Source organism: Kitasatospora phosalacinea, assembly GCF_000716545.1.
Taxonomy (GTDB): Bacteria; Actinomycetota; Actinomycetes; order Streptomycetales; family Streptomycetaceae; genus Kitasatospora; species Kitasatospora phosalacinea.
In genome coordinates this window covers 169821-217844 of record NZ_JNWZ01000003.1, presented here as the reverse complement: position 1 = coordinate 217844, position 48024 = coordinate 169821, and the positions used below count along the sequence as shown (strand labels likewise).

Here is a 48024-nt window from a genome sequence, read left to right as displayed (position 1 = left end):
CCGGGCTCCCGCTCAAGACCGTCCTGGAACAGCTCGACCTGCTCGGCGAGGAGGTCGTCCCCGTGCTGCGCGCCGAGTTCGCCAAGAACCGCCCGGCGGGCGTCCCCGACGGGCCCACCCACGCCGCCCGCCTGGCGGCCAAGCAGGACAAGGAGGTGGCGGCCAAGTGAACGCCCTCAAGCTCGTCGTGGTGACGGCCGGGCTGAGCGTCCCCTCCTCCACCCGGCTGCTCGCCGACCGCCTCGCCGAGGCCACCGCCCGCGACCTGCGCGAAGCCGGCCGGGAGGTGGACGTCCAGGTCGTCGAACTGCGCGGACTCGCCCGCGACATCGCCGACAACCTGGTCACCGGCTTCCCGCCGCCCGCGCTGCGCGAGGCCGTCCGGGCGGTGGAGGAGGCGGACGGGCTGATCGCCGTCACGCCGATCTTCTCCGCGTCCTACAGCGGCCTGTTCAAGTCCTTCGTGGACGTGCTCGACAAGGACGCGCTGACCGGCAAGCCCGTGCTGATCGCCGCCACCGGCGGCACCGCCCGGCACAGCCTCGCCCTCGAACACGCGATGCGGCCGCTGTTCTCCTACCTGCGCGCCGTGGTCGTCCCCACCGCCGTCTTCGCCGCCTCCGAGGACTGGGGCGCGAACGGCGCCGACGGCTCGCTCGCCGGACGGATCGCCCGCGCGGCCGGCGAACTCACCGAGAGCCTCGCCGGCCGGCCCACCGCCCCCCGCGCCCGGGCGGCCGAGCAGGTCGTCCCCTTCGCCCAGCAACTCGCGGCGCTGCGCGCCCGCTGACACCCAGGAGGCATCACCATGGAACCCCAGGTCCGCGACAACACCGAGCAGTCCCGCTTCGAGATCAGCACCGACGCCGGGCAGGCCGGCTTCGCCGAGTACCAACTCCGCGACGAGGGGCGGACGGTGGCCTTCACGCACACCGTCATCGACCCCGCGTTCGAGGGCCAGGGCCTCGGCGGCAAGCTGGCCCGCGCCGCGCTGGACGCCGTCCGCGAGCGCGGCGCGAGCGTCCTGCCGTACTGCCCGTTCATCCGCGGCTGGATCGCCAAGCACCCGGAGTACGTGGACCTGGTGCCGGAGGAGAAGCGAGGCAAGTTCGACCTCTGAGCGCGGAGCCCGGGGGCGCTCGGCTCCGCGCCGGCGCCCCTTGCCGGGGTTTGCCAGGGATGCTCGGGGCGTGGACGAACCGCCCGGTGCCGGGCTATCGTCGCGGCTCGTGACCTTCTCCATCGTGGCCCGGCAGGGCACCGCTCTCGGTGTCGCCGTGGCGAGCAAGTTCCTGTCCGTCGGGGCGCTGGTGCCCGCGGCCGAGGTCGGCGTCGGCGCGTTGGCGACGCAGGCGTGGGCCAACGTCGCGTACCGGCCGCAGGGGCTGGCGATGCTGCGCAGCGGTGTCGGGCCGGCCGGGGTGCTGGCCGCGCTGCTGGCGGCGGACGAGGGGCGGGCGCACCGGCAGTTGGGCGTGGTCGGGGCGGACGGGGCCGCGGTGACGTACACCGGGGACGAGTGCCTGCCCTGGGCGGGCGGGCTGGCCGGGGACGGGTACGCGGTGCAGGGGAACATCCTGACCGGACCCGAGGTGGTCCGGGACATGGCGTCCGCCTGGCTGGCCGCCGCCGAACTGCCCCTCGCCGACCGGCTGGTGGCCGCGCTGGCGGCGGGCGACGCGGCGGGCGGGGACGCCCGGGGCCGGCAGAGCGCCGCCCTGTACGTGGTCGACCCGGGGCGGGGCGTCGGCGGCTGGGGCGACACCGCGTACGACCTGCGGGTGGACGACCACGCCGATCCGGTGGCCGAACTGCGCCGACTGCTCGCCGTGCACGAGGTGCTGCACGGCGCCTCCGACCCGGCCGAACTGCTCCCGCTGGAGGGGGCGCTGGCCGAGGAGGTGCGGGAGTTGCTGGGCGGTCTCGGTTACGACTCGCTGGACCGCTGGGCGGGCGTGGAGAACCTGGAGGGCCGCCTCGCCGAGGGCCGGATAGACCCGCTGGTGCTGGACCACCTGCGGACGGCCTCCAGGCCGGACTGAAGCCCCCTACCCGGCCAGCGCCCCGGTGAGGTCGGCGATCAGGTCGTCCGGGTCCTCCAGGCCGACGGACAGCCGCAGCAGGGCCGGGGACGGCTTGTGGGCGGCGGCGACCGGGCGGTGGGTGAGGGAGGCGGGGTGCTGGATCAGGGTGTCGACGCCGCCGAGCGACACCGCGTGGGTGATCAGCCGGCAGCGTTCGGCGACCGCCGCGGCGTGCGCGAAGCCGCCCGCCGCCTCGAAGGCCAGGGTGCTGCCGCCGCCCAGGAGCTGCTTGCCCAGCAGCGGCGAGTCGGAGCGGCCGGGGTAGTGCACGGCGGCGACGCCGGGGTGCCCGGCCAGCCGGTCGGCGATCAGGGCGGCGGAGGCGGACGCGGCGCGCACCCGCAGCGGCAGGGTCTGCAGGCCGCGGTGCAGCAGGTAGCCGGCCAGCGGGTGCAGCACCGCGCCGGTGACCGCCCGGACCCGGCGCAGCCGCTCGGCCCACTCGGCGGTGCAGGCCACCGCCCCCGCCAGCACGTCGCCGTGGCCGCCGATCGACTTGGTCGCCGAGTGCAGCACCAGGTCGGCGCCGAACGCGGCGGGCCGCTGCAGCACCGGGGTGGCGAAGGTGTTGTCGACCAGCAGCGGCACGCCGGCGCAGCGCTCGGCGATCTCGGTCAGGTCGAGCAGGTCCAGGGTGGGGTTGCCGGGGGTCTCGACCAGGACCAGCCCGGTGTCGGGGCGCAGCGCGGCGGCCAGCGTGCCGGGGTCGGCCCAGGTCACCTCGGTGCCGAGCAGGCCGGACTCCAGCAGGTGGTCGGAGCCGCCGTACAGCGGGCGCAGCGCGACCACGTGCCGGCGGCCGGCCGCGGCGGTGGCCAGCAGGCAGGCGGAGAGCGCGGCCATGCCGGAGGAGAAGGCCACCGCCTCGGCGCAGCCCTCCAGTTCGGCCAGCGCCCGCTCGAAGCGGGCGACGGTGGGGTTCCACAGCCGCTGGTAGACCAGGCCGCCCTCGGCGGGCGGCCGTCCTCCGCCGGCCAGCGCCTGGTAGGCGTCGCCGCCGGCGGCGAGGTCCGGCACCGGGTAGGTGGTGGACAGGTCGAGCGGGGGGACGTGCGTGCCGAGTCCGGCGAGGTCGTCGCGGCCGGCGTGCACGGCTCGGGTGTCGAGTCGGCTCATGGGGCCCGATGGTGAACGGCCGGGCGCCAGGTGGCCAGAGTGGCGGCAGATGATTCGGCCCGGGCGGGGGCGCCCTTGCGGATGTTCGGCGCGGGCGGCCAGGCTGGTGGCGTGCCGAACATTCCACGGGCCCGCGCGGCGGGGCTCGACGCCGTCGACCGGGCGATCGTCCGGGCGCTGCTGGCCGACGCCCGGACGCCCAACAACGCGCTGGCGGAACGGGTCGGCATCGCCCCGTCCACCTGCCTGGCCCGGGTGCGGGCGCTGCGCGAGCGCGGGGTGATCGCCGGCTACCACGCGGAGGTGGACCTGCCCTCGGTGGGGCTGCCGCTGCAGGCGATGATCTCGGTGCGGCTGCGGGCGCACACCAGGGAGCAGAACGGCAGCTTCCGGGCCGCCGCGCCCCAGCTGCCGGGCGTGCTGGCGGTGTTCCACATGGCCGGCAGCGACGACTACCTGCTGCACGTGGCGGTGGCCGACCCGGAGGCGCTGCGCTGCTTCGTGGTCGACCACCTGACGGCCCACCCGGCGGTCGCGCAGACCCGCACCAACCTGGTCTTCGAGCGCGTCCCGGGCGGCGGCCCGGCGGTCTGACGTTCCGTCGCCGTGACGGAGCGTCAATCCTGCTATCGCCAGCAGTGTTTGGCGGCTCGCGGATCGGCCTGGGAACCGGTCCGGGCGTTCGGCTCGCCCATCGGCTGGGCGATCCGGCGGGTCGTGGTGCGCTGGGTGATGCCCAGGCTGCGGGCGATCGCCGCGTCCATGGTCCCCAGGGTGCGGCGGCGGTGGCGAGTTGTGGCCACTGTCCAGCATCCGCCGCCGCGGTTCAGGGGGTTCGGCCTTACCGTACTGAGTATCGGTAATCTGTCCGGTTCCTTCGGACGGGGCAGCGCTGCCGAGCCCCGACGCGGCCGGACGGCGGCGCCTCCCGCTCCCGCCCGGTCGCCCCCGCCGTGAAGGGACCGACCATGGCTGTCGCGGACCCACCCCAGACCGTGCGCTACCGCCTGAGCCTGGCGACCGTACCCGCGTCCGTGCCCGAGGCGCGCCGCGGCGTACGGGCCGAACTCGTCGAGCGCGGGTTCGACGCGGACGATCCGCTGACCGACACGGTGCTGCTGGTGGTCAGCGAACTGGTCACCAACGCGGTCCGCCACGCCGCCCCCCGCTCGCCCCGCACCACGCTCCAACTCGACTTCGGCGCGGGCGAACTGACGGTGCGTGTGCACGACCGCCACCCGCACTGCCCGCAGCGTCCCGAGGTGCCGCACCAGGACGGCAGCGGCGGCTGGGGGCTGGCCCTGGTGCACGAGCTGGCCGCGCTGGCGGGCGGCCTGGTGGAGACCGTCGCTGACGGGGACGGCGGCGGCAAGACCATGCTGGTGCGGCTGCCGCTGGAGCCCTGAAGGGCCCGGGCGGCCCGAGGGGGGAAGGTCGGCGCGGGGTCGGCGCCGCGTCCCGGCGGACGCCGGTTGGGAAGACGATCGTCGGACGACCCCGCGGCCCCCACTCTCCTGCATGCAAAGTGTTATTGCAAGTAGCTCGCAATAAGCCGGGCGCGCCGGGAGGGCGCTCAGCAGCGCCGCAGTGCGCCCGGCGCGCGCAGGCTCTCCAGCGAGGGGTAGCCGTCCACCGCCATCAGCAGGTCCGCCTCCGCCAGCAGCGAGCGCAGCACGTGCACCACGCCCGCCTCGCCGCCCAGCGCCAGCCCGTACACGTACGGCCGGCCCACCCCGACCGCCGTCGCGCCCAGCGCCAGCGCCTTCACCGCGTCCGCGCCGCTGCGCACGCCCGAGTCGAACAGCACCGGCAGGCCGTCCGCCGCCGCCACCACCTCGGCCAGCGACTCCAGCGCCGGCAGCCCGCCGTTCGCCTGCCGCCCGCCGTGGTTCGAGCAGTAGACCCCGTCCACGCCCGCGTCCTTCGCCCGTCGCACGTCCTCCGGGTGGCACAGTCCCTTCAGCAGCAGCGGCAGGCTGGTCAGCGACCGCAGCCACGGCAGGTCGTCCCAGGTCAGCGGGTTGCCGAAGACCTGCACCCAGTCCATCACCGCGCCGCGCGGATCCCCGTCCGGATCCTGGAGGCGGGCCCGGAACACCGGGTCGGAGGTGTAGTTCGCCAGGCAGTGGCCGCGCAGCTGCGGGAAGCTGCCGCTGCCCAGGTCGCGCGGCCGCCAGCCGGTCACCCAGGTGTCCAGGGTGACCACCAGCGCCTTGAAGCCGGCCGCCTCCGCCCGGTGCACCAGCGATTCGGCCAGCGCCCGGTCGGTCGGGGTGTACAGCTGGAAGAACCCGGGCGCGTCGCCCAGCTCCGCCGCCACCGCCTCCATCGGGTCCACCGACAGCGTGGACGCCACCATCGGCACCCCCGTCCGGGCCGCCGCCCGGGCCGTCGCCACGTCCCCGTGCCCGTCCGGCGCGCACAGCCCCACCACCCCCACCGGGGCCAGGAACAGCGGCGAGGCCAGCTCCAGTCCGAACAGGTCCACCCGCAGGTCCCGCTCCTTCGCGCCGACCAGCATCCGCGGCACCAGCCCCCACCGCTCGAACGCCGCGGCGTTCGCCCGCTGGGTGTGCTCGTCGCCCGCCCCGCCCGCCACGTACGACCACAGCTCCGGCGCCAGCGCCGCCCGGGCCCGCTCGGCCAGGCCCGCGTACGTCATCGGGTACTTCGGGGCGACGCCGAACAGCGCCTCGAAGTAGATCTCGTTCTGGTAGTCGCCGAACTGGGGGGCCATCCGCGCTCCTCGGGGGTGGTGGGCGTCTGCGAAGCGGGCCCACGCTCCACCCGTTACCCGGCGGTGGTCAAGGGCGGATCCGACCGGTGGGCCGACCGGGCCGGGACGGCGCCCCCGACCGCACCGGCGGCCTCCCGGCGGAAGATCGACCGGAGGTAGCCTGGCAGCGGATGTGGTGACCATGCGAGCGAACGAACCCCAGGCGTCCGGGACGGTGATCCCCGAGGTCCCGTTCACCGCGCCACCCGGGGGACCGGTCGGCGTCGAAGTCATGACGCTCGCCGAACTCCGCCACCGCCGCGCCGCCGCCACCGCCCCCGCGGACGACTTCCACCGCCCGCAACGGCCCGCCTTCCACCACCTGCTCACCCTCGACCGCGGCAGCCTGCGCCACACCGTCGACTTCACCGCGCACACCGTCGAACCCGGCAGCTGGCTGTGGGTACGGCCCGGGCAGGTCCAGCAGTGGGGCGAACTCGGCGACGCCGACGGCACGCTGGTGCTCTTCGAACCCGGCTTCCCCGACCCCGCGACGGTCGCCGCCGCCAAGCTCGACGACCCCTTCGCGGCCGCCGTCCTGCACACCTCGGGGACCGACCGCGAGGCGCTGCGGCAGGCGGTCCGGCACCTCCACCGCGAGTACGCCTCCGGCGCGGACCTGCCCGCCGAGATCCACCACGCACTGCTGCGCCACCTGCTCGCCGCGCTGCTGCTGCGCCTCGCCAATCCGGTGGTGCCGTGCGGCAGCACCGCGACCGAGCCCGGCGAGACCTACCGGCGCTTCCGGCAGGCCGTCGAACACCACTTCACCCGCACCCGGCGGGTCGAGGACTACGCGAAGCACCTCGGCTACTCCCCGCGCACCCTCTCCCGGGCCACCCTCGCGGCCGCGGGCGTCGGCGCCAAGGAGTTCGTCGACCGCCGCGTCGTCCTGGAGGCCAAACGGCTGCTCGCCCACAGCGAGAGCTCCGCCGCCAGGATCGCCGACCACCTGGGCTTCGCCGACGCCGCGAACTTCGCCAAGTTCTTCCACCAGCGCACCGGCACCACCCCGATCGCCTTCCGCACGGCGGTGCGGGGGTCGGGCGGGGGGAGGTCTCCGGTGGGGTGAAAGGGGCGAGCTGGGGGGAGTTGAGGGGGTCGAGGGGGGAGTCGCCTCCGGTGGGGTGGGTGGGGGAGTCGGAAGGCGGCGGTGCGGGGGTCGGGCGGGGGAGTTCGTCCTTGTCGTGGGTGCGTAACCGTCAGGTTCCGATCCGGTTCGGAAAAGGGTGACGCGTGCCGTTCGGGGAGGGGGAGGCCCTAGGGTGCCTCGTGAAGATCTCGTGAGTGGGCCGGGACATCTCCTGGTGGTTCGGCAAGCAGCCTAGGAGCGCGGAACGTTGGAGACTCTCGGCGAGGGCGATCCGCATGTGGTGGGGCCGTACCGGCTGCTGGGGCGGCTGGGGGCCGGCGGGATGGGGGAGGTGTTCCTCGGGCGGACGGCCGGCGGGCGGACGGTGGCGGTGAAGACGGTCCGTCAGGAGTTCGCCGCAGAGCCGGAGTTCCGGCAGCGGTTCCGGCAGGAGGTGGCCGCGGCGCGGCGGGTCGGCGGACGGTGGACCGCGCCGGTGCTGGACGCCGACACGGAGGGGCCGCAGCCGTGGGTGGCCACCGGGTACGTCGCGGGGCCCTCGCTGTCGGAGGCGGTGCGGCGGTTCGGCGCGCTGCCGCCGGACACGGTGCGGGCGCTGGGCACCGGCCTGGCCGACGCGCTGGAGGCGGTGCACGGGCTGGGGCTGGTGCACCGGGACGTCAAGCCGTCGAACGTGCTGCTGGCGCTGGACGGCCCGCGACTGATCGACTTCGGCATCGCCCGGGCGCTGGACGCGACCTCCGCGCTGACCAGGTCCGGGTACGTGGTCGGTTCGCCGGGGTTCATGTCGCCGGAGCAGGCCAAGGGCCGCCCCGCCGGGCCGGCCGGCGACGTGTTCGGGCTCGGCGCGGTGCTGGTCTTCGCGGCCACCGGGCGGGCCCCGTTCGGCGAGCAGGACAGCGCGGCCGGGCTGCTCTACCGGATCGTCCACGAGGAGCCGGAACTCGGCGGCCTGGACGGCGAGTTGCTCGCCCTGGTGCGGGACTGCCTGGCCAAGGAGCCGGAGCTCAGGCCGTCCCCGGCGGCCCTCCGGGAACGGCTGCTGCGCAGCGCCGCGGGGACGACCAGGCTCGGCGACCGGGGCTGGCTGCCCGCCGCGGTGTCCGAGGAGGTGGCGCGGATGGCCGTCGCGCTGCTGGACCTGGAGTCGCGGCCCGACCCCGTCCGGCCGCCCGCGCCCACCGTCCTGGAGACCCCGGCGCAGGCCCCGCCGTCCCAGACGCCGACGCCGGGGTTCCCGTCGTTCGGCCCGCCCCCGCCGGGCTACCCGGCGGCCGCGCAGACCCCGCCGGGCCAGTACCCGTACCCCCACCCGCACACGCCCGCCCCGTACCCGGCCCCGCGGCCGTCGGCCGGGCGGCGGGCGGCGCCGCTGATCGCCACCGGGCTGGTCGCCGCGGCGCTGGCCGGCCTGGGCGTGTGGGCGCTGACGGGCGGGGCGGACGGGGACGACAAGGCCTCGGGCGGGGCGTCCGGCAGCCCGAAGCCGTCCGCCGGCGAGGTGAGCACCGGCCCGGAGAGCCCCGCCACCCCGGCCGGGGACGACGGCACCGAGGCGCCCGAAGACTCGCCCTCGCCCTCGCCCAGCGGCCGGGAGGCCGTCGCCGACGCGTTCCTGGGCACCTTCGAGGGCTCGGCGAGGTCCTCCAACGGGACGCGGATCGTCATCCGGTTCACCATCCACCAGGGCGCGGTCGGTGACCCGATCGCCTACGTGGAGACCGACGGCGGTCTCGGCACCGGCCAGGTCGTGTGCACCAACGAGGCGTCCCTGGTGTCCGCCGCCGAGGCCCGGCTGGTCGCCCGCAACATGCCCGAGACCGTCAGCACGGGCTGCGACCCGATCGCCGGGGAGGCGGTCCTCACCCCGAACAAGGACGGCTCCCTGCACTACGTCCAGCAGGGTTTCTCCGGCGACATGAAGCGCAACGACTGACGGCGGCGAAGGCCCGCTCCGGGGCGCCGCGTTCAGGTCGCGGGTGTCGTCGGGGCCGATCGTCGTCGTGCTGTCCACGACCCTCCGGCGCGACGGGTCCGTCCTCTTGTCGCACCACCGGCTGATCGTGCGTCGGCGTGTCGCTCAACCGGGGTGTCGGGTCGGTCAAACCGGGACGAAATGTGACGATGCCAGGGTGACCACCTCCAGCGAAGTCAGTCAGGCAGCCCCGCCCGTCCTCGACCGGCGGCAGCGGAACGTCGTGTTCGGCACCATCATGCTGGGCATGCTGCTGGCCGCCCTCGACCAGACCATCGTCGGCACCGCACTGCCCACCATCGTGGCCGACCTCGGCGGCGCCGCCCACATGTCCTGGGTGGTGACCTCCTACCTGTTGGCGGAGACCGTCACCACGGCGCTGGTCGGCAAGATGGGCGACCTGTTCGGCCGCAAGGTCGTCTTCCAGGTCTCCACCGTCATCTTCATCGTCGGCTCGTTCCTGTGCGGCCTGTCCACCAACATGCTGCTGCTGATCATCTGGCGCGCCGTCCAGGGCGTCGGCGCCGGCGGCCTGATGGTCACCTCGATGGCGCTGATCGCCGACGTCATCCCGCTGCGCGAACGCGGCAAGTACCAGGGTGCGATCGGCGCCGTGTTCGGCGTGGCCACGGTGATCGGCCCGCTGCTCGGCGGCCTGTTCACCGACCACCTGTCCTGGCGCTGGGCGTTCTACGTCAACGTGCCGATCGCCATCGTGGTGGTCATCGCCGCCGCCCGGAACATCCCGGTGGTCAAGTCGGGCATCCGCCCGGTCATCGACTACCTCGGCATCGCCCTGGTCGCGATCGGCGCCAGCGCCCTGATCCTGGCCACCAGTTGGGGCGGCAACGAGTACGCCTGGGGCTCGGGCGTGATCATCGGCCTGTTCGCGGTCGGCGTCGTCGCGCTCGCCCTGTTCTGCTGGGTCGAGACCAGGGCCGCCCAACCGACCCTGCCGATGCGGCTGTTCCGCAACCAGGTGTTCACCGTCTGCTCGACCCTCAGCTTCATCGTCGGCTTCGCCATGCTCGGCGCGCTGACCTTCCTGCCGACCTTCCTGCAGTACGTCGACGGCGACTCGGCGACCGTCTCCGGCGTGCGGACCCTGCCCATGGTGCTCGGCCTGCTGATCGCCTCGATCTTCTCCGGCAACGTGGTCTCCAAGACCGGCAAGTACCGGTTCTTCCCGATCATCGGCTCGGTGGTGATGGGCGTCGGCCTCTACCTGCTCTCGCTGCTGGACGTCGGCACCAGCGCCTGGCTGGCCAGCCTCTACATGTTCGTGCTCGGCACCGGCATCGGCCTGTGCATGCAGGTGCTCACCATCGCCGTGCAGAACACCGTCGACTACACCGACCTGGGCACCGCCACCTCCGGCGTCACCTTCTTCCGCACCCTCGGCTCCTCGTTCGGCACCGCCGTCTTCGGCACCATCTACGCCAACTCGCTGAAGACCAACCTGAGCGCGGGCGTCGCCGAGGCCGCCCGGACCACCGGCGCCGACCCGCAGCAGATCGCCGTCGCCGCGCAGAGCCCGCACGGCGTCCACCAACTGCCCGCCGAGCAGGCCGCGCCGGTCATCCAGGCCTACGCCGACTCGCTGCACACCGTCTTCCTGTGGACCGTCCCGGTCGCCCTGGTCGGCTTCGTGGTCGCGCTCTTCCTCAAGCAGGTCAAGCTCCGCGACTCCGCCCGGGCCAGCTCCTCCGACATGGGCGAGGGCTTCGCCCAGCCCTCCTCCGGCGACTCCTCCAAGGTCCTCGAGCTCGCCGTCGCCAAACTCCTCGGCACCGCGGGGCTCGACACCGCCCGGCAGCTCGTCGGCTCCTCCGGGACCAGGCTCGACGTGGCCGGCGCCTGGGCCGTCATGCAGGTCGAACTGTTCACCCGCACCGTCGGCCACGCCAGCCTCAACCTGATCGCCGCCCGCCGCCGGATCCCCCCGGAGGTCCTCCAGCCGGTGTTCGACCGGATGGTCACCGAGGGCTTCCTGGAGGCCAGCAACGGCTTCTACCAGCACACCGAGGCCGGCGGACGGGAAGCCGCGACCATCACCCGGGCCTGGTCCGACTGGCTCAACCGCAGGCTGGAGGAGGACCGCGGCCGCCCGCGCAGCGCCGAACTGCGCGCCGCCGCCGACACCATCGCCAAACGCATGATCGTCGAGGACCTTTCCGAAGGGCTGCCGGAGAGGGGCGGCGTCCTCTCCGGCCGCCGCTGACACCGCGTCGCCGCTGACGCCGGGCCGCCGCCGCGCCCCGCCCCGCCCCGTCGGGCCTGCCGCGGGGCGGGGCCGTCGTGATCCAGCGCGGCACTAGGCTGCCCCCCATGCTCCTGTACGCCCTCGCGCTCCTCTCCCTGCTGCTGTTCGGCATCGGCATGCTGCGCGACCGGCGCCGCTTCGGCAACGCCGTCTGCCTCGGGCTCTCCGTCGCCCTGTTCTCCCTGGCCCTGCTCGGCACCCTCCACCGGGCCGACTCGGTCGCCGCCGAGACCGTCCTGGTCGTCCTGGTGCTCACCCCCGCGCTGGGCAGCCTGGTCCTCGCCGGTCTGCTGATCGCCAACGGGCTCAAGACCGCCCGCAAGGAGGGCCGCAGCCTCGCCAACCTGCTCGCCCTGCTGTGCGGCCTCGGCATCCTGGCCGTGTTCGCCCTGCTGCTGGCCGCCACCGGGGCCGACTCCGAGGCGCTGGTGGTGGTCGCCCGCACCGTGTTCGTGGTCGCCTGCTACCTGTCCTTCCTGTTCGCCTGCTTCGTCGGCTACGCCTACCTGTACGGCCGACTGACCCCGCGCGAGGACGTCGACTACGTGGTCGTGCTCGGCACCGGCCTGCTCGACGGCAGCCGCGTCCCGCCGCTGCTCGTCAGCCGCCTGGAGCGCGGCCGCCGCCTGTACGACCGGCAGGTCGACCGCGGCCGCTCCCCGCTGCTGGTCGCCTCCGGCGGCAAGGGCTCCGACGAACAGCTCCCCGAGTCCCACGCCATGGCCGACTACCTGGTCGAACGCGGCTTCCCCGCCGACCGGATCATCCGCGAGGACCGCTCCCGCACCACCGAGGAGAACCTCCGCTTCAGCCACGCGATCATGGCCGCCGCCGACCCCGACTACCGCTGCGTCGTCGTCACCAACAACTTCCACGCCTTCCGCGCCGCCGTCTTCGCCCGCCGCGAGGGCGTCCACGGCCACGTCGTCGGCTCGCCCACCGCCGCGTACTTCTGGCCCAGCGCGACCATCCGCGAGTTCGTCGCCGTGCTCGTCATCTACCGCTGGGCCAACCTCGCGGTGGGCACCCTGCTGGTGCTGGAGTCGCTCAGCCTCTGAGCCCCTCCGGTTTGCGCAGCTCCAGCATCGACACCGACAGCCACGGGCCGCCGTACCAGTACGCCGGGCCGAGCGGGCGGACGGTGCCCGCGCCCAGGTGGGCGGCGTAGCGGCGGACCATCGGGGAGATGTCGGCGAGCAGCAGCCGGCCGCCCGGGCGCAGCACGCGCAGGGCCTCGTCCACGGCGCGCAGCCGGGCCGCCGCGGTGGGGATGTTGTGGATCACCAGGGCGGAGGTGACCAGGTCGAAGTCCGCCTCGGGGAAAGGGAGTTCGGTGACGTCGGCGGTGTGCACCTCGATCCGGTCCCGGACGCCGGCCGCGGTGGCGTTGGCCAGGGTCGCCGCCGGGGTGTTGCCGCTCTGGTCCTTCGTCGCCCACAGGTCCACCCCGACCGCCCGGCCGCGCGGCAGCCGTCGGGCCGCGCCGATCAGCACCGCGCCGCGGCCGCAGCCCACGTCCAGCAGCCGTTCGTCGCCGCGCAGCTCCAGGGCGTCCAACTCGCGTTCCCAAACCCGGAGTTTGCCGCGCAGCGTGGTGTGCAGGTGTATCCCCGCCTGTGCCAGCAGTCCGGCCCCCAGCGCGGCCACCGCGGCCCGGCCCCGGAACGGGCGGGCGGCGGCCGTGAGCGCGCAGGCCGCGCCGAGGGCGGAGGTCGAGGCGACGAAACCGGGCGCGTCGACGCCGTAGCGGAAGAGGGACGTGAACGGGTTCTCGGTCATGCCGGCAGTCTCACGGCCCGGCCGGGGCCGCGTCTTGGACGAATGTTCCACCGCTACCCGCGCAGGTAGCCCGGTGCCGCCCAGGCCACCTCGTCCACCGACAGCCACGGCTCGCGCGCCACCGCGGACGGCGTCACCCGGGCGAAATCGGCGACCTCCCGGTGCAGGTGGGACTGGTCCGCGTAGCCGGCCTCCGCCGCGACCGCCGCCGGCGGCCGACCCGCCGCCAGCCGGTGCGCCGCGTGGTCGAACCGCACCAGCCGGGCCGCCCGCTTCGGCGTCACCCCGGCCTGCGCCCGGAACCGCGACCACAGCCGCTTGCGGCTCCACCCCACCTCCGCCGCCAGGGCGTCCACCCGTGCCGCGCCGTGCGTACGCGCCAACTCGCGCCAGACGTACGCCACTTCCGCGTCCACCCGGCGGCCGGCCGACCGCCGTGCCGCCAACTCCCCGGCCACCAGGGCGAAGCGCCGCTCCCAGGACGGCTCCGCCCGCAACCGCTCCTCCAACCGGACGGCCGCCCGGCCCCACACCTCGTCCCACCCGGCCGGCGGGCCGCCCTCCGCCGCGAACCCCTCCAGCACCGCGTGCGCCACCACCGGCGACAGCCGCACCTGTAGGCACCGCACGTCCCGCCCGCTGCCCCGCAGCCCCTCCGTCCCCAACCCGATCACCACGCTGCCCCGCACCGGCCGCCCGCCGTCCGTGACGGTCAGCGGCCGCTCGCCCAGATCGATCGCCAAGGTCACCGCCGGGAACGGCACCACCCCCAGGTCCGCCACCCCCCGCCCCCGGAACCCGGCCATCGCCACCCCGGGCAGCCGCCAGGGGCGCGACGGGGTCGCGATCTCCCACGGGGCCGGTGGCTGCACGCCCCCAGCCTAGGCAGACGGCCCGGGAACGACCAGGTTCCGCGTCCGCTCAGCCCCGCAGGGCGGCGGCCGCCGCGCCGATCAGGCCGGCGTCGGGGCCGAAGCGGGCGGGGTGGAGGTGGATGCCGCGGGTGAAGGGGAGACCGGCGTAGCGGGTGAGGTGGCGGGCCAGGGGGTCGAAGAGGAGGGGACCGGACTGGGCGACGCCGCCGCCGATGACGACGGCCTGGAGTTCGACCAGGGCGGCGGTGCCGGCGATCGCGGCGGCCAGCGCCCGGGCGGCGAGGTCGAAGGCGGCGAGGGCGGCGCCGTCGCCGGTGCGGGCGGAGTCCGCGACGGCGCGGGCGGTGAGCGGGCCGCCCCCGGCGGGGCGCCAACCGGCCGTGCGGGCGCGGCGGACGATCGCGGGGCCGCTGGCCAGGCCCTCCAGGCAGCCGCGTCCGCCGCACGGGCAGGGCTCGCCGTCCCACTGGACGCTGACGTGCCCGATGTGCCCGGCGTTGCCGCTCGGGCCCGGGTGCACCCGGCCGTCCAGGACCAGGCCGCCGCCGACCCCGGTGGAGACCACCATGCACAGCGCCTCGCGGTACCCGGCGGCGGCGCCCAGCCAGTGCTCGGCCTCGGCGAGCGCCACCCCGTCGCCGAGCAGCCGCACCGGCAGCGCGGTGCGCTCCGCGATCCGCCGGGCCAGCGGGAAGCCGCGCCAGGACGGGACGTTGACCGGGGAGACGGTGCCCGCCGCGGTGTCGACCGGCCCCGCGCTGCCCACGCCGACGGCGGTGACGCCCGGCCAGGCCGGGTGCGCGGAGAGTTCCTCCAGCACCCGGGCGACGCCCGCGAACACCGCCTCGGCGTCCCCGTCCGCGGCCGTCGGGCACTCGGCGCGGGCCAGTAGTCCGCCGGAGCCGGTGACGATCGCGCCGGCGGTCTTCGTCCCGCCGAGGTCGACGGCGGCCACCAAGGGCGACAACGACGACGACGGCGACGGCGGCGACGACGGCGGGGACGGGTCGGTGGCCACGGCGCGCACCTCCTGCATGTCCGACTCGGGGTGACCTGTCGGACTGGCCAGGCTACCGGAAGCCGCAGGTCGGCGGCCCGCGAGGCCCGGGGTGGCGGCCACCACCCGGTCGGGGACGCGGACCGGTTCGCAGTCCGGGCGCTCGGCGGTGCGCTCCGCGCAGCCGACGGCCGGCGGCGGGTCCAAGTCCCCGACCGGGACCCGGGCGGGCGGGCCCGCCGGCTCGCCGAGCCGGTCGAACACCGGCGGGTCGGGCGGTTGGTGCACGCCCAGCGGCCAGTCCCGCGCCGCCGACTCCGACGGGGCCCGGACCGCGGCGTCCTGCTCCGGCCCCGGCGGCCACGGGTGGCCGGGGACGTCCGGGCGCACCAGTACCAGCGAGGCGACCCGCCCCGGCCGCTCCAGGGCCGGCCCGGGCGCCGGGCCGCCGCCCGGGCCGCACCCCACCGGGTGCACCGGCCCCGGGCCCAGCCGGTCCGGCACCGCCCGCAGGTCCGCCGGCGCCGCCGTCGCCCCGTCGCCCCCGCTGTCCGCCCGCCACGGGCTGCCGCCACCGTCGAGTTCGACCGGGCCTTCGTGCGCCGTGGCGGTCATTGTGCGGTCAACCGGCCCGCGCCGAACCGGGATTGCCGGGTGGCGGGCGGGGGTCAGCCGGTGAGCGGGACGACGCCGCCGAGGCGGGTGGCGGTGAGGGTGGCGCGCAGGTGGTGGTAGGCGGGGGTGTCGAAGCGGCCGGCGCGGGGGTGCAGGACGGTGGCGGCGGAGAGGGCGACCGCGTCGGGCAGGACGGCGGGCCAGCCGGCGTTGCCGGAGAGGCCGGCGGCGAGGGCGGCGACCACGGAATCGCCCGCGCCGGTGGGGTTTCCGGTGACGGCGGCGGGCGGGGCGCAGCGCCAGGCGCCCTGGCGGTCGACGGCGAGCAGGCCGTCCGGGCCGAGCGAGGCGAGCACGGACTCGGCGCCCCGGCGGATCAGCACCCGGGCGGCGTCCCGGGGGTCGGGCAGGCCGGTGGCGGCGGTGAGTTCGGCACCGTTCGGCTTGATCACGGTGGGGCGGGCCGGGAGTGCGGCGAGCAGCGCCGGGCCGTCCGCGTCGAGCACCACCGGCAGGTGGAACTGCCGTCCCAGCGCGACGAGTTGGCCGTAGCCGTCGGCGGGCGCGCCGGGCGGCAGGCTGCCGGCCAGCACCAGGACGGCGGCCTGCGGCAGGTGCCGGGCGGTCTCGCCGAGCAGGGCGTCCCACTCGGCGGCGCTCAGCGCCGGGCCGGGCTCGTTGAGCACGGTGGCGTCCGCGCCGTCCGCGACGGTGACGGTGCGCCGGGTGTCGCCGGTGATCGGCACCTCGGCGTGGTCGAGCCCGGCGGCGGCCAGGTCGGCCCGGACGGCGTCCCCGGTGGGCCCGCCGAGCGGCAGCACGCAGCGGACGGCCCGGCCCAGCGCGGCGAGCACCCGGGCCACGTTGACGCCCTTGCCGCCCGCCTGGGCGGCCACCCCGGTGACCCGGTGGCTGGTGTGCGGGCGGAAGCCGGGCACGGTGTAGGTGACGTCCAGCGCCGGATTCGGCGTGACGGTGAGGATCACGGCGGACGCCCCCCAGGATGGTCGTCGGACGAACTGACTGACTGAATTTGCGTGATCATACCGGGATTCGCGCAGCTTCGAGCACCGATGGGGGATTTGTGAACGTCCGGGGCGGGCGCGGTGTCGTCAGCTCGTCGAGTCCAGGGCCCCGGCCAGGTGGTGGGCCGCGGTGGCGAGCTGGGCGGGTGTCTCGGCGGCGGCGAAGCCGACCCGGACGTGCGGGGCGGGTTCGGCGGTGAAGTAGTTCGAGCCGGGGGAGAGGGCGACCCCCCGGCGCAGCGCGGCGGCGGCGAAGGCGGCCGGCTCGGTCCCGGCGGGCAGCGGCAGCCACAGGTGGAAGCCGCCGCGCGGGAGGCGGGGCGGCAGCAGGGCGGGGGCGTGCCGGGCCAGGGCGGTGGCGAACAGCTGCCGTCGCTCGGCCAGCTCCCGGGCCAGCGCTCGCAGGTGGCGCGGCCAGTCGGTGGCGGTGACCAGTTCGAGGGCGGCTTCCTGGAGCGGGCGCGGGACGAAGAAGGAGTCCACCGCCTGCACCGAGCGCAGCCGGGCCAGCGCCGGGCCCCGGGCCACCAGCGCGCCCACCCGCAGGCTCGGCGAGGCCGCCTTGGTCAGCGAACGGACGTGCACCACCGTGCCGTCCGGGTCGTCCGCGGCCAGCGGCGGCGGCAACTCGCCCGCATCCGCGTGCACCAGCAGCCGGGCGAAGTCGTCCTCCACCACGAACGCCCCCGCCCGCTTCGCCGCCGCCAGCACCGCCCGCCGCCGCTCGACCGGCAGGACGGTGCCGGTCGGGTTCTGGAACAGCGGCTGGCAGACGAACAGCCGTGCCCCCGAGGCCGCGAACGCCTCGGCCAGCCGCTCCGGGATCACCCCGTCCGCGTCCACCGGCACCGGCACCGGGCGCAGGCCCGCCGCCCGGGCGACCGCCAACAGCCCCGGATAGGTGGGGGACTCGACCAGCACCGGCGCACCCGGCGGGGCCAGCGAGCGCAGCGCGCAGGTCAGCGCGCTCTGCCCGCCCGCGGTGACCAGCACCTCCGCCGCCGTGACGCCGCCGCCCAACTCCCGGGCGAACCAGCCGCGCAGCTCCGGCAGCCCCTCCAGCGGCGGCCGCCCCCAGGCGCCCGGCCGGCGGGCCGCCCGGGCCAGCGCGCCGGCCAGCGCCCGTTCCGGCAGCAGCGAGGGGTGCGGGTAGCCGCTGTTCAGGTCGATCACCTCCGGCGGGGCCAGCGCGAGCGCGGCCAGCACTCCCGAGGCGTCCACCACCCGGGCCGGCGGCGCCCCCGCCTCCGCGCTGAGCGCCACCTCCTGCCAGGAGAAGTCGCCCCGCACGGCGGGCGCCGGCCCGGGCTCGGCCCGGAACACGCCCGCGCCCGGCCGGGACACCACCACGCCCTCCGCGACCAGCTCCCGGACCGCCCGGGAGACCGAGACCGGGCTGACCCGGTAGCGCTCCACCAGCTCCCTGCTACTGGGGATCCGCTCGCCCGGCGAGTAGCGCATCACCATGGCGCGAAGCGTGCCCGTCAGCTCCTGCACGCTCATTCGTCGGCCCTTCCGGCAGGCGGGCGGTAACTGCTACCGTCCTGTATGTCAGCACAGAATAGCGCTACTGCACTTCGCCCGATAGCGGTCGGCAGGCTCGGCGGCACCGCCCAGGCCGCCCTCGGCGTGCTCGCCTTCTCCTTCAGCTTCCCCGCCACCGCCTGGGCCCTGGAGGGCTTCGGCCCCTGGACGGTCACCGGCCTGCGCGGCATCCTCGCCGCGCTGCCGGCCGGCGCCTGCCTGCTCGCCTCCGGCGCCCGCGTCCCGCCCCGGGCGGCCTGGCCGGGCCTGGCCGCCGTCGCGGTCGGCTGCGCGGTCGGTTTCCCGCTGCTGTCCACGCTCGCGCTGCGGCTCTCCTCCACCGCGCACTCCGCCGTGGTGATCGGCCTGCTGCCGCTGGCCACCGCCGCCGTCGGCGCGCTGCGCGCCAAGTCGCGGCCGCCGCGCGCGTTCTGGCTCGCCGCGACGGCCGGGGCGGCCGTCGTGCTCGCCTTCACCGTCCAGCAGAGCGGCGGCGCGGGCCTGACCGCCGCCGACCTGTACCTGTTCGGGGCGCTGCTGCTCTGCGCGTTCGGCTACGCGGAAGGCGGACGGCTGGCCCGTGACCTGCCCGGCTGGCAGGTGATCGGCTGGGGCGTGGTCGCCGCGCTGCCCGTCAACGCGCTCACCGGCGCGCTCGCGCTCACCGCCGAACCCGTGCACTGGAACTGGCACGGCGTCACCGGCCTGGCCTACCTGGCGGCCGTCTCGCAGTTCGGCGGCTTCGTGGTCTGGTACCGCGGGATGGCCGCCATCGGTGTCCCCCGGGCGAGTCAACTCCAGCTCGCCCAGCCGCTGTTGACGCTCTGCTGGGCCGTCCTGCTGCTCGCCGAGGCGCTGCCCGGCGCCGCCGTCCCCACCGCCCTCGCCGTGGTCGCCTGCATCGCCGCCACCCAGCGGGCCGGCCGGGGGAGGTAGCGGAGGGGGCGGGGCCGACCCGGGTCGTCCCGACCCGTTGCCGGAGTCAGTCCTCGAACAGCGGGCCGGTCAGCCAGTAGTAGAGCAGCTCGTCGGCGGCCGCCGCCCGGCGGGCCGGGGCGGCGAGGGCGGGCAGCGCGGCGAGGGCCGGGGCGGGCGGGGTCGGGCCGTGCGGGCGCAGGGCGAGCAGGGCCCCGGTGGGGGAGCCGGCCGGCAGGTCGCGCACGGCGGGGGAGAGCTGGTGGGCCCAGGGGCCGGTGCTCCACGGGTCGCCCGGGATGACGAAGCAGTGCGCCCGCCCGGTGGCGGGCCAGACGGTGCGGTCGACCAGGTCGGCGTCCGGGCCCGGGGCGCGGAAGAAGGCGTACGCGGGCGTGCTCACTGGGCCAGTACGCAGTACAGGTGCTGCCCGTCCTTCCGGGCCCGGCGGGCCAGCACCCCCAACTGGTGGATCAACCGCATGAGTTCGATCCGCTCCACGTTCTTCACCTCGTCGGTGCGGCCCCACTGGCTGGTCAGTTGCGGCAGCCGCCTGCGCTCGATGCCGGCCAGCGCGTCGCGGGTCTCGTCGGAGAGCTCGACCACCCAGGGGCCGGTCATCCACGGATCCTCGAAGTCGACGGCGGTGCCCGGCGCCTCCGGGTCCCAGGGCTGCAGGCCGGTCGGCCACACCGAGCGGTCCGGGCCGTCCTTGACCGGGGAGTCCCCCTCCCGCAGCGCGGCCACCAGGTGCGGCAGCACCACGGTCGGGTCGATCCCCCTGGCCTGCACCGATTCGAAGGTCTCGGCGGGCGAACGACCGCCCAGCTCCATCACCTTCCGTACCGCGGCCTCGTCGGCGGCCCGGAAGTAATCCGTCCGCAGGTCCATGTCGCGCGCTCCCCATCGTTCGGCAAGGCGCCCAGTGCATCACAGTCCGCGCCGTCGCGGGGCCGGGTCGCCGTCCTGTGATCTGTCTCCCACCCGCCGAAGGGGCGTTCCGGCGGGGAAGTTCGCACACTGTCTTTCGTTCGTGCACCCGCTACCGCCCCCGCCTCGGCCCTCGCCGCCGCCCCGCGAACCGTCCGCTGCGCGTCCTGCCGGGCGCGTCCGTGCCGGCCGGCACCGGTGACGGCGGGCCGTGGACCAGGCCGGCGTTCCCGGCCCGGCCGGGGCGCCGGACGGATCGGGGGCGCCGGACCTGCCGGAGGAGGAACGGGCGGGGCGGCACCCCCGCACAAGGAGCCGCACCGCCCGTTCCGGTCAGTAGGTGCCGGGGACGCCGACGTCCTTGCAGGCCTTGGCGAACTGCGGGGTGCAGACCTCTTCGGCCTTGTAGAGACCGCCGGCAATGACCGTCTCGACGACCTTGTCCTTGGTGACGACGACCGGGGTGAGCAGCATCGACGGGATCTGCAGGCCGTTCGAATCGGTCATGGTGGAGGCCACCGAGGTGATGTCGATGCCCTTCAGCAGGTAGACCGCCATGCTGGCGGCCGCGTCGGCCTCCGGCTGGTACGGCTTGTAGATGGTGTACGCCTGATCGCCGGTGAGGATCCGGCGGATCGCGTCCAGCGAGGCGTCCTGCCCGCCGACCGGCACGTCGGTGCGCCCGGCCTTGTGCAGCTCGTCGATGATCGCGCCGGCCATGCCGTCGTTCGCCGAGTAGACGCCCTGGAAGCCGTTCTTGCCGAGCTTGGAGATCGCCTCGGCCATCTTCGAGCCGGCGATGTCCGGCTTCCACTCGCCGGACTGCTCGTACGCGATCCGCTTGACCTTGCCGTCCAGCGCCTTGTGCGCGCCCTCCTTGAAGGAGGCCGCGTTGGGGTCGGTCTCGGCGCCGTTGATCATCACGATCTCGGCGTTGCCCGCCTGCTTGCCCATCGCCTCCAGCAGCGCCTGGCCCTGGAGTTCGCCGGTGCGCTGGTTGTCGAACGAGATGTAGGCGGCGACGTTGCCGGCGGCCAGCCGGTCGTACGCGATGACCTTGATGCCCTTGCTGTTGGCCGCGTCCACCCACGGCGCGGTGGCGGCGGCGTTCACCGGGTCGAGCAGGATCACCTTGACGCCGCGGGCGAGCAGCGCGTCGAACTGCTCCTTCTGCACCTTCTCGTCGCCGTCGGCGTTGGCGTAGTCGAGGGTGCACTTGGTGCACAGCCCTTCGACCGACGCCTGGATCAGCGGCTTGTCGAACGCCTCGTAGCGGGTGGATGAGGTGCGCTCGGGCAACAGCAGTCCGATGGACTGGTTGCCCGCGGACGACGAGGGCTTGTCGTCCCCGCAGGCGGCGAGCGACATCGCCATCGACACGGCGGCCGTGCCGATGACGAGTCGACGCGTCATCGAGTTCATGGTGGGTGGTGCCTCCCTGACAGCGCCGTGTCCCTACGGCGAGGTGAGGGGAGTCAAGCCCCACGGACCAGGTGTCGTCAAGAAGTAAATCATTGGTCGGAGGGAATCGACCAAGTCGTTACCTTCTTGAATGCATTCCGGGAGGTTCGTCTGCGGATCGTTCAGCGTTCGCTGCGTGCCACCAGGAACACCCCGCCGACCACGATCCCGCCGCCCAGAATGATCGGCCAGGTCAACGCTTCGGAGAGGAAGAGCCAGCCCAGGAACACCGCCACCACCGGATTGACGTACGCGTAGGTCGCCACCAGCGGGAGCGGCGCGCGCTGCAACAGCCAGGCGTAAGACGTGAACGCGACAATCGAGCCGAACAGCACCAGGTACACCAGCCCCGCCCACGAACCCGCCGACACCGCGCCCGGTTCGAAACCGCCCGGCTCGCCCCGCGCGAACGACAGCGCCAGCGCGCCCACCGCGCCCGCCAGCATCTCGTACACGCTCGCCACGAACGGATCGGCCGGCATCGGCAGCCGCCCCGCCAGCACCGAACCCAGCGCCCACACCACCGCCGCGGCCACCACCAGCAGCAGGCCCGACAGGCCCACCTGGCCGGTCAACCCCGGTGCGGTCAGCACCACCAGGCCCACCAGGCCGAGCAGCACGCCCGCCAGCGTCGCCCCGCCCGTCCGCGTCCCGAACGCCCGGCGCAGCAGCACCACCCACAGCGGCACGCTCGCCACCATCAGCGCCGCCAGCCCCGACGGCACGGTGCGCTCGGCCAGCACCACCAGCCCGTTGCCGCCGACCAGCAGCAGCACGCCCACCAGGAAGGCGGAGGCGAACTGGCGCCACGTCACCCGCAGCGCGCGCCACCCCTTGCGGACCGCCAGGCCGGCGCCGAGCAGCAGCGCCGCGGCGCCGAAGCGCAGCGCGCCCGACAGCAGCGGCGGCATGGTCTCCACCACTACCCGGATCGCCAGGTAGGTCGACCCCCACACCACGTACACGATGCCGAGCGCCGCCCAGACCGCCGCCCCGAGCCCGCCGAACGGGGCGGCCCGGCCGACCGCGTCGGGGGCCGCTTCCGCGGCTGCCGCCCGGGAGCTCACCGGGGAGCCGGCCCGGGAGCCGGTCGGGGACGGACAGCCGGGGTCGGCGTCGGCGGGGGACTGCGGAGAGGGTGCGGACACGTGCGTCTCCTTGTCTTGGTCCTGACAGGGCGTTCGGCGGAATGACACCACACTCCGTTCGTGCGCGGCAGGGGGTTTCAGCACTCGGTACGGACGGCGAGAGCACTACGCGCGAACGCCCCCGCCGCACGCCGGACAGGGCCGACCGGATGAACCGGCGCACCACCGCGCCCCCAGCCGCCCCGCCCCGGCCGCGCCGGATGGTAGGCATGGGGGCGGTCCGAGCGCAGCCGATCGGAGGAGCGGCCGCATGGCATGGTTCGCCGCCCCCGAGTACCGGCTCGCCCGCGAGCTGTTCCTACGCCTGCTCGCCCTCGTCCACGCCTGCGGGTTCCTGGCCGCCGCCCGGCAGTTCCGCGCCCTGCTGGGCAGCCGGGGCATGCTCCCGATCCCGCGCTTCCTGGCCCGCGTCCCGTTCCGCCGCGCCCCCAGCCTGTTCCACTGGCACTACAGCGACCGCTTCTACGCCGCCCTCGCGTGGAGCGGCCTGCTGCTGTCGCTCGCCCTGCTCGCCGGCGCCGCGAACCTGCTCCCGCTCGGCGCCGCGATGGCCCTGTGGGCGCTGCTCTGGGTGCTCTACCTGTCGATCGTCAACACCGGGCAGACCTGGTACGCCTTCGGATGGGAGTCCCTGCTGCTGGAGGCCGGGGCGCTCGCCGTGTTCCTCGGCAACGACCGCGTCGCCCCGCCGCTGCTCGGCCTGTGGCTGCTGCGCTGGGTGCTGTTCCGGGTCGAGTTCGGCGCCGGACTGATCAAGTGGCGCGGCGACGAGTGCTGGCGCAAGCTCACCTGCCTCTACCACCACCACGAGACCCAGCCCATGCCCGGCCCGCTCAGCTGGTTCTTCCACCACCTGCCCCGACCGCTGCACAAGGCCGAGGCCGCCGCCAACCACTTCGTCCAACTCGTCGTCCCCTTCGGCCTGTTCCTCCCGCAGCCGATCGCCTCCGACGCCGCCCTGCTGATGATCGCCACCCAGCTGTGGCTGATCGCCTCCGGCAACTTCGCCTGGCTCAACTGGCTCACCGTCGCACTCGCCCTGTCCGTCCTGGACACCGGCACCCTGCGCCGCGTCCTGCCGATCGGCCCCGACCCCTCCTACGGCCCCCAACCCGCCTGGTACCAGGCCCTGGTGGCCGCGTACACCCTGCTCGTGCTCGTCCGCTCCCGGCAGCCGCTGCGCAACCTGTTCTCCCCGCGCCAGCAGATGAACCGCTCCTGGGACCGCCTCCACCTGGTCAACAGCTACGGCGCGTTCGGCTCCGTCAACCGCGACCGGTACGAGATCGTCCTCGAAGGCACCCGCGACGTTCACGGCCAGGACGGCTGGCAGGAGTACGAATTCCACGGCAAGCCCGGCGAAGTGCGGCGGCTGCCAAGGCAGTTCGCGCCCTACCACCTGCGCCTCGACTGGCTGATGTGGTTCGCCGCGATCTCCCCCGCCTACGCCCGCCCCTGGTTCCGCCCGCTGCTCGCCCGCCTGCTCGTCAACGACCCCGACACCCTGCGGCTGCTGCGCCACAACCCCTTCCCCGGCACCCCGCCCGCCCTCGTCCGCGCCCAACTGCACCACTACCGCTTCACCGACGGCCCCGAACTCCGCGACACCGGCGCCTGGTGGCACCGCCGCCGCGTCCGCACCTACCAGCCGCCCGTCGGGCTCGCCGAACTGCGCCCGTACGCGCCCCGGGACGCGTCCCGGAACGGGCCCCGGAACGGGCCCCGCGACGAGCCGGGAGGACACCGATGAACCCACCCAACTCCCGCCCCCCACCCGGCCGGGGCGTACTGTCGGTGCCGCTCCCTACCGTACGGACCACGCGGACGGGCCCCGCGCCCCCGCCGACGGTCCACCGCGGCCCGGCGAACGCACGGAGGTCCGGTGCGTGCACGGCTCGAACGCGCACCCGTATTCTGGCCTCCCGCGACGCCACCGCCGCCGCAAACACCCCACCCGCCCCGCCAGTCCTTCTGCCCGCCAAACGCCACGAACCGGACTTCACATGACAGTGCGCACCCTGAACGACGCCGACGACGCCGCGTCCGAGACCGCGTCCGCGACGGACGGCGAGACCCGCCAGAGCACCCGTGAGGAACTCGGCCGCTTCGCCGACCAGGGCGGCTTCGCCCTCACCGCGGACGCCAACCCCTGGCTGGAGGCCGCCGACACGGTCACCGGACCCGAGGACGCCCGCGCCGCCTCCACCGCCCTCGCCGAACTCCGCAGCCGCGACACCCGCGCCGTCGGCCAGGCCGCCAACGCCATCGCCGCCAAGGCCGGCCTCGACATCCCCGACACCCTCGGCGGCCTCACCACCCTGCTCGACCTCCTCCAGCGCGTCCACGCCACCACCGCGACGCTGCGCACCGAGGCCTACGCGCAGGACCTCGCCGAACTCGCCGCCGCCACCGGCACCGGCGCCTACCGCAAGGAGACCGGCGCCAAGCTAGGCTGGAACCGCCGCCGCACCCTGCGCGGCCAGGCCCGCGCCCTCGCCGCCCCCGGCACCCGCCCCGGCCGCGCCGAGCTGCACACCGCACTCGTCGCCGCCGCGGCCGCCCACCGCGACTGGACCGCCCTCTCCGACGCGTCCTCCCGCCCCTCCGTCCCCGTCGACGGCACCCTGCTCACCGAGACCGCCAACGTCGTCGACTCCCTCGCCGACGCCGTCCGCTCCCTGGCCCGACTCCTCCCCGGACGCTCCCTCGACTCCCTCCCGCTCACCGAACTCGCCGACCTCGTCGACCGCCTGGCCGCCGACGAAGGCACCCTCTACCGGCTCTCCGCCCTGCGCCAGCTGCGCCTGGAACTCGCCGAGGAGGGGCTCACGGAGCTGCTGGAGGAGCTGAGCGAGCGCCAAGCCGACAAGGACGCCGCGCTGGCCGCGTACGACCGGCACGTCGCGGCGAAGGCCGCGCTGGCGGCGGGGCCGCAGGTGCCCGAGGTCGAGGTTGCGGAGCCGGAGGCTGTCACCGAGGCGCCGGTGGCCGAAGCCAGGTGCCCGAGGTCGAGGTTGCGGAGCCGGAGGCTGTCACCGAGGCGCCGGTGGCCGAAGCCGAGCCGGGGGCCGTCGAGGTCGTGCCGGTTGCCGAGGCCGAGGCCGGGGTCGCTGCCGAGGAAGCGGTGACCGAGCCGGAGGCTGTCGCCGAGGTCGCTGAGGAGTCGGTGGTGGCCGAAGCCGAGCCGGAGGCCGTTGAGGTCGAGGCGGTTGTCGAGGCCGAGGCCGAGCCCGAGATTGTCGCCGCGCCGGAGCCCGAGCCGGAGCCCGAAGCTGCCGTCGAGGCCGAGCCCGAGGTTGTCGTCGCGCCGGAGGCCGTTGTGGCTGAGGAGCCGGCTCCTGTCACGGTGACGGCGGGGTGGGTCAAGCCCGATCTGGTGGCCGGGAAGCCGATCGCCGCGTACTCCGCAGAGGAACTGGTCGCGCTGGTGGGCTGGTTGGACTCCGACGGGGAGAAGCGCAGCGATGACGAACTGCTGCGGGCGGCGATGAAGGAGCTCGGGTTCGCCCGGCTCGGGCCGCGCATCAAGGAGGCGCTGGGCGCCGCGGTGGCCACCGTTCGCGCCTGACGGCTCGTCAGTAGGAGAGTTCCTTCCCGCCCGTCGTCGCGCTCCGTGCGCGGCGGCGGGCGGGTTCATTCGCCGATGTCCTCGTACCAGAGGTCGGGGCGGGCGGCGGCGAAGTCGGTCATCAGGCGTACGCAGCGCGGGTCGTCGAGCAGGGTGATGCCGGTGCCGTGGGCGGCGAGCCAGTCGTGGCCGCCGGTGAAGGTGGTGGATTCGCCGATCACCACGTGGCCGATGCCGAACTGGCGGACCAGCCCCGAGCAGTACCAGCACGGGGAGAGGGTGGTGACCATCACCGTGTCGCGGTAGCCGCGCAGCCGGCCGGCTGCGCGGAACGCCGAGGTCTCCGCGTGCGCGGACGGGTCGTCGTCCTGGACGCGCCGGTTGTGTCCGCGTCCGAGCAGTTCGCCGTCCAGCCGGAACAGCGCCGCTCCGATCGGGACGCCGCCCTCCGCGAGTCCGGCCTCCGCCTCCGCTACCGCGACGTCCAGCCACGTCCGTGCCTGCTCCGCCGTCACCCGACCGTTCATCCGGCCACCTCCGGCTGCTCACTCTTCCGGCCCTGGCCGTCGTGGTGCACCCCGCCACGCCGACAGCGGGACGAGCGGCTGTCGCGGGGCCGGGTGCGGTCCGGTGTCGGACGTCCTTGGCGTCTCCTTTAAGGTGCGGGGATGCGAGATTTCGGGGCGGGACTGCGGTTCCTGTTCAGCGGGCAGCGGTGGGTGGCGCGGCACGTGCGGTGGTGGGCGTTCGGGATGATCCCGGCGCTGATCGCCCTGGTCGGGTACGTGGCCGCGCTGGCGGTGCTGGTCGTGTACGCGGGTGACCTGGCCGAGTGGGCCACGCCGTTCGCGGACGGGTGGAGCGAGGTGTGGCGGAACGCCGTGCGGGTGGTCGTCGCGGGGGTGGCGATCGGTGCGGGCGGGCTGCTGGCGATGCTGACGTTCACGGCGGTGACGCTGCTGATCGGTGAGCCGTTCTACGAGTCGCTGTCGGCGAAGGTGGAGGCCACCGAGGGCGGCGGCCCGCCGGAGCCCGACGTTCCGCTGTGGCGGGCGCTGTGGGTGGCGGCGCGGGACAGTCTCGCGGTGCTGCTGCGGGCGGTGGCGTTCGGGATCGTGCTGTTCCTGTGCGGGTTCATCCCGGTGGTGGGGCAGACCGTCGTGCCGGTGCTGGCGCTGTGCGTGTCCGGGTACTACCTGACGGCCGAGCTGACGGGCACGCCGCTGCAGAACCGCGGCCTGCCGCAGAAGGAGCGGCTGCGGCTGCTGCGTTCCAGGATGCCGATGACGCTCGGGTTCGGGACGGGCCTCGCGCTGCTGTTCCTGATCCCGGGGGCGACGGTGCTGGCGATGCCGGGCGCGGTGGCCGGGGCGACGCTGCTGGCGCGGGAGATCTCCCCGTACGGGGCGGAGGAGGCCGGGGGAGGCGAAGGGGACGACGAGGGGAACGGCGACGGCGACGGCCCGGAGCCGGACCCGTACCAGCAGCCGAACCCGTACCGGCAGGACCCGTACGGGCGGTATCCGGGGCAGCACCCCGGTCCGAACCCGTACGCGACCGACCCGAAGGCCGGATGATCGGGCCCATCGCCGGACGCCACGGTGGTCTGCCGTAGCGCCACGCGCCGCGCGACAACATCCCCGTGGCCGTGTTCGTGGACGCCGCCGTCCCCGAGGCCGTTCCGTCCCCCTCCGGCCACCGCGTCCGCTCGCTGCCCTTCACGTGCCGAGCGCCCGGGGGTGCAACGGAGGGGCGGTCACCGCTGCGCGCGGTGGCCGCCCCTCCGTTGCGCCGCCGGGATCAGGACGGGTGGCTGCCCACCGCGTCGCGGACCTCGGCGCCCAGCACACTGTTGGCGCGGGCGCAGTGGGCGCAGCAGAAGAACCGCCCGGCGACCTCGACGCCGTGGCCGACGATGCGGACGGTGCACTGCTCGCAGCGCGGGGCGAGCTTCTCCATCGCGCACTCGAAACTGTCGAAGACGTACGTGTCGCCGGTGATCGTCTTGATCTCGAAGGACAGCCAGTAATCGTTCTGGCACACCACGCAGACCGCCATGTCGGGCTCCTCTCGCCGTACGGGTCCACCGTCGAGTCTTGGCCCGGTCCGGGTCGGCGGCAATCGGCGGCGGTCCGAACGGACAAAGCGCCGGTGACCAGGACGAAAAACCGATGGGCCGTTCGATAATGGGCAGCAGGGTCCGGTGTTCAGTCGAGGAGGCCGAGATGATCATTCGTATCTGGGAGGCGCAGGTCGCCCCGCACCGGGCCGAGGACTTCTGCGCCAGGCTCGCCTCGACCGTGCTGCCCGGCCTGGGGCGCTGGGACGGCTTCCTCGGCGGGGAACTGCTCCGGGCCTGCTCCGACGAGGACCACCGGGTCCGGATGATCACGCGCTGGCGCGACGAGGAGGCGCTGCGGGCGTACGCGGGGCCGATGTGGCGGATCCGGCCGGTCTGGTCCGAGGGCGAACTGCACGAACTGGAGCACCCGCCGACGGTGGTGCACTTCCACTCGCTGAGCCGCCTGGACGCGCCCCGCCCGGACGCGCCCCGCCCGGACGCCCCCGCCGGCCGTCCGGTGGGGGCGGGCTGATCGGCCCGGGTCAGCCGACGGCGCCCTGGGTGTCGGCCTTGATGCCGAGCGAGGCCAGCCACTGCCGGCAGTTCTCGCAGGGGATGCGCTTGACCCAGGAGCGGACGTCGTGGCCCCGCGCGTCCATCGCGACGATCAAGCTGTCGGGGAAGGCCGCGGGGACGGTCTGGAAAGCGGCGACCACCTGGTCCTCGGTGGTGAAGCCCTGGGCGTGGATGAACCGGTCGAGGGCGTGCACCTCGGCGCAGTTCCCCACCGACCAGGTCTCCAGGCGGTCGACCCGGCGGCTGACCACGGCGTAGGTCAGGTTCAGCAGGGCGCTGCCGTCGTTGCGTCCCCGGTAGACCCGGCCTCCGGCCACCAGGATGGCCCGGACCACGGTGTGCGTCCCCTGCGGGGCGGCCTCGCGCAGGGCGAGGGCGAACTCACCGGCCAGGATATCCCGATTGGTGCGCTGCACCGGCGGGGCGGGCGCCTGCCGGGGCGCGGGCTGCTGGGCGGCGAGCAGGGCCGCGTCGCGGGCCTGGAGCCGGGCGACCAGCACCCGCCGCAGGTCGGCGACGGCGGTGAAGGCGCCCTGCCCGGCGCCCTGCCCCCAGTCGGCGAGGGCCCGCCGGGCCTGCCGCCCGGGCCGCCGCTCGTGGCCCGCCGTCAGCCGGCCGATCTCCCGCAGCACCTCCCGCACCAGCCCGGCCAGCACGTACGGGGACAGGTCGGTCAGCGGGCGGTCGCGCTCCAGCTCGACCAGCGCCCGCCGCAGGACGCCCGCCAGCGCCTCCAGTTCGGCCAGTGCCTGGGCGTCGTCGGGCGTCTGCAGGGCCGGCCCCCGCAGGTAGGCGGTCTGCAGGCCGGTCAGCCCGGTCAGCACGGCGTCCGTGGTGTCGGTGGGGCTGGGGGCGGGGTCACGGTACACGTCAACCTCCGGTTTTCTCATGGGAGTTGCGACCGTACCGGGCGCAGGGGAGGCCCGCCGCGGAGATCACCGGAATCCGATCCGTCAATCGGACCGGAAGCGGTGATCCGAAGCGCGGCGGGGGCTCGCCGCCCTCAGCCGCGCGCCGCCGGTTCCACCGGGATGCCCGCGTCCGCCTTCACCTGCTTCATCGTCAGGTGCGAGTGCACCTGCGCGATGCCCGGCAGGCCGGAGAGCACGTCGGTGACGAAGCGCTCGTACGCGGCGAGATCGGCCACCGCGACCCGCAGCAGGTAGTCCGGGTCGCCGAACAGCCGGTGCGCCTCCACCACCTCCGGCAGCTCCGCCACCCGCCGCTCGAACTCGCCGACGGTGGCCCGGTCCTCGTGCCGCATCACCACCGTGACGAAGGGCTGGAAGCCGCGCCCGACGGCGGCCGGGTCGAGCCGCGCCCGGTAGCCGCGGATCACCCCCTGCTCCTCCAGGTGGCGCACCCGGCGCAGGCACGGCGACGGGGTCAGCCCCACCCGGTCGGCCAGCTCGGCGTTGCTGATCCGGCCGTCCTGCTGGAGCTCGTGGAGGATTCTGCGGTCGATGCGGTCCATGGCGCAACATTCTGCCAGAGCGGGGCCATGACCAGCGGAAACGGGACATCGGCTGCCAACGCCGGACGGATAGCGTCCAGGTGTTGAGATTTCCCCCACTGAAGGTGCCATGGACCCGCACGCCCTGCTGCTCTTCCTCGGCGTCGACGTGCTGCTGGTCTGCACGCCCGGCCCCGACTGGCTGTACATCGTCGCCCGCGGCCTCGGCCAGGGCCGCCGCACCGCGCTCACCGCCGTCACCGGCGTCTGCGCGGGCTACGCCGTGCACACCCTGCTCTCCGCCGCCGGCCTCGCCGCCGCCCTGCGCGCCGTCCCCGCCCTGCTCCCCGCGCTGCGGCTGGCCGGCGCCGGCTACCTGGCGTTCCTCGCCGTCGGCATGCTGCTCGCCCTGCGCCGCGGCGGGACCGGTCCGTCCGTCGCGGCGGCCCGGCCGCAGCCGGCCCGGACGGTGCTGCGCCAGTCCCTGCTGACCGCGCTCCTCAACCCCAAGGGCCTGCTGCTGTACCTGTCGCTGGTGCCGCAGTTCGTCACCCCGGGCGCCACCCTGCCGGTCGGCGGCCAGGTCGCGGCACTCGGCGCGGTCAACGTCCTGTGCTGCGCCGCCGTCTACACGGCGGTGGCCCTCTGCGCGGCCCGCCTCGGCAACCGCGTCGGCGGCACCCCGACGGCGGCCCGCCGCCTCTCGGCGGTCTCGGCGGTCCTGCTGCTCGCGGTCGCGGGCGTCACGGCGGCGGCCTGAGCGGACGGGGAGAGCGACCACAGCAGGGGCCCGGGGAACGCCGAGTCGATGCTGCTGGTGGCCGGAGCCCGTCGGAGGACCGTGCTGCTGCGTGTCCGTGACGGAGCCCGAAGCCGGTGCGCGCTCCGGCAGGCGCACCGCCGGCAGCCACGGCCCCGCCGTTCCCCGAGCCCCTGATCGCGCGTCCCGCCGTTCTCAAGGAGCCGTGTCGTGCGCCGCGAGCGCCGCGCGGAGGGTGAGCAGGTCGGGGCCGCGGACGGCGTCCAGGCCGGTGAGGTCGGCGGTGCGGCGCAGGCGGTAGTCGACGGTGTTGGGGTGCACCTGCAGCTTCGCGGCGGTGCGGCGGCGGTCGAGGCCGCAGGTGAGGAACGCCCGCAGGGTGCCCAGGAGTTCGGGGCGGGCGGCGAGCGGGGCGAGCAGCGCGGCGAGGGCGTCGCGGGCCGGTCCGGGGCGGCTGAGCTGGTACTCGACCAGGACGTCGTCGAGCAGGTGCGGGCCGGGGCCGCGTCCGGTGGCCTCGGCGACCTGGCGGATCTCGGCGGCCAGCCGGGCCGCGGCGGCGACCTCCGCGGGGGCGGCGACGGTGGCGCCGGCCGTCAGTTCGGCGCCGCAGGCCCGGGCGAGCCGTTCGAGCAGGGCGGCCAGCGCGGTGCGGTCGGGGACCGGTCCGCGGGAGTCGTCGGGCAGCAGCACCGGGCCGCCGTCGGCGGACAGCGCGGCCAGCGGCACCTCGTCCGTGCGGCGCTCCAACTCGGCGCGCAGGCGCCGGAGTTTGCGACGGGCGACGACCGATCGGTTGACGCCGGGGCGGCCCTCGTCGGGGTGCGGGCCGATCGCCAGCGAGAGCACCAGGTAGCGCGCGGGCAGCCGGATGCCGGCCCGGTCGGCGGCGGCGCGCGGGTCACCGCCCTCCAGCAGCCGGGAGAGCAGGGCCTGCCGGGAGACCTGTTCGCCGCCGAGCGCGGCCTGCCGCTCCTGCACGTACCCGGCGGCGACCGCGCAGCTGACCACCCGCAGGTAGCCGAGGAGGCGGTCCTGCGCGGTGGCGACGTCGGGCAGGTCGGTGGGGGAGGCTTCGGCCAGGACGCGGGCCGCGCACAGCTGGGCGCCCAGGTGGTAGGCGCCGACCACGGATTCCAGCGGCACGCCCTCGTCGGCGCGGCGGGCCGAGGACTCCCGGATCCGGGCGAGTTCGGCCTCGCCGGGCAGCACGCCGGTGCGCAGCACCTCGACGAACGACCGGATGCCGCGCTCGACCTGACGGGTGATCTCGCCGCGCAGCTGCTCGGGCGGCAGCGAGTGGTAGGCCGGGAGCCGGTCCAGCAGCCGGACCATCACCTCGCCGGCCAGCGCGGGCGCCAGCGCGAGCAGCCGGAGGTGGACCGGCCGGCCGCCGAACCGGGGCCCGTCGTCGGCGAGTTCGGCGGCGGACGGGCCGGGTTCGGGGACGGACGGGCCGGGTTCGGGGACGGACGGGCCGGGTCCGGGAGTGGACGGGCCGGGTCCGGGGGTGGTGTGGGCGTCGGCCCCGGTCTTGGGTGCGGTCACAATCCACCTCGCGAATCTCTGTGCGGCGGCCCGGCGACGAGGCCGCGCGGCGCGTTCATGATGGTTCCCCGGAGGTTACCTACCCGTAGGTAACTCCTGCGATCCCCCACCTTGTTCAGGTCGCGCGCCCCCACCCCCCACCCAGAAACGGGAACCGCCATGAACCGAGCCGCCCGGCTGATCGCCACCGCCCTCGCCGCCGCCGCGATCGCCACCGCCGCCCCCGTCGCCACCGCCGCCGCGACGACCGCCACCACCGCGGCCGACCCGTTCTACGCGTACGACGGCGCCGCCCCGCTGTCGTCGTACGCGCCCGGCACCGTGCTCAAGACCCGCACCCTCTCGTACCACCTGCTCGGGCTGGCCACCCCCGTGCGGGCCGTCCAACTGCTGTTCCGCACCACCGACGCGCAGGGCCGCCCCAGCGCCGGCGTCACCACCGTGGTGCGCGGGCTGGGCGGCGACGGCAGCCGGGCCGTCTCGTACCAGTCCTTCTACGACTCGCTGAACCCCGAGCACGCCCCGTCCCGGGCGGTGGCCGGCGACGTCAGCCTGGGCGGCGCGATCGCCAACGCCGAGGCGCTGTTCGTCGTCCCGTTCGTGCTCCAGGGCTACGACGTGGTGATCCCCGACACCGAGGGGCAGAGCGCCGACTTCGCCGCCGGACCCGAGTACGGCACCACCACGCTGGACTCGATCCGGGCCGCCTCCGCCTCGCCCGCCACCGGCCTGGACGGCGACACCAGGTTCGGCATGATCGGCTACTCCGGCGGCGCGATCGCCACCAACTGGGCCGCCGCGCTCGCCCCCTCCTACGCCCCCGACGTCAACCGCCGCCTGGTCGGCTTCGCCGAGGGCGGCCTGCTGGTCGACCCCGCGCACAACCTGAAGTACGTGGCCGGGGGAGTGGTGTGGCCCGGCGTCATCCCGATGGCGATCACCGGCGTGGCCCGCGCCTACGGCTTCGACCTGACGCCCTACCTGAGCGACTACGGCAAGGAGGTGTTCGCCAAGACGAAGGACGCCTCGATCGTCAACGCGCTCGGCCAGTACCCCGGCCTGACCTGGCAGAAGCTCGCCAAGCCCGCCTACGCCGACCCGAACTCGATCCCCGAGTACCTGGCGGCCGTCAACAAGGTCAACCTCGGCTCCGCCCCCACCCCCACCGTCCCCGGCTACATCGCGCAGGGCAACGGCGGCGTCCTGGAGGGCACCTTCAGCAACCTCCCCGGCATCGGCACCGGCGACGGCGTGATGGTGGCCGGCGACGTCCGCGCCCTGGCCCGGCAGTACTGCGCCACCGGCAACGGCGCCGTCAAGTACCAGCAGTACGACCTGCTCAGCCACCTCGGCACGGCCGTCCCGTGGGCGCCCACCGCCGTGCTCTACCTGAACGACCGCTTCGCCGGCAAGGCCGCCCCGTCCGACTGCGGCCGCATCCCGGCCGGCAACTCGCTCGCCCCCGAGCGCCCGGCCCCGGCCGGGAAGTAGCCGGGACCGCGGAGCCGACCGCCCCGAACCCCGTGCGGGGCGGTCGGCTCCGCGGAGCTCGCTCACCGGGGCCCGCTCACCAGACGACGGCCACCACGACCGCGGCCGCCGTGAACGTGGCCACCGCGAAGAACGGCCACGGCTTCCGGTTGCGCATGCCGATCAGGGCGACCGCCGCCACCAGCACGTCCAGGGCCAGCTTCACGGCCATCTTCGGGTCCGAGACCGGCAGGTCCAGCGCGTGCCTGGTCCAGATCAGCCCGACGCCGGTGACCAGTTGCACCACCGCGCTGGTCACCATGTACCCGCCCGTCACCGGGTCCTTCCCCCGCAGCTGGTAGAAGATCCCGCCCAGGATCGCGGCGAACCCGAACAGGTGGAACACGAGGAACACGTACCGCAGGATCTCCATGCCAGTGATCTTTCTCCAGAGCCGGAACGACGTGGTGACTTCCGGTACTGAGAGGGATCGGCGGCCCGGGATGTGACATCCCCGGGCCCCGGCGGGACGAGAGGTGGATCACATGACGGAGGGGCCCGTCCACCGGCCGGTGGACGGGCCCCTCCGCGGTGCGGGAGCTCAGAGTTCGCTCGGGTACTGCCGGGCGGCGCTGCGGATCCGCAGCGCCGCGATGATCTCGGTGACGCCGATCACCACCAGGCCGCAGGCTGCCAGCACCGCCAGCGCGGTGATCGAGTGGGCCGGCCAGACCATCAGCACGATGCCCGCCAGCACGCTCAGGCCGCCGACGAAACCCTGCCAGCCGCGGGCCGGCATCATCGGGTCCGAGGCCACCGCCGCCAGGTGCGTGATGCCGCGGAACAGCCAGCCGATGCCGATCCACAGCGCCAGCAGCAGCACCGACTGGGCCGCCGAACGGAAGCACAGCAGGCCCAGCAGCACGCAGATCGCACCGCTGACGAACGCCAGCACCCGCAGCGCCGTCGACGCGTGGGTGCCGAACGCCCCCACCAGCTGCACCACGCCGATCACCAGCAGGTACAGGCCGAACAGCACGCCGACCACCCACAGCGTCTGCTTCGGCCACACCAGCACGACCACCCCCAGCGCCAGCGAGATCAGCCCGCCCGCCAGCACCGCCTGCCAGGCCAGCCGGGCCAGCTGCTGGAACGGCCCGGGCAGGTCGTCACGGGAGTCGATCCGGTACGGGGCACTCATGGCTCCTCCGAGGGGGCTGGACGGAACGGACACGGCACACCCCCCAGCCTCCGCGCCCCACCACCCCCGGGGCGCGGCGGGATCCGCCGGACGGACGAACGGGCCGCCCCGTTCGCACCCGGATCCGCTACCGTCCGTTCACCCGGCTGCCCGGGCGGCCGTCTACCATCGGACGCTATGACGGACCAGGGGCGGGGGAGCCCGGAGGACGGGGCGGCCGGTACGGGCACCGGTGCGGGGGCGGCCGGCGAGGCGGCGGCTAGTACGGGGACGGCCGACGAGGCGGCGGTCGTGCCCGGGCCGCGCGGGGCCGAGGGGGACGGGGACGCCGGGGAGCCGGGCGGCGGGCACTACATCGTGTGCGGCGGCAACTCGCTCGCGCACCGGTTGATCCTGGAGCTCACCGAGCAGTACGAGGTCCCGGTGATCGCCGTGGTCCCCGACCGCTCCCGCGAGCACGGGCCGGCGATCGCCCAGATCCCCGGCGTCCGGGCCGTGCTGGAGCACTCCACGGTCACCGGCGAGGCGCTCGGCGCGGCCGACGTCGCGCACGCCCGCGGCATCGCGCTGATGGACGGCACCGACCAGGAGAACATCCACGCCGCGCTCGCCGCCGAGAACCGCAACCCGGGCGTCCGGATCGTGCTGCGGATCTTCAACCAGCGCCTCGGCGAACACCTGGAGAAGCTGCTCCCCAACTGCGCCGCGCTCTCCGGCTCCGCCACCGCCGCCCCCGCCTTCGCCAACGGCGCCCTCGGCCACCCGCACACCGTCGAGGTCGGCGGCCGGCAGCTGTACGTCGCCTACGACGGCGACATCCGGCCCGACCAGATCTGCCTGGTCGCCGACCGGATCGACCGCCGGGACCTCAGCCGGCTGCGGCTGCTGCCCGAGACCGGCGGCCGGGCCGCCGAATTCATCCGGATCGCCGAACTCATGGGCGGCGGCGAAGGGTTGGGGGCGACCGGCCGTCCGGACCTGGCGCCCGCCCACGAATCCGGCGGGCTGGCCGCCCTGCAGACCCTCGACACCGAACCCCCGCTGCGCCCGCCGCTGCGCAAGCGGCTCAAGTGGTGGCTGCTCGACGGGCTCAAGCACTTCACCAACACCCGGCTGCGGATGATCCTGATCAGCGCGTTCGTGGCGATCCTGCTCGGCGGGCTGGTGCTGGCCCGGCACAGCAGCCACCCCGGCGGCTTCGGCTGGACGGTGTACTTCACGCTGCTCGACGCGGCCGGCGCCGTCCAGCCCGACGTGCCCGGGCAGCAGGTGCTCGGCGACTCCTGGGCCCGGGCCGCCCAGGTGCTGATCACCTTCTGCGGGATCACCTTCGTCCCCGTCGCCACCGCCATCGTGGTCGAGGCGCTGGCCAGCGGTCGGCGCGGCGTCCCCCGCCCGCCCGGGGCCCGCACCCGCGACCACGTCATCGTGGTCGGCCTCGGCAACGTCGGCACCCGGGTCGCCGCCCTGGTGCGCGCCACCGGCCTGCCGGTGGTCTGCCTGGAACGCGACCCGCAGGCCCGGGGCATCGCCGCCGCCCGCGCCCTCGGCATCCCCGTCCTGATCGGCGAGGGCCCGCTGGAGGCCCAGCTCAAGCAGGCCCGGGTCAAGCACGCCCGCGCCGTGGTCGCCGTCACCTCCGACGACGCCGCCAACCTGGAAGCCGCCCTGGAGGCCCGCGCCGTCCGCCCCGAAGTCCGGATCGTGGTGCGGCTGTTCGACGACGACTTCGCCCACCACGTGTACGCCACCCTCGGCAACGTCGCCTCCCGCTCGGTCTCCTACCTGGCCGCCCCCGCCTTCGCCGCCGCCCTGATGGGGCGCGAAGTGCTCGGCACCCTCTCGGTCTTCCGGCACGTGCTGCTGATCGCCGAGCTCACCGTCGAGGAGGGCTCCGGCCTGGACGGCCAGAACACCGGCGACCTGGAGGGTCCCGGTGGCGTCCGGGTCCTCGCCGTCCGGCTGCACCGCCGCCCGCAGGACCACCAGTGGAACTTCGCCGACCGCTCCCGGCGGCTGACCCCCGGCGACCGGATCGTGGTCGCCGCGACCCGGGCCGGACTTGCGCGCGTCATCCAATGACGGCATGATCCCGCGGAACGGATCGTTCGAAGACGGACCACGCGATGACGCTCCGTCAAGTGACGTGATCGGCAGGCTAGTTCACTGAGCATCCGGACGGCTCTCGGCGGAACGTCCTGACGGGGCAACGATGATCAGCGCCATCCTGCACGGAAAGCAGGGCATGGTCCCGGCCTTCGCCGTCCTCGCCCTGCTGCTCGGCCCCGCCGCCTGGTGGCTCGCCCGCCGGTACGGGCTGCCGCGGCCGTCCACCGTGCTGCTCGGCGTCGCGCCGGCCGGCGAACTCACCGCCACCTTCTACCCGACCGGGCAGCGCGGCAGCACGTACCCGGTGTGCGGGATCAGCTCCGACCTGGCGTTCGTGCTCGACACCGAGCAGGGGCGGATGAACATCCTGATGTTCGTGCCGATCGGCCTGTGCGCGGTGCCGGCCTTCGGACGGCCGCCGACCGCTTCCTGCGGCAACCGCAGGTCGGCCGCCCCCCGACCGCCGAACCGCGGTTCGCGCCGCACGGCGGCCAGGGCGGCAGCTCCCAGTTCGAGTACGGCACCGGCGCCGACCTGGTGATCGTGGACGTCGGCGACGGGGGCAAGGTGCTCCGGTACGGCAGCGAGTAGCCGGCCGGGCGGTCGGTGCCCCGGCCGCCCCGCACGGCCCCGGCCCGTACGACCGGGCGCGCGCTGCGGCGGGTCAGCCGTTGGTGAAGGTGGCCGCGCGCTTCTCGGCGAAGGCCGCCATGCCCTCCTTCTGGTCGGCGGTGGCGAAGGCGGCGTGGAAGAGCCGGCGTTCGAAGCGGACGCCCTCGGCGAGGGTGGTCTCGAAGGCGCGGTTGACGGACTCCTTCATCATCACGGCGGCGGGCAGCGACATCGCGGCGACGGCCTCGGCGACGGCCAGGGCCTCCGGGAGGAGTTGTTCGGCGGGGACGACGCGGGAGACCAGGCCGGAGCGCTCGGCCTCCTCGGCGCCCATCGTCCGGCCGGTCAGGCACAGGTCCATGGCCTTGGCCTTGCCGACGGCGCGGGTCAGCCGCTGGGAGCCGCCGATGCCGGGGATGACGCCGAGCTTGATCTCGGGCTGGCCGAACTTGGCGGTGTCGGCGGCGATCAGGATGTCGCAGAGCATCGCCAACTCGCAGCCGCCACCCAGCGCGTAGCCCGCGACGGCGGCGACGACCGGCTTGCGCAGCCGGCCCAGTTCGTCCCAGGGGCCGAGCCAGTCGTCGAGGTAGACGGCGGGGAAGCGGTTGTCCTGCATCTCCTTGATGTCGGCGCCGGCCGCGAAGGCCTTCGCCGAGCCGGTGACCACCAGCGCGCCGATCTCCGGGTCGCGGTCGAAGTCCTTGGCGGCCGCCACCACCTCGTTCATCAGCCGGGTGTTGAGCGCGTTGAGCGCCTCGGGCCGGTTGAGGGTGATGATGCCGACCCGGCCCTTGCGGTCCACCAGGATCGTCTCGTACTCGGTCATCGCCGCTTCTTCCTCTCCACGCTGAGCGGAACCTCTGCCGCTGGATACGATCTCCGAACGCCGCCCCGGATGCCAGTCTCGACAGGCGAGACGATGGTCACCCCGGGGGCGTCAGGCCAGCCCCAGGTCCCCGTCGGCGGGGACGGCGAAGAACCGGGCGACGTCGGCGGCGGTGACCTCCGCCAGGGTGGCGGGGGACCAGTGCGGGTCGCGGTCCTTGTCGACGACCTGGGCGCGGATGCCCTCGACCAGGTCGTGGTGGGCCAGCGCGGCGCAGGAGATCCGGTACTCCTGGTCGAGGACGGCGGCCAGCGAGGGCAGGGCGCGGGCCCGGCGCAGCGCGGCGAGCGTCACCTTGAGCATCGTGGGGGACTTGCCGAGCAGTTGCGCGGCGGCCTCCTCGGCGGCGGGCAGGCCGGTGGCGCGCAGCCGCTCCAGGACCTCCTCGACGCTGTCGGCGGCGTAGCAGTGGTCGATCCACTCGTGCTGGGCGGCGAGCGCGGACGCCGGGGCGAGCTCGGCGAGTTTGGCGACCGCCTTGGCGGGGTCGTCCCCGGCGGTGAGCCGCTCGGTGAGGGCGGGCAGCGCGGCGGAGGGCAGGAAGTGGTCGGCGAAGCCGCAGTGCAGGGCGTCGCCGGCGGTCATGGTGGCGGCGGTGAGGCCGACGTGGGTGCCGAGTTCGCCGGGGGCGAGGGCCAGCAGGCGGCTGCCGCCGACGTCCGGGACGAGGCCGATCCGGGTCTCCGGCATGGCGACGGCCGAGCGCTCGGTGACCACCCGGACGCCGGCGTGCCCGGAGAGGCCGACGCCGCCGCCCATGGTGATGCCGTCCATCAGCGCGACGTACGGCTTGGGGTAGCGGGAGACCAGCTCGTTGAGCGGGTACTCGACCCGGAAGAACGCCCGGGTGCCCGCGCCGCCGAGCTTGGCGTCGTCGTGGACGGCGCGGATGTCGGCGCCCGCGCACAGGCCGCGCTCGCCCGCGCCGGTCAGCAGGACGGCGGTCACGGCGTCGTCCCCGGCCCAGGCGTCCAGGGCGGCGCGCACGGTCTCCAGCATGGCGCGGGTCAGGGAGTTGAGGGCGCGCGGCCGGTTGAGGGTGATCCGCCCGAGCGGGCCGGTCCGTTCGATCAGCACGTCCTGCTGGCTGTCCGGGGTCGCCATGGCCACCGCTCCCGCCTGTCGGTTGGTACGAAGATCTTCCCGGGCACCGTAGCGGATGGCCGCGGGGTCGCGGGGCCGCAGGGGCCGGGGAGCGGCGGCCGCGCGCCAGCCGCCCCCCGGGCCCCTGATCGCTCCCGGACCGCCTGTCGGGAGTCCGTGCTCAGCAGGGGCGCAGCGGCATGGCGAGCAGGACCGGCGAGGCGGGGGCGAGCGGGCGCGGGGCGAAGCCGCAGAGCTGCACGGGGTGCGGGGCCGGCGGGAGCGCCTGGGCCTGCGGTACGGGCATCAGCAGGTTGGCGGCGGCGAGCGCGGCTCCGCAGACCAGGGTGCGCAGCTTCATCATCGGGTCCTCCGGGGAAGAGAGTCGTCCGTGGACGGTCGCGGCCCGCCCCTTCGGCGCCGGGCGTGGGAGGCCCGGCTCGGGGGGAGGCCGCTGGTTCTGTCGGGACAAACTTCTAGTGGCGGAGGGGTTTGCGGCCGCGGAATCTCACCCGTTCGGCGGCGTGCTGCGGGTGCGCCATTGACGTCGCGCGGACGTCGGGGGCGCACCCGCGGCACGGCGGGTCACCCGGTGATCGTTCCGGTGACCTCGCCGAACCCGACCCGCGAGCCCCCCGGCCCGGGGGCGGTCGCGGTGATGGACACCTCGTCGCCGTCCTCCAGGAAGGTGCGACCGGTGCCGTCGGGCAGTTCGAGGGGGTGCTCGCCGTTCCAGGTGAGCTCGATCAGCGCGCCCCGGGTCTCCGGCTCGGGCCCGGAGACCGTGCCGGAGGCGTACAGGTCGCCGGTGCGCAGGCTCGCGCCGTTGGCGGTCAGGTGGGCGAGCTGCTGGGCGGCGGTCCAGTACATGGTGGCGAACGGCGGCCGGGAGATGAGGTGCCCGTTCAGCGAAACCTCCAGCGCCAGGTCCAGGCCCCAGGGCTCGGCCTTCCGGTCGTCCAGGTACGGCAGCGGCTCCACGTCGCGCTCCGGCGGGGCGACCCGGGCGTGCTCCAGCGCGTCCAGCGGCACCACCCAGGGGGAGACGGAGGTGGCGAAGGACTTGCCGAGGAACGGGCCGAGCGGCACGTACTCCCAGGCCTGGAGGTCGCGCGCCGACCAGTCGTTGAGCAGGCAGACGCCGAACACGTGCTCCGCGAAGGCGTCCAGCGCCACCGGGCGGCCCATCGGGCTGGGCGTGCCGACCACGAAGGCGACCTCGGCCTCGATGTCCAGGCGGCGGGACGGGCCGTGGCTCGGCGCCGCGTCGGCGGGGGCCTTGCGCTGGCCGTGCGGGCGCGCCACCGGGGTGCCGGAGACCACCACGGTGCCGGCGCGGCCGTGGTAACCGATCGGCAGGTGCTTCCAGTTGGGGGTCAGCGGCTCCTGGCCCGGCCGGAAGATCTTCCCCAGGTTGGTGGCGTGGTGCTCGGAGGCGTAGAAGTCGACGTAGTCGGCGACCTCGAACGGCAGGTGCAGCCGGACGTCCGCCAGCGGCAGCAGGCAGGGCTCGACGGCGGCCCGGTGCGCCGGGTCGGTCAGCCAGGAGGTGAGTGCGGCGCGCACCGCCCGCCAGGTCGAACGGCCGGACGCCATCAGCGGGTTGAGGTTCTCCGCGTCCAGCGGCGCGGACGGTGCGCCGACCGCCCGGGCGGCCGCCCCCGCGTCCAGCACCCACTCCCCGACCCGGACGCCGATCCGCCGCCGGTCGGGCCGGTCGGCGGCGGTGAAGACGCCGTAGGGGAGGTTGTGGACGCCGAACGGGGAGTCGGCGGGCAGGTCGAGCCAGGTGGCGGTGGTGCTCAAGGGGTCTCCAGGAGGCCGAGTCGGGCGAGGTCTTCCAGCGGCTCGGCGATGCTACAGGTGCCGAACGAGGTGAACGAGGCGCGGATCTCCGCTACCTGACGCTCCGTCAGGGACTCGACGGCGGTGGCCAGTCGGGCGCCGTCCCGTTCGGCGAGCAGTTCGACGGCCTGCGCGCGGTCGCGGCTCCCGGCCGCCAGCAGCAGGTTGAGGAAGCCGTGGTGCTCGTAGCCGGTGCCCAGGTCGGTGTACCGCACCGCGTGGTGCAGCCCCGCCGTGCACTTGTACGGCAGGGCGCGCTCGGCGCAGCCCAGCAGGAAGCCGGCCAGCTCGGTCACCGACGGGAAGGCGGAGTAACCCAGGCCGCCGGTACGGTACTTGGCGCGGTAGCGGGTGCCGGTCAGGGCGTCCAGCCCGTCCTCCAGCCGCTCCGAGCGGGGCAGCTCGACGGCCGCCCCGACGCCCTCGGGCAGCAGCGCGTCCAGCTCGGCCACCGCCGCCCGGACGTCCTCGCCCGCCGCGTACTCGACGGTGGCGACCTCCAGGCCCTCGGCCGCCTTCAGCGCCTCGGCCAGCCGACCCGGGCCGACCACCAGTCCGACTGCGAACCCCGGCTCCAGCGCGCGCAGTTCGGCCAGGGCGCCGACGGGCGCGAGCAGCGGGCCGACCGCCTCCGCGTACCAGCCGGCGCGGTGCGCCCGGTGCGCGGGGACGGCCTCGGCCAGCGGCAGGTCGCCGGGCGGGAAGACCGCCGCGTCGTCGAACAGCCCCCGGTACAGCTCGGGTACGTTCATCGCCTCGCCCAGGTCCACGCGTAGTTCGGGTCCTCGCCGGCGGTGGCGGCCTCGCCGAGCTCCAGCGGGCGGAAGGTGTCCACCATCACCGCCAGCTCGTCGAAGAACTCCACGCCGATCGAGCGCTCGTAGGCGCCCGGCTGCGGGCCGTGGGTGTGGCCGCCCGGGTGCAGCGAGATCGACCCCTGTCCGATGCCGGAGCCCTTGCGGGCCTCGTAGTTCCCGCCGCAGTAGAACATCACCTCGTCGCTGTCCACGTTCGCGTGGTAGTACGGCACGGGGATCGACAGCGGGTGGTAGTCCACCTTGCGCGGCACGAAGTTGCAGATCACGAAGTTGCCGCCCTCGAACACCTGGTGGGCCGGCGGCGGCTGGTGGACCCGCCCGGTGATCGGCTCGTAGTCCGCGATGTTGAACGCGTACGGGTACAGGCAGCCGTCCCAGCCCACCACGTCGAACGGGTGGTTCGGGACGGTGTAGCGCGTCCCGGCGACCCCGTCCGGACCGCGGTGCTTGACCAGCACGTCCACCTCGCCGCCGTCGACCAGCAGCGGCCCCTCGGGCCCGCGCAGGTCCCGTTCGCAGAACGGCGCGTGCTCCAGCAGCTGGCCGAACTTCGACAGGTAGCGGCGGGCCGGGGTGATGTGGCTGTTGGCCTCGATGCAGTACGCGCGCAGCGGCTCGTCCCCGGTCGGCACCCAGCGGTGGGTGGTCGCCCGGGGGATCAGCACGTAGTCGCCCTGCCCGACGTCCAGCGCCCCGAACACCGTCTCCAGCACGGCCGTTCCGGACTCCACGTACACGCACTCGTCGCCCAGCCCGTTGCGGTACAGCTCGCTGGGCGCGCCCGCCGCGACGTAGGAGATCCGCACGTCCGCGTTGCCGAGGACGAGCCGGCGGCCGGTGACCGCGTCCGCCGACTTCCACTCCTCGCCCGGGAACAGCTCGTGCAGCTTCAGGTGGCGGGGCAGCAGCGGGAGGTTGGCGGTGGTCGACTGGTCCGGCAGCTCCCACACCGAGGCGGCCGACACCGCCGAGGGGATGTGCCGGTGGTACAGCAGCGAGGAGTCCGAGGAGAAGCCCTCCTCGCCCATCAACTCCTCGTAGTACAGGCCGCCTTCGGGGGTGCGGTGCTGGGTGTGCCGCTTGGGCGGCACCGAGCCCAGCTGCCGGTAGTACGCCATCGCCCTGCTTCTCCCTGTCGTCCGTGGCTCGTCGGAGGCTGCTCAGAGGTTGCCGCGCCGGTCCTGCTCGCGCTCGATCGCCTCGAAGAGCGCCTTGAAGTTGCCCTTGCCGAAGCCCAGCGAACCGTGCCGCTCGATGAACTCGTAGAAGACGGTCGGCCGGTCGCCGATCGGCTTGGTGAAGATCTGCAGCAGGTAGCCGTCCTCGTCGCGGTCCACCAGGATGCCGCGCGACTGCAGCTCCTCGATCGGGACGCGGACGTGGCCGATCCGCTCGCGCAGCTCCGGGTCCTCGTAGTACGAGTCGGGGGTGGTCAGGAACTCCACGCCGCGCGAGCGCAGCACGTCCACCGTGGTCAGGATGTCGTTGGTGGCCAGCGCCATGTGCTGGCAGCCCGGGCCGGTGTAGAACTCCAGGTACTCGTCGATCTGCGACTTCTTCTTCGCCACGGCCGGCTCGTTCAGCGGGAACTTCACCCGGTGGTTGCCGCTCGCCACGACCTTCGACATCAGCGCCGAGTAGTCGGTGGCGATGTCGTCGCCGACGAACTCCGCCATGTTCACGAAGCCCATCACCCGGTTGTAGAACGACACCCACTCGTCCATCCTGCCGAGCTCCACGTTGCCCACCGCGTGGTCGAGCGCCTGGAACAGCCGCTTCGGCGCACCCTCGGGGCGGACCACCGTCGACTCGCGGGCCACGTAGCCCGGCAGGTACGGGCCGGTGTAGCGGGAGCGGTCGACCAGGGTGTGCCGGGTCTCGCCGTAGGCGGCGATCGCGGCCCGGCGCACCGTGCCGTGCTCGTCCGAGACGTCGTTCGGTTCCTCCAGGACGGTGGCGCCCTGGGCGCGGGCGTGCGCGATGCACTTGTCCACGTCCGGGACCTCCATCGCCAGGTCGACCACGCCGTCGCCGTGCCGGCGGTGGTGGTCCAGCAGCGGGCTGTCCGGCGTCACGCCGCCCTCGATCACGAAGCGGCAGGAGCCCGAGCGCAGCACGAACGACTTGCGGTCCCGGCGGCCGGTCTCCGGACCGGAGTAGGCCACCAGCTCCATGCCGAACACGGCCTGGTAGAACTGCGCCGTCTGGGTCGCGTTGCCGACCACGAAGACGACCGCGTCCTGCGCGGTCACCGGGAACGGGTCGGTCGAGGCGTCGTACTCCACCAGGCCCACCAGGGTGCGCAGCTGCTCGGCCGTCAGACCGGCCTGCAACTCCTCGGGGGTCAGTTCAACGGCGGCGTCGGCGGTCATGGGGCACTCCTCCACGTCGAGGTCGGTTGCGCAGAGCTTGCTCCTGCTCGGTGAGGTGGGCAACAGGTCCGAATCCGGCTGCTCAATGTGTACAAGATGAGCAGCGGTGGGGTGCTTCGGCTGTACGGATTGCTCAGCTGCGGGGCCGATCATCCCCTTCGGCGGACGGGAGCCGGCGGACGAACCACCGCGCGGCCAGCTCGGCCACCGCCGCCAGCGCCCCCGGCTCCTCGAACAGGTGACCCGCTCCCGGGACGACCTGGAGCGCGCTCTCGCCGCGCAGCTCGGCCCGGGCCCGCCGGTTCAACTCCACCACCTCGGGGTCGGCGCCGCCCACGATCAACAGCACCGGCGTGGTCACCAGCGACAGCCGTGCCTGGGCCAGGTCCGGACGGCCCCCGCGCGCCACGATCGCGGCCGGCGCGGTGTCCGGTTCGGCCGCCGCCCACAGCGCCGCCGCCGCGCCGGTGCTCGCCCCGAACCAGCCGTACGGCAGGCCCGCCAGCGCGTGGTGCCGCAGCACCGTCCGGGTCGCCTCGACCAGCCGCCCGCCCAGCAGCCCCGGGTCGAACACCTTCCACGGCTCCTCCGCCTCCCCGGGCGCCAGCAGGTCGAACAGGACGGTCGCCAGGCCCGCCCGCCGCAGCTGCCGGGCCACCGCCCGGTTGCGCGGGCTGTCCCGGCCCGAGCCGCTGCCGTGCGCGAACAGCACCACGCCCAGCGGGTCGGCCGGCACCGCGACCTCGGCCGGACCGGCGGCGAGCGGCACCTCGAACCCGGTGTCCCGCCCGGCGTCCCCGTCCTGCCCGGCGTCCGGCGGCCGCGGCCGGTCGAGCGCGGCCAGCACCTCGGCGTCCGTGGTCTGGCGGAAGTCCCGGTAGAACTCGCCGACCGCCCCGAACCCCTCCGGCGCGTGCACCGCCACGTACCCGTCCGCCGCGCCGCCCAGCCGCCGCGCCCAGTCGTGCGGGGCGACCGGCACCGCCAGCACCACCCGCGCGGCGCCGCGCGCCCGGACGATCCGGCAGGCCGCCAGCGCGGACGCCCCCGTCGCGACCCCGTCGTCCACCACCAGCACCGTCCGCCCCGCCAGCGGCACCGGCGGCCGGCCCCGGCGGTAGACCGCCGCGCGACGGGCCAGCTCGGTCCGCTCGCGGGCCTCGACGGCGGCGAAAGCCTCCGGCGTCACGCCCGCCGCGTCCACCACCTCCTGGTTCACCACCCGGGCGCCGTCCTCGCCGACCGCGCCCATCGCGACTTCCGGCTGCCCCGGGACGCCGACCTTGCGCACCACGCACACGTCCAGTTCGGCGCCCAGCGCGGCCGCGACCTCGGCGGCGACGGGTGCGCCGCCGCGCGGCAGGGCGACCACCACGGTGCGCCGCGGATCGGTGATCTCCGTGGTCAGGGCGGCCGCGAGGCGGCGGCCCGCGTCGGCCCGGTCGGTGAAGTGCATGACGGAACCTCTCCGCTTCCCACGGTACGCGCCGGGCGTTCCGGTAAGGAAAAAATAAGGACAAACCGTCGAGTAGCGTTACATATCGCCCAGGGCGGGTAGCGGCCAATTGGCCCGCATGTCCCGACTACGAGGAGGTGGTCCCGGTGTCGACCCAGTTGCCGTCGGGTATGGAACACCATCCGGACATCCTGGCGCTGCGCGAACACGCGGAGCGCGTCACCTACAGCACCGCCGGGCAGGGGACGGAAGCCCTCGCCATCTGCGCCGGCCTCTTCCTGGCGATCTCCCCCTGGGTGGTCGGCTTCTCCGGCTTCACCGGCCTGACCATCAGCAACCTGGTGCTCGGCATCGCCTACGCCGTCCTGATGGCCGGCTACGGCTCCGCCTTCGGCCGCACCCACGCCCGCGCCTGGGCGTGCGTGGCGATCGGCGCCTGGACGATCATCGCCCCCTGGGCGGTCAACGGCGGCGCGCACATCCGCCGCACCATCCTGACCAACGCCATCACCGGCGGCGTCATGACCTGCCTGGCCCTGGCCGCGGTCGGCATGGTCGTCTCCGGCGCGGCGAACCGACACCGGAGGTAGGCAGAGCGGTTCACGGGGCGGCCCGGGCGGGTTCCGGACCGCCCTCCCGCACGCCGTACCCCTCGTGCGGGAGGCCGCCCCGCCCCCCCCGGGGACGCACCCCGGGAGGCGGGGCGGCCTCACGTGTCTCCGCGTGTCCCCGCGTGGCGGATTCGGGGAGGCGCGCCGTCCGTCACTGCCCGATCGCCGCGACCAGCGTCGTGGCGGCCAGGACGGACAGGCCGCCGAGGATCACCCACAGTCGACCGTCCATGTGATCACCTTCCCTTCCGCCCGCCTCCTACCCGGGGGAGCCGGAAGGATGCGGCGCGGGCGGACGGAGGGTCGGTGGCGGGCCGTCAGCCGGCGTCCTGCGGGCGGGTCATCCGCAGCACGTCCAGCGCCTCGTCGAGCTGCGCCTCGGTGAGCAGGCCGCGCTCCACGTAGCCGCGGTCGAGGACGACCTGGCGGATGGTCCGGCGTTCGGCGAGGGACTGCTTGGCGACCTTCGCCGCCTCCTCGTAACCGAGGTAGCGGTTGAGCGGGGTGACGACGGACGGGGAGGACTCGGCGTACTCGCGGGCGCGCTCCGCGTTGGCGGTGATGCCGGAGACGGTGCGGTCGGCGAGCAGGCGGGCGGCGGCGGCCAGCAGGCGGACGGACTCCAGCACGTTGCGGGCGATGACGGGGAGCATCACGTTGAGCTCGAAGTTCCCGCTCGCGCCGGCCACCGTGACGGTGGTGTCGTTGCCGATGACCTGCGCGGCGACCATCAGGACCACCTCGGGCAGCACGGGGTTGACCTTGCCGGGCATGATCGAGGAGCCGGGCTGCAGGTCCGGGAGGTTGATCTCGGCCAGGCCGGTGCGCGGGCCCGAGCCCATCCAGCGCAGATCGTTGGCGATCTTGGTGAATCCGGTGGCGACGGTGCGCAGTTGGCCGCTCAGCTCGACCAGGCCGTCCCGGGCGCCCTGGGCCTCGAAGTGGTTGCGCGCCTCGGTCAGCGGCAGGCCGGTGGCCCGGGCGACCTCGGCGATGACGGCGGCGGAGAAACCGG

48 protein-coding genes and 1 pseudogene (1 of these 49 cut by a window edge) are annotated in these 48024 nt (G+C 74.8%); 21 read left to right on the top strand and 28 right to left on the bottom strand.

Annotation, left to right across the window (positions count from 1 at the left end; genetic code table 11):
* The 4 genes and pseudogenes from OO48_RS39520 to OO48_RS02980 all read left to right on the top strand — a co-directional run.
* Positions 1-170: pseudogene (locus OO48_RS39520) on the top strand (5,10-methylene tetrahydromethanopterin reductase); the annotation flags it as partial.
* The gene (locus tag OO48_RS02990; protein WP_033212440.1) at positions 167-790 is read left to right on the top strand and encodes an FMN reductase; all 624 of its coding nucleotides are present in this window, start codon (positions 167-169) and stop codon (positions 788-790) included. The pseudogene OO48_RS39520 and the gene OO48_RS02990, both read left to right, overlap by 4 nt.
* 18 nt (positions 791-808) lie before the next feature.
* Complete coding sequence (locus OO48_RS02985) at positions 809-1120, top strand: GNAT family N-acetyltransferase (RefSeq protein ID WP_033212438.1); 312 nt, start codon at positions 809-811, stop codon at positions 1118-1120.
* Positions 1121-1229: 109 nt separating this feature from the next.
* Positions 1230-2042, top strand: a complete 813-nt coding sequence (locus OO48_RS02980; RefSeq protein ID WP_033212436.1) for a DUF1028 domain-containing protein — start codon at positions 1230-1232, stop codon at positions 2040-2042.
* 6 nt (positions 2043-2048) lie between these two features.
* Here OO48_RS02980 and OO48_RS02975 read toward each other — a convergent pair whose 3' ends face one another.
* The gene (locus tag OO48_RS02975; protein ID WP_033212434.1) at positions 2049-3200 is read right to left on the bottom strand and encodes a trans-sulfuration enzyme family protein; all 1152 of its coding nucleotides are present in this window, start codon (positions 3198-3200) and stop codon (positions 2049-2051) included.
* Between the two features lie 111 nt (positions 3201-3311).
* Between OO48_RS02975 and OO48_RS02970 the strand changes: the two genes are divergently transcribed.
* Positions 3312-3794, top strand: a complete 483-nt coding sequence (locus OO48_RS02970) for an Lrp/AsnC family transcriptional regulator (RefSeq protein ID WP_033212432.1) — start codon at positions 3312-3314, stop codon at positions 3792-3794.
* 32 nt (positions 3795-3826) lie between these two features.
* On the opposite strand, the gene OO48_RS38025 is transcribed toward OO48_RS02970, so the two are convergent.
* Positions 3827-4003, bottom strand: coding sequence for a hypothetical protein (locus OO48_RS38025; RefSeq protein WP_157845367.1), 177 nt, complete (start codon positions 4001-4003; stop codon positions 3827-3829).
* 165 nt (positions 4004-4168) lie between these two features.
* Between OO48_RS38025 and OO48_RS02965 the strand changes: the two genes are divergently transcribed.
* Positions 4169-4606 (top strand): ATP-binding protein, encoded by a 438-nt coding sequence (locus OO48_RS02965; protein ID WP_033212431.1) that lies wholly within the window; start codon positions 4169-4171, stop codon positions 4604-4606.
* A gap of 167 nt (positions 4607-4773) precedes the next feature.
* Here OO48_RS02965 and OO48_RS02960 read toward each other — a convergent pair whose 3' ends face one another.
* Positions 4774-5937 (bottom strand): alpha-hydroxy-acid oxidizing protein, encoded by a 1164-nt coding sequence (locus tag OO48_RS02960; RefSeq protein WP_033212430.1) that lies wholly within the window; start codon positions 5935-5937, stop codon positions 4774-4776.
* Between the two features lie 181 nt (positions 5938-6118).
* Between OO48_RS02960 and OO48_RS02955 the strand changes: the two genes are divergently transcribed.
* The 4 genes from OO48_RS02955 to OO48_RS02940 all read left to right on the top strand — a co-directional run bounded on the left by OO48_RS02955 (position 6119) and on the right by OO48_RS02940 (position 12365).
* Entirely contained in the window at positions 6119-7048 is a 930-nt protein-coding gene (locus OO48_RS02955) for a helix-turn-helix domain-containing protein (RefSeq protein ID WP_106970232.1), read from the top strand.
* A gap of 268 nt (positions 7049-7316) precedes the next feature.
* Positions 7317-9005 carry a serine/threonine-protein kinase gene (locus OO48_RS02950; RefSeq protein WP_063830595.1) on the top strand — a complete coding sequence of 563 codons (1689 nt, stop codon included), beginning with the start codon at positions 7317-7319 and terminating at the stop codon, positions 9003-9005.
* 196 nt (positions 9006-9201) lie between these two features.
* Positions 9202-11265, top strand: a complete 2064-nt coding sequence (locus OO48_RS02945) for an MDR family MFS transporter (protein ID WP_033212427.1) — start codon at positions 9202-9204, stop codon at positions 11263-11265.
* 107 nt (positions 11266-11372) lie between these two features.
* Positions 11373-12365, top strand: coding sequence for a YdcF family protein (locus tag OO48_RS02940; RefSeq protein ID WP_033212425.1), 993 nt, complete (start codon positions 11373-11375; stop codon positions 12363-12365).
* On the opposite strand, the gene OO48_RS02935 is transcribed toward OO48_RS02940, so the two are convergent.
* The 5 genes from OO48_RS02935 to OO48_RS02915 all read right to left on the bottom strand — a co-directional run bounded on the left by OO48_RS02935 (position 12355) and on the right by OO48_RS02915 (position 18101).
* Positions 12355-13086 carry a class I SAM-dependent methyltransferase gene (locus tag OO48_RS02935; RefSeq protein ID WP_033212423.1) on the bottom strand — a complete coding sequence of 244 codons (732 nt, stop codon included), beginning with the start codon at positions 13084-13086 and terminating at the stop codon, positions 12355-12357. The genes OO48_RS02940 and OO48_RS02935 overlap by 11 nt on opposite strands.
* 53 nt (positions 13087-13139) lie before the next feature.
* Positions 13140-13958, bottom strand: a complete 819-nt coding sequence (locus OO48_RS02930) for a helix-turn-helix domain-containing protein (RefSeq protein WP_033212421.1) — start codon at positions 13956-13958, stop codon at positions 13140-13142.
* Between the two features lie 49 nt (positions 13959-14007).
* Positions 14008-14997, bottom strand: a complete 990-nt coding sequence (locus tag OO48_RS02925) for an ROK family protein (RefSeq protein WP_081951876.1) — start codon at positions 14995-14997, stop codon at positions 14008-14010.
* Positions 14998-15626: 629 nt separating this feature from the next.
* Positions 15627-16559, bottom strand: coding sequence for a 1-phosphofructokinase family hexose kinase (locus OO48_RS02920; protein WP_033212419.1), 933 nt, complete (start codon positions 16557-16559; stop codon positions 15627-15629).
* Positions 16560-16685: 126 nt separating this feature from the next.
* A complete protein-coding gene (locus OO48_RS02915) occupies positions 16686-18101 on the bottom strand; it encodes an aminotransferase-like domain-containing protein (protein ID WP_033212417.1) in 1416 nt (471 codons plus the stop codon).
* 45 nt (positions 18102-18146) lie between these two features.
* On the opposite strand from OO48_RS02915, the gene OO48_RS02910 reads away from it, so the two are divergent.
* Complete coding sequence (locus OO48_RS02910) at positions 18147-19058, top strand: DMT family transporter (RefSeq protein WP_033212415.1); 912 nt, start codon at positions 18147-18149, stop codon at positions 19056-19058.
* Between the two features lie 46 nt (positions 19059-19104).
* Here OO48_RS02910 and OO48_RS02905 read toward each other — a convergent pair whose 3' ends face one another.
* The 4 genes from OO48_RS02905 to OO48_RS02890 form a co-directional block, all read right to left on the bottom strand.
* Positions 19105-19440 (bottom strand): hypothetical protein, encoded by a 336-nt coding sequence (locus OO48_RS02905; protein WP_033212413.1) that lies wholly within the window; start codon positions 19438-19440, stop codon positions 19105-19107.
* Entirely contained in the window at positions 19437-19928 is a 492-nt protein-coding gene (locus OO48_RS02900; protein ID WP_033212412.1) for a hypothetical protein, read from the bottom strand. Before OO48_RS02900 ends, OO48_RS02905 begins: the two co-directional genes overlap by 4 nt.
* A 372-nt stretch (positions 19929-20300) precedes the next feature.
* On the bottom strand, positions 20301-21389 hold the full coding sequence (locus OO48_RS02895) for a sugar ABC transporter substrate-binding protein (RefSeq protein WP_033212410.1): 1089 nt from the start codon (positions 21387-21389) through the stop codon (positions 20301-20303).
* Between the two features lie 161 nt (positions 21390-21550).
* Complete coding sequence (locus tag OO48_RS02890; protein ID WP_081951872.1) at positions 21551-22576, bottom strand: EamA family transporter; 1026 nt, start codon at positions 22574-22576, stop codon at positions 21551-21553.
* Positions 22577-22826: 250 nt separating this feature from the next.
* Here OO48_RS02890 and OO48_RS02885 point away from each other — a divergent pair, with 250 nt between their 5' ends.
* The 3 genes from OO48_RS02885 to OO48_RS02875 all read left to right on the top strand — a co-directional run bounded on the left by OO48_RS02885 (position 22827) and on the right by OO48_RS02875 (position 26144).
* On the top strand, positions 22827-24326 hold the full coding sequence (locus OO48_RS02885) for a lipase maturation factor family protein (protein ID WP_051731658.1): 1500 nt from the start codon (positions 22827-22829) through the stop codon (positions 24324-24326).
* A gap of 253 nt (positions 24327-24579) precedes the next feature.
* Complete coding sequence (locus OO48_RS02880) at positions 24580-25704, top strand: hypothetical protein (RefSeq protein ID WP_157845366.1); 1125 nt, start codon at positions 24580-24582, stop codon at positions 25702-25704.
* Positions 25623-26144: a hypothetical protein gene (locus tag OO48_RS02875; protein ID WP_033212408.1), complete on the top strand. Its 522-nt coding sequence runs from the start codon at positions 25623-25625 to the stop codon at positions 26142-26144. Before OO48_RS02880 ends, OO48_RS02875 begins: the two co-directional genes overlap by 82 nt.
* A 65-nt stretch (positions 26145-26209) precedes the next feature.
* Here the strand turns inward: OO48_RS02875 and OO48_RS02870 are convergent, their stop codons facing one another.
* Complete coding sequence (locus tag OO48_RS02870; RefSeq protein ID WP_051731657.1) at positions 26210-26671, bottom strand: nucleoside deaminase; 462 nt, start codon at positions 26669-26671, stop codon at positions 26210-26212.
* A gap of 141 nt (positions 26672-26812) precedes the next feature.
* On the opposite strand from OO48_RS02870, the gene OO48_RS02865 reads away from it, so the two are divergent.
* On the top strand, positions 26813-27721 hold the full coding sequence (locus OO48_RS02865; RefSeq protein ID WP_033212407.1) for an EI24 domain-containing protein: 909 nt from the start codon (positions 26813-26815) through the stop codon (positions 27719-27721).
* A 223-nt stretch (positions 27722-27944) separates the two neighbouring features.
* On the opposite strand, the gene OO48_RS02860 is transcribed toward OO48_RS02865, so the two are convergent.
* Positions 27945-28202 carry a hypothetical protein gene (locus OO48_RS02860; RefSeq protein WP_030462512.1) on the bottom strand — a complete coding sequence of 86 codons (258 nt, stop codon included), beginning with the start codon at positions 28200-28202 and terminating at the stop codon, positions 27945-27947.
* A 167-nt stretch (positions 28203-28369) separates the two neighbouring features.
* Between OO48_RS02860 and OO48_RS02855 the strand changes: the two genes are divergently transcribed.
* A complete protein-coding gene (locus tag OO48_RS02855) occupies positions 28370-28738 on the top strand; it encodes an antibiotic biosynthesis monooxygenase family protein (RefSeq protein ID WP_051731656.1) in 369 nt (122 codons plus the stop codon).
* 10 nt (positions 28739-28748) lie between these two features.
* Here OO48_RS02855 and OO48_RS02850 read toward each other — a convergent pair whose 3' ends face one another.
* Positions 28749-29651 (bottom strand): hypothetical protein, encoded by a 903-nt coding sequence (locus tag OO48_RS02850; protein ID WP_033212404.1) that lies wholly within the window; start codon positions 29649-29651, stop codon positions 28749-28751.
* 134 nt (positions 29652-29785) lie between these two features.
* The gene (locus OO48_RS02845) at positions 29786-30256 is read right to left on the bottom strand and encodes an Lrp/AsnC family transcriptional regulator (RefSeq protein ID WP_033212403.1); all 471 of its coding nucleotides are present in this window, start codon (positions 30254-30256) and stop codon (positions 29786-29788) included.
* A 109-nt stretch (positions 30257-30365) separates the two neighbouring features.
* Here OO48_RS02845 and OO48_RS02840 point away from each other — a divergent pair, with 109 nt between their 5' ends.
* A complete protein-coding gene (locus tag OO48_RS02840; RefSeq protein ID WP_033212401.1) occupies positions 30366-30995 on the top strand; it encodes a LysE family translocator in 630 nt (209 codons plus the stop codon).
* A 195-nt stretch (positions 30996-31190) separates the two neighbouring features.
* Here the strand turns inward: OO48_RS02840 and OO48_RS02835 are convergent, their stop codons facing one another.
* Complete coding sequence (locus OO48_RS02835) at positions 31191-32543, bottom strand: RsbRD N-terminal domain-containing protein (RefSeq protein ID WP_081951869.1); 1353 nt, start codon at positions 32541-32543, stop codon at positions 31191-31193.
* A gap of 159 nt (positions 32544-32702) precedes the next feature.
* On the opposite strand from OO48_RS02835, the gene OO48_RS02830 reads away from it, so the two are divergent.
* Positions 32703-34034: a lipase family protein gene (locus OO48_RS02830; protein WP_033212400.1), complete on the top strand. Its 1332-nt coding sequence runs from the start codon at positions 32703-32705 to the stop codon at positions 34032-34034.
* Between the two features lie 76 nt (positions 34035-34110).
* On the opposite strand, the gene OO48_RS02825 is transcribed toward OO48_RS02830, so the two are convergent.
* Positions 34111-34446, bottom strand: coding sequence for a hypothetical protein (locus tag OO48_RS02825; protein ID WP_033212399.1), 336 nt, complete (start codon positions 34444-34446; stop codon positions 34111-34113).
* Between the two features lie 168 nt (positions 34447-34614).
* Complete coding sequence (locus OO48_RS02820) at positions 34615-35214, bottom strand: HdeD family acid-resistance protein (protein WP_033212397.1); 600 nt, start codon at positions 35212-35214, stop codon at positions 34615-34617.
* A gap of 177 nt (positions 35215-35391) precedes the next feature.
* On the opposite strand from OO48_RS02820, the gene OO48_RS02815 reads away from it, so the two are divergent.
* Positions 35392-37296: an NAD-binding protein gene (locus tag OO48_RS02815; protein ID WP_081951867.1), complete on the top strand. Its 1905-nt coding sequence runs from the start codon at positions 35392-35394 to the stop codon at positions 37294-37296.
* Between the two features lie 130 nt (positions 37297-37426).
* A complete protein-coding gene (locus OO48_RS02810; protein WP_033212393.1) occupies positions 37427-37864 on the top strand; it encodes a hypothetical protein in 438 nt (145 codons plus the stop codon).
* A gap of 123 nt (positions 37865-37987) precedes the next feature.
* Here the strand turns inward: OO48_RS02810 and OO48_RS02805 are convergent, their stop codons facing one another.
* The 8 genes from OO48_RS02805 to OO48_RS02770 all read right to left on the bottom strand — a co-directional run bounded on the left by OO48_RS02805 (position 37988) and on the right by OO48_RS02770 (position 46398).
* Positions 37988-38764, bottom strand: coding sequence for an enoyl-CoA hydratase (locus OO48_RS02805; RefSeq protein ID WP_033212391.1), 777 nt, complete (start codon positions 38762-38764; stop codon positions 37988-37990).
* A 111-nt stretch (positions 38765-38875) separates the two neighbouring features.
* The gene (locus tag OO48_RS02800; protein ID WP_033212389.1) at positions 38876-39928 is read right to left on the bottom strand and encodes an enoyl-CoA hydratase/isomerase family protein; all 1053 of its coding nucleotides are present in this window, start codon (positions 39926-39928) and stop codon (positions 38876-38878) included.
* Positions 39929-40088: 160 nt separating this feature from the next.
* On the bottom strand, positions 40089-40268 hold the full coding sequence (locus tag OO48_RS02795) for a hypothetical protein (protein WP_157845365.1): 180 nt from the start codon (positions 40266-40268) through the stop codon (positions 40089-40091).
* Positions 40269-40492: 224 nt separating this feature from the next.
* Positions 40493-41713 (bottom strand): fumarylacetoacetase, encoded by a 1221-nt coding sequence (fahA, locus tag OO48_RS02790; RefSeq protein ID WP_033212386.1) that lies wholly within the window; start codon positions 41711-41713, stop codon positions 40493-40495.
* Positions 41710-42522 (bottom strand): hypothetical protein, encoded by an 813-nt coding sequence (locus tag OO48_RS02785; RefSeq protein WP_209439419.1) that lies wholly within the window; start codon positions 42520-42522, stop codon positions 41710-41712. Before OO48_RS02785 ends, fahA begins: the two co-directional genes overlap by 4 nt.
* On the bottom strand, positions 42501-43688 hold the full coding sequence (locus tag OO48_RS02780; RefSeq protein ID WP_033212385.1) for a homogentisate 1,2-dioxygenase: 1188 nt from the start codon (positions 43686-43688) through the stop codon (positions 42501-42503). Before OO48_RS02780 ends, OO48_RS02785 begins: the two co-directional genes overlap by 22 nt.
* A 42-nt stretch (positions 43689-43730) precedes the next feature.
* Entirely contained in the window at positions 43731-44942 is a 1212-nt protein-coding gene (gene hppD, locus OO48_RS02775; protein ID WP_033212383.1) for a 4-hydroxyphenylpyruvate dioxygenase, read from the bottom strand.
* Positions 44943-45075: 133 nt separating this feature from the next.
* On the bottom strand, positions 45076-46398 hold the full coding sequence (locus tag OO48_RS02770; protein WP_033212381.1) for a phosphoribosyltransferase family protein: 1323 nt from the start codon (positions 46396-46398) through the stop codon (positions 45076-45078).
* Positions 46399-46568: 170 nt separating this feature from the next.
* Here OO48_RS02770 and OO48_RS02765 point away from each other — a divergent pair, with 170 nt between their 5' ends.
* The gene (locus OO48_RS02765) at positions 46569-46988 is read left to right on the top strand and encodes an SPW repeat protein (protein ID WP_033212380.1); all 420 of its coding nucleotides are present in this window, start codon (positions 46569-46571) and stop codon (positions 46986-46988) included.
* A 338-nt stretch (positions 46989-47326) separates the two neighbouring features.
* Here OO48_RS02765 and OO48_RS02760 read toward each other — a convergent pair whose 3' ends face one another.
* Positions 47327-48024 carry the final stretch of a class II fumarate hydratase gene (locus OO48_RS02760; RefSeq protein WP_033212378.1) on the bottom strand. It continues 718 nt past the right edge of the window, so 698 of the gene's 1416 nt are visible here — the last part of the coding sequence; its start codon lies off the right edge, out of view; the stop codon is at positions 47327-47329.

What these genes read in the sequence shown, in the direction of transcription:
- OO48_RS02985 (WP_033212438.1), top strand. Translation starts at nt 809, where the DNA reads ATGGAACCCCAGGTCCGCGACAACACCGAGCAGTCCCGCTTCGAGATC.
- OO48_RS02975 (WP_033212434.1), bottom strand. Translation starts at nt 3,200, where the DNA reads ATGAGCCGACTCGACACCCGAGCCGTGCACGCCGGCCGCGACGACCTC.
- OO48_RS02965 (WP_033212431.1), top strand. Translation starts at nt 4,169, where the DNA reads ATGGCTGTCGCGGACCCACCCCAGACCGTGCGCTACCGCCTGAGCCTG.
- OO48_RS02960 (WP_033212430.1), bottom strand. Translation starts at nt 5,937, where the DNA reads ATGGCCCCCCAGTTCGGCGACTACCAGAACGAGATCTACTTCGAGGCG.
- OO48_RS02955 (WP_106970232.1), top strand. Translation starts at nt 6,119, where the DNA reads ATGCGAGCGAACGAACCCCAGGCGTCCGGGACGGTGATCCCCGAGGTC.
- OO48_RS02940 (WP_033212425.1), top strand. Translation starts at nt 11,373, where the DNA reads ATGCTCCTGTACGCCCTCGCGCTCCTCTCCCTGCTGCTGTTCGGCATC.
- OO48_RS02935 (WP_033212423.1), bottom strand. Translation starts at nt 13,086, where the DNA reads ATGACCGAGAACCCGTTCACGTCCCTCTTCCGCTACGGCGTCGACGCG.
- OO48_RS02925 (WP_081951876.1), bottom strand. Translation starts at nt 14,997, where the DNA reads ATGCAGGAGGTGCGCGCCGTGGCCACCGACCCGTCCCCGCCGTCGTCG.
- OO48_RS02915 (WP_033212417.1), bottom strand. Translation starts at nt 18,101, where the DNA reads ATGAGCGTGCAGGAGCTGACGGGCACGCTTCGCGCCATGGTGATGCGC.
- OO48_RS02910 (WP_033212415.1), top strand. Translation starts at nt 18,147, where the DNA reads ATGTCAGCACAGAATAGCGCTACTGCACTTCGCCCGATAGCGGTCGGC.
- OO48_RS02900 (WP_033212412.1), bottom strand. Translation starts at nt 19,928, where the DNA reads ATGGACCTGCGGACGGATTACTTCCGGGCCGCCGACGAGGCCGCGGTA.
- OO48_RS02895 (WP_033212410.1), bottom strand. Translation starts at nt 21,389, where the DNA reads ATGAACTCGATGACGCGTCGACTCGTCATCGGCACGGCCGCCGTGTCG.
- OO48_RS02885 (WP_051731658.1), top strand. Translation starts at nt 22,827, where the DNA reads ATGGCATGGTTCGCCGCCCCCGAGTACCGGCTCGCCCGCGAGCTGTTC.
- OO48_RS02880 (WP_157845366.1), top strand. Translation starts at nt 24,580, where the DNA reads ATGACAGTGCGCACCCTGAACGACGCCGACGACGCCGCGTCCGAGACC.
- OO48_RS02870 (WP_051731657.1), bottom strand. Translation starts at nt 26,671, where the DNA reads ATGAACGGTCGGGTGACGGCGGAGCAGGCACGGACGTGGCTGGACGTC.
- OO48_RS02865 (WP_033212407.1), top strand. Translation starts at nt 26,813, where the DNA reads ATGCGAGATTTCGGGGCGGGACTGCGGTTCCTGTTCAGCGGGCAGCGG.
- OO48_RS02860 (WP_030462512.1), bottom strand. Translation starts at nt 28,202, where the DNA reads ATGGCGGTCTGCGTGGTGTGCCAGAACGATTACTGGCTGTCCTTCGAG.
- OO48_RS02855 (WP_051731656.1), top strand. Translation starts at nt 28,370, where the DNA reads ATGATCATTCGTATCTGGGAGGCGCAGGTCGCCCCGCACCGGGCCGAG.
- OO48_RS02845 (WP_033212403.1), bottom strand. Translation starts at nt 30,256, where the DNA reads ATGGACCGCATCGACCGCAGAATCCTCCACGAGCTCCAGCAGGACGGC.
- OO48_RS02840 (WP_033212401.1), top strand. Translation starts at nt 30,366, where the DNA reads ATGGACCCGCACGCCCTGCTGCTCTTCCTCGGCGTCGACGTGCTGCTG.
- OO48_RS02830 (WP_033212400.1), top strand. Translation starts at nt 32,703, where the DNA reads ATGAACCGAGCCGCCCGGCTGATCGCCACCGCCCTCGCCGCCGCCGCG.
- OO48_RS02825 (WP_033212399.1), bottom strand. Translation starts at nt 34,446, where the DNA reads ATGGAGATCCTGCGGTACGTGTTCCTCGTGTTCCACCTGTTCGGGTTC.
- OO48_RS02820 (WP_033212397.1), bottom strand. Translation starts at nt 35,214, where the DNA reads ATGAGTGCCCCGTACCGGATCGACTCCCGTGACGACCTGCCCGGGCCG.
- OO48_RS02815 (WP_081951867.1), top strand. Translation starts at nt 35,392, where the DNA reads ATGACGGACCAGGGGCGGGGGAGCCCGGAGGACGGGGCGGCCGGTACG.
- OO48_RS02810 (WP_033212393.1), top strand. Translation starts at nt 37,427, where the DNA reads ATGATCAGCGCCATCCTGCACGGAAAGCAGGGCATGGTCCCGGCCTTC.
- OO48_RS02805 (WP_033212391.1), bottom strand. Translation starts at nt 38,764, where the DNA reads ATGACCGAGTACGAGACGATCCTGGTGGACCGCAAGGGCCGGGTCGGC.
- OO48_RS02800 (WP_033212389.1), bottom strand. Translation starts at nt 39,928, where the DNA reads ATGGCGACCCCGGACAGCCAGCAGGACGTGCTGATCGAACGGACCGGC.
- OO48_RS02795 (WP_157845365.1), bottom strand. Translation starts at nt 40,268, where the DNA reads ATGAAGCTGCGCACCCTGGTCTGCGGAGCCGCGCTCGCCGCCGCCAAC.
- OO48_RS02780 (WP_033212385.1), bottom strand. Translation starts at nt 43,688, where the DNA reads ATGGCGTACTACCGGCAGCTGGGCTCGGTGCCGCCCAAGCGGCACACC.
- hppD (WP_033212383.1), bottom strand. Translation starts at nt 44,942, where the DNA reads ATGACCGCCGACGCCGCCGTTGAACTGACCCCCGAGGAGTTGCAGGCC.
- OO48_RS02770 (WP_033212381.1), bottom strand. Translation starts at nt 46,398, where the DNA reads ATGCACTTCACCGACCGGGCCGACGCGGGCCGCCGCCTCGCGGCCGCC.
- OO48_RS02765 (WP_033212380.1), top strand. Translation starts at nt 46,569, where the DNA reads ATGGAACACCATCCGGACATCCTGGCGCTGCGCGAACACGCGGAGCGC.